General features: G+C 62.8%; 55 protein-coding genes (1 of these 55 running past the window's edge). 32 read left to right on the top strand and 23 right to left on the bottom strand.

The features are described from left to right. The 7 genes from AC1DZU_RS21270 to AC1DZU_RS21240 all read left to right on the top strand — a co-directional run. Positions 1–393, top strand: the end of a protein-coding gene (locus tag AC1DZU_RS21270; protein ID WP_477288027.1) for a slipin family protein. 750 nt of this gene lie to the left of the window's left edge; 393 of the gene's 1143 nt are visible here — the last part of the coding sequence; its start codon lies off the left edge, out of view; it ends in the stop codon at positions 391–393. A gap of 177 nt (positions 394–570) precedes the next feature. Next, positions 571–852, top strand: coding sequence for an acyl carrier protein (locus AC1DZU_RS21265; protein WP_010909964.1), 282 nt, complete (start codon positions 571–573; stop codon positions 850–852). Between the two features lie 56 nt (positions 853–908). Next, positions 909–2099 carry a beta-ketoacyl-ACP synthase gene (locus AC1DZU_RS21260; protein ID WP_477288023.1) on the top strand — a complete coding sequence of 397 codons (1191 nt, stop codon included), beginning with the start codon at positions 909–911 and terminating at the stop codon, positions 2097–2099. A 51-nt stretch (positions 2100–2150) separates the two neighbouring features. Next, positions 2151–3422 (top strand): beta-ketoacyl-ACP synthase, encoded by a 1272-nt coding sequence (locus tag AC1DZU_RS21255; RefSeq protein ID WP_477288021.1) that lies wholly within the window; start codon positions 2151–2153, stop codon positions 3420–3422. Positions 3423–3458: 36 nt separating this feature from the next. Further along, positions 3459–4487: a zinc-binding dehydrogenase gene (locus AC1DZU_RS21250; RefSeq protein ID WP_477288019.1), complete on the top strand. Its 1029-nt coding sequence runs from the start codon at positions 3459–3461 to the stop codon at positions 4485–4487. Positions 4488–4499: 12 nt separating this feature from the next. Further along, positions 4500–5486, top strand: a complete 987-nt coding sequence (locus tag AC1DZU_RS21245; RefSeq protein ID WP_477288222.1) for a lipid A biosynthesis lauroyl acyltransferase — start codon at positions 4500–4502, stop codon at positions 5484–5486. 108 nt (positions 5487–5594) lie between these two features. After that, positions 5595–6428 (top strand): class I SAM-dependent methyltransferase, encoded by an 834-nt coding sequence (locus AC1DZU_RS21240; RefSeq protein WP_477288017.1) that lies wholly within the window; start codon positions 5595–5597, stop codon positions 6426–6428. On the opposite strand, the gene AC1DZU_RS21235 is transcribed toward AC1DZU_RS21240, so the two are convergent. From AC1DZU_RS21235 to AC1DZU_RS21225, 3 genes are all read right to left on the bottom strand, one after another. Then, positions 6407–7627, bottom strand: coding sequence for an NAD(P)-binding domain-containing protein (locus tag AC1DZU_RS21235; RefSeq protein WP_477288015.1), 1221 nt, complete (start codon positions 7625–7627; stop codon positions 6407–6409). The two genes, AC1DZU_RS21240 and AC1DZU_RS21235, sit on opposite strands and share 22 nt — an antisense overlap. Before the next feature lie 157 nt (positions 7628–7784). Next, the gene (locus AC1DZU_RS21230; protein ID WP_477288013.1) at positions 7785–8993 is read right to left on the bottom strand and encodes a carboxylate--amine ligase; all 1209 of its coding nucleotides are present in this window, start codon (positions 8991–8993) and stop codon (positions 7785–7787) included. Between the two features lie 350 nt (positions 8994–9343). Next, complete coding sequence (locus tag AC1DZU_RS21225; protein WP_477288011.1) at positions 9344–9772, bottom strand: L,D-transpeptidase; 429 nt, start codon at positions 9770–9772, stop codon at positions 9344–9346. Between the two features lie 220 nt (positions 9773–9992). On the opposite strand from AC1DZU_RS21225, the gene AC1DZU_RS21220 reads away from it, so the two are divergent. The 5 genes from AC1DZU_RS21220 (at position 9993) to AC1DZU_RS21200 (ending at position 16590) form a co-directional block, all read left to right on the top strand. After that, positions 9993–11273: an acetylornithine deacetylase/succinyl-diaminopimelate desuccinylase family protein gene (locus AC1DZU_RS21220; RefSeq protein ID WP_477288009.1), complete on the top strand. Its 1281-nt coding sequence runs from the start codon at positions 9993–9995 to the stop codon at positions 11271–11273. A gap of 158 nt (positions 11274–11431) precedes the next feature. Next, on the top strand, positions 11432–12910 hold the full coding sequence (locus tag AC1DZU_RS21215; RefSeq protein WP_477288007.1) for an ABC transporter substrate-binding protein: 1479 nt from the start codon (positions 11432–11434) through the stop codon (positions 12908–12910). Between the two features lie 247 nt (positions 12911–13157). Then, positions 13158–14105, top strand: a complete 948-nt coding sequence (locus AC1DZU_RS21210; RefSeq protein WP_477288005.1) for an ABC transporter permease — start codon at positions 13158–13160, stop codon at positions 14103–14105. Next, on the top strand, positions 14102–14971 hold the full coding sequence (locus tag AC1DZU_RS21205) for an ABC transporter permease (RefSeq protein ID WP_477288003.1): 870 nt from the start codon (positions 14102–14104) through the stop codon (positions 14969–14971). Before AC1DZU_RS21210 ends, AC1DZU_RS21205 begins: the two co-directional genes overlap by 4 nt. Next, positions 14968–16590 carry an ABC transporter ATP-binding protein gene (locus AC1DZU_RS21200; protein WP_477288001.1) on the top strand — a complete coding sequence of 541 codons (1623 nt, stop codon included), beginning with the start codon at positions 14968–14970 and terminating at the stop codon, positions 16588–16590. The genes AC1DZU_RS21205 and AC1DZU_RS21200 overlap by 4 nt, the downstream gene beginning before the upstream one ends. Positions 16591–16595: 5 nt before the next feature. Here the strand turns inward: AC1DZU_RS21200 and AC1DZU_RS21195 are convergent, their stop codons facing one another. Beyond that, complete coding sequence (locus tag AC1DZU_RS21195) at positions 16596–17081, bottom strand: NUDIX domain-containing protein (RefSeq protein WP_477287999.1); 486 nt, start codon at positions 17079–17081, stop codon at positions 16596–16598. Positions 17082–17114: 33 nt separating this feature from the next. After that, a complete protein-coding gene (locus AC1DZU_RS21190) occupies positions 17115–17546 on the bottom strand; it encodes a TerB family tellurite resistance protein (protein WP_379096634.1) in 432 nt (143 codons plus the stop codon). 151 nt (positions 17547–17697) lie between these two features. Between AC1DZU_RS21190 and AC1DZU_RS21185 the strand changes: the two genes are divergently transcribed. From AC1DZU_RS21185 to AC1DZU_RS21170, 4 genes are all read left to right on the top strand, one after another. Next, positions 17698–18483, top strand: coding sequence for a TSUP family transporter (locus AC1DZU_RS21185; protein WP_477287997.1), 786 nt, complete (start codon positions 17698–17700; stop codon positions 18481–18483). Between the two features lie 53 nt (positions 18484–18536). After that, positions 18537–18707 (top strand): hypothetical protein, encoded by a 171-nt coding sequence (locus AC1DZU_RS21180; protein WP_095088023.1) that lies wholly within the window; start codon positions 18537–18539, stop codon positions 18705–18707. 103 nt (positions 18708–18810) lie between these two features. After that, positions 18811–19638: a helix-turn-helix domain-containing protein gene (locus AC1DZU_RS21175; protein WP_477287995.1), complete on the top strand. Its 828-nt coding sequence runs from the start codon at positions 18811–18813 to the stop codon at positions 19636–19638. A gap of 120 nt (positions 19639–19758) precedes the next feature. Further along, complete coding sequence (locus AC1DZU_RS21170; RefSeq protein ID WP_477287993.1) at positions 19759–20178, top strand: VOC family protein; 420 nt, start codon at positions 19759–19761, stop codon at positions 20176–20178. Positions 20179–20185: 7 nt separating this feature from the next. On the opposite strand, the gene AC1DZU_RS21165 is transcribed toward AC1DZU_RS21170, so the two are convergent. Further along, a complete protein-coding gene (locus tag AC1DZU_RS21165; RefSeq protein WP_477287991.1) occupies positions 20186–21661 on the bottom strand; it encodes a cobyric acid synthase in 1476 nt (491 codons plus the stop codon). After that, positions 21661–22275: a dimethylsulfonioproprionate lyase family protein gene (locus AC1DZU_RS21160; RefSeq protein ID WP_477287989.1), complete on the bottom strand. Its 615-nt coding sequence runs from the start codon at positions 22273–22275 to the stop codon at positions 21661–21663. Before AC1DZU_RS21160 ends, AC1DZU_RS21165 begins: the two co-directional genes overlap by 1 nt. Positions 22276–22419: 144 nt before the next feature. Here AC1DZU_RS21160 and AC1DZU_RS21155 point away from each other — a divergent pair, with 144 nt between their 5' ends. Then, the gene (locus tag AC1DZU_RS21155) at positions 22420–23586 is read left to right on the top strand and encodes an isobutyryl-CoA dehydrogenase (protein WP_477287987.1); all 1167 of its coding nucleotides are present in this window, start codon (positions 22420–22422) and stop codon (positions 23584–23586) included. Positions 23587–23612: 26 nt separating this feature from the next. Then, complete coding sequence (gene mmsB, locus AC1DZU_RS21150; RefSeq protein ID WP_477287985.1) at positions 23613–24497, top strand: 3-hydroxyisobutyrate dehydrogenase; 885 nt, start codon at positions 23613–23615, stop codon at positions 24495–24497. A gap of 281 nt (positions 24498–24778) precedes the next feature. On the opposite strand, the gene AC1DZU_RS21145 is transcribed toward mmsB, so the two are convergent. The 4 genes from AC1DZU_RS21145 to AC1DZU_RS21130 form a co-directional block, all read right to left on the bottom strand. Beyond that, on the bottom strand, positions 24779–25423 hold the full coding sequence (locus tag AC1DZU_RS21145) for a cytochrome c oxidase assembly factor Coa1 family protein (protein WP_477287983.1): 645 nt from the start codon (positions 25421–25423) through the stop codon (positions 24779–24781). 90 nt (positions 25424–25513) lie between these two features. Then, positions 25514–25879: a hypothetical protein gene (locus AC1DZU_RS21140; protein ID WP_477287982.1), complete on the bottom strand. Its 366-nt coding sequence runs from the start codon at positions 25877–25879 to the stop codon at positions 25514–25516. A 135-nt stretch (positions 25880–26014) separates the two neighbouring features. Continuing rightward, positions 26015–27394 (bottom strand): aspartate aminotransferase family protein, encoded by a 1380-nt coding sequence (locus AC1DZU_RS21135; protein WP_477287980.1) that lies wholly within the window; start codon positions 27392–27394, stop codon positions 26015–26017. Between the two features lie 349 nt (positions 27395–27743). Next, positions 27744–29819 carry a prolyl oligopeptidase family serine peptidase gene (locus tag AC1DZU_RS21130; protein ID WP_477287978.1) on the bottom strand — a complete coding sequence of 692 codons (2076 nt, stop codon included), beginning with the start codon at positions 29817–29819 and terminating at the stop codon, positions 27744–27746. A 149-nt stretch (positions 29820–29968) separates the two neighbouring features. Here AC1DZU_RS21130 and AC1DZU_RS21125 point away from each other — a divergent pair, with 149 nt between their 5' ends. Continuing rightward, positions 29969–30538 carry a hypothetical protein gene (locus tag AC1DZU_RS21125; RefSeq protein WP_477287976.1) on the top strand — a complete coding sequence of 190 codons (570 nt, stop codon included), beginning with the start codon at positions 29969–29971 and terminating at the stop codon, positions 30536–30538. Here AC1DZU_RS21125 and AC1DZU_RS21120 read toward each other — a convergent pair. From AC1DZU_RS21120 to AC1DZU_RS21110, 3 genes are all read right to left on the bottom strand, one after another. Continuing rightward, positions 30530–31693, bottom strand: coding sequence for an MFS transporter (locus AC1DZU_RS21120; RefSeq protein ID WP_477287974.1), 1164 nt, complete (start codon positions 31691–31693; stop codon positions 30530–30532). The two genes, AC1DZU_RS21125 and AC1DZU_RS21120, sit on opposite strands and share 9 nt — an antisense overlap. Continuing rightward, positions 31690–32871 carry an MFS transporter gene (locus AC1DZU_RS21115; protein ID WP_477288220.1) on the bottom strand — a complete coding sequence of 394 codons (1182 nt, stop codon included), beginning with the start codon at positions 32869–32871 and terminating at the stop codon, positions 31690–31692. The genes AC1DZU_RS21120 and AC1DZU_RS21115 overlap by 4 nt, the downstream gene beginning before the upstream one ends. Positions 32872–33040: 169 nt before the next feature. Continuing rightward, positions 33041–34948: a phospholipase D-like domain-containing protein gene (locus AC1DZU_RS21110; protein ID WP_477287972.1), complete on the bottom strand. Its 1908-nt coding sequence runs from the start codon at positions 34946–34948 to the stop codon at positions 33041–33043. Positions 34949–35200: 252 nt separating this feature from the next. Between AC1DZU_RS21110 and AC1DZU_RS21105 the strand changes: the two genes are divergently transcribed. The 4 genes from AC1DZU_RS21105 (at position 35201) to AC1DZU_RS21090 (ending at position 41330) form a co-directional block, all read left to right on the top strand. Then, positions 35201–36778, top strand: a complete 1578-nt coding sequence (locus tag AC1DZU_RS21105) for a trimethylamine methyltransferase family protein (protein WP_477287970.1) — start codon at positions 35201–35203, stop codon at positions 36776–36778. A gap of 134 nt (positions 36779–36912) precedes the next feature. Beyond that, positions 36913–37395 (top strand): endonuclease domain-containing protein, encoded by a 483-nt coding sequence (locus AC1DZU_RS21100; protein WP_477287968.1) that lies wholly within the window; start codon positions 36913–36915, stop codon positions 37393–37395. Next, positions 37395–39965 carry a GcvT family protein gene (locus tag AC1DZU_RS21095; RefSeq protein WP_477287966.1) on the top strand — a complete coding sequence of 857 codons (2571 nt, stop codon included), beginning with the start codon at positions 37395–37397 and terminating at the stop codon, positions 39963–39965. Before AC1DZU_RS21100 ends, AC1DZU_RS21095 begins: the two co-directional genes overlap by 1 nt. A 9-nt stretch (positions 39966–39974) precedes the next feature. Next, positions 39975–41330 carry a M24 family metallopeptidase gene (locus tag AC1DZU_RS21090; protein WP_477287965.1) on the top strand — a complete coding sequence of 452 codons (1356 nt, stop codon included), beginning with the start codon at positions 39975–39977 and terminating at the stop codon, positions 41328–41330. On the opposite strand, the gene AC1DZU_RS21085 is transcribed toward AC1DZU_RS21090, so the two are convergent. Both AC1DZU_RS21085 and AC1DZU_RS21080 read right to left on the bottom strand, forming a co-directional pair. Further along, the gene (locus AC1DZU_RS21085) at positions 41295–42122 is read right to left on the bottom strand and encodes a phosphate/phosphite/phosphonate ABC transporter substrate-binding protein (RefSeq protein ID WP_477287963.1); all 828 of its coding nucleotides are present in this window, start codon (positions 42120–42122) and stop codon (positions 41295–41297) included. The two genes, AC1DZU_RS21090 and AC1DZU_RS21085, sit on opposite strands and share 36 nt — an antisense overlap. 81 nt (positions 42123–42203) lie before the next feature. Then, complete coding sequence (locus tag AC1DZU_RS21080; RefSeq protein ID WP_477287961.1) at positions 42204–43214, bottom strand: fatty acid desaturase; 1011 nt, start codon at positions 43212–43214, stop codon at positions 42204–42206. A gap of 229 nt (positions 43215–43443) precedes the next feature. On the opposite strand from AC1DZU_RS21080, the gene AC1DZU_RS21075 reads away from it, so the two are divergent. Both AC1DZU_RS21075 and bmt read left to right on the top strand, forming a co-directional pair. After that, complete coding sequence (locus AC1DZU_RS21075; RefSeq protein ID WP_477287959.1) at positions 43444–44301, top strand: helix-turn-helix domain-containing protein; 858 nt, start codon at positions 43444–43446, stop codon at positions 44299–44301. A gap of 132 nt (positions 44302–44433) precedes the next feature. Then, positions 44434–45456 (top strand): betaine--homocysteine S-methyltransferase, encoded by a 1023-nt coding sequence (gene bmt, locus AC1DZU_RS21070; protein WP_477288218.1) that lies wholly within the window; start codon positions 44434–44436, stop codon positions 45454–45456. Between the two features lie 15 nt (positions 45457–45471). Here bmt and AC1DZU_RS21065 read toward each other — a convergent pair whose 3' ends face one another. From AC1DZU_RS21065 to AC1DZU_RS21055, 3 genes are all read right to left on the bottom strand, one after another. After that, positions 45472–45717: a hypothetical protein gene (locus AC1DZU_RS21065; protein WP_477287957.1), complete on the bottom strand. Its 246-nt coding sequence runs from the start codon at positions 45715–45717 to the stop codon at positions 45472–45474. Positions 45718–45959: 242 nt separating this feature from the next. Then, entirely contained in the window at positions 45960–48107 is a 2148-nt protein-coding gene (locus tag AC1DZU_RS21060; RefSeq protein ID WP_477287955.1) for a vWA domain-containing protein, read from the bottom strand. Positions 48108–48109: 2 nt separating this feature from the next. Next, entirely contained in the window at positions 48110–48670 is a 561-nt protein-coding gene (locus AC1DZU_RS21055) for an RNA polymerase sigma factor (RefSeq protein WP_477287953.1), read from the bottom strand. 154 nt (positions 48671–48824) lie between these two features. Here AC1DZU_RS21055 and AC1DZU_RS21050 point away from each other — a divergent pair, with 154 nt between their 5' ends. The 6 genes from AC1DZU_RS21050 to AC1DZU_RS21025 all read left to right on the top strand — a co-directional run bounded on the left by AC1DZU_RS21050 (position 48825) and on the right by AC1DZU_RS21025 (position 51206). Continuing rightward, on the top strand, positions 48825–49148 hold the full coding sequence (locus tag AC1DZU_RS21050; RefSeq protein ID WP_457154973.1) for an ArsR/SmtB family transcription factor: 324 nt from the start codon (positions 48825–48827) through the stop codon (positions 49146–49148). Further along, positions 49145–49570, top strand: coding sequence for an SRPBCC family protein (locus AC1DZU_RS21045; protein ID WP_477287951.1), 426 nt, complete (start codon positions 49145–49147; stop codon positions 49568–49570). The genes AC1DZU_RS21050 and AC1DZU_RS21045 overlap by 4 nt, the downstream gene beginning before the upstream one ends. 56 nt (positions 49571–49626) lie before the next feature. Further along, entirely contained in the window at positions 49627–49842 is a 216-nt protein-coding gene (locus AC1DZU_RS21040; RefSeq protein WP_477287949.1) for a hypothetical protein, read from the top strand. A gap of 3 nt (positions 49843–49845) precedes the next feature. Continuing rightward, on the top strand, positions 49846–50295 hold the full coding sequence (locus tag AC1DZU_RS21035; RefSeq protein WP_477287947.1) for a DUF1801 domain-containing protein: 450 nt from the start codon (positions 49846–49848) through the stop codon (positions 50293–50295). Positions 50296–50376: 81 nt separating this feature from the next. Next, positions 50377–50769 carry a VOC family protein gene (locus AC1DZU_RS21030; RefSeq protein ID WP_477287945.1) on the top strand — a complete coding sequence of 131 codons (393 nt, stop codon included), beginning with the start codon at positions 50377–50379 and terminating at the stop codon, positions 50767–50769. Positions 50770–50810: 41 nt separating this feature from the next. Further along, entirely contained in the window at positions 50811–51206 is a 396-nt protein-coding gene (locus AC1DZU_RS21025) for a DUF1801 domain-containing protein (RefSeq protein WP_477287943.1), read from the top strand. Positions 51207–51228: 22 nt separating this feature from the next. On the opposite strand, the gene AC1DZU_RS21020 is transcribed toward AC1DZU_RS21025, so the two are convergent. The 4 genes from AC1DZU_RS21020 to AC1DZU_RS21005 all read right to left on the bottom strand — a co-directional run bounded on the left by AC1DZU_RS21020 (position 51229) and on the right by AC1DZU_RS21005 (position 55704). After that, complete coding sequence (locus tag AC1DZU_RS21020; RefSeq protein WP_477287941.1) at positions 51229–52407, bottom strand: BaiN/RdsA family NAD(P)/FAD-dependent oxidoreductase; 1179 nt, start codon at positions 52405–52407, stop codon at positions 51229–51231. 100 nt (positions 52408–52507) lie between these two features. Next, positions 52508–53245 (bottom strand): dienelactone hydrolase family protein, encoded by a 738-nt coding sequence (locus AC1DZU_RS21015; protein WP_477287939.1) that lies wholly within the window; start codon positions 53243–53245, stop codon positions 52508–52510. Positions 53246–53350: 105 nt separating this feature from the next. After that, positions 53351–54040, bottom strand: a complete 690-nt coding sequence (locus AC1DZU_RS21010; RefSeq protein WP_477287937.1) for a hypothetical protein — start codon at positions 54038–54040, stop codon at positions 53351–53353. An 89-nt stretch (positions 54041–54129) separates the two neighbouring features. Further along, positions 54130–55704, bottom strand: coding sequence for a trimethylamine methyltransferase family protein (locus tag AC1DZU_RS21005; protein WP_477287935.1), 1575 nt, complete (start codon positions 55702–55704; stop codon positions 54130–54132). Positions 55705–55979: 275 nt separating this feature from the next. Here AC1DZU_RS21005 and AC1DZU_RS21000 point away from each other — a divergent pair. Then, the coding region (locus AC1DZU_RS21000; RefSeq protein ID WP_477287933.1) for a B12-binding domain-containing protein at positions 55980–56249 on the top strand (270 nt) is incomplete at its 3' end.

Genomic DNA, 56249 nt, shown 5'->3' with positions numbered 1-56249 from the left:
GGCGCGCTGACGCTCGACCAGATCCTTGAGAAGAAGGTGACGATCGACGAGGAAGCGGCGGCCAAGGTACGTGCCGACATGGCCGAGATCGGCGTCGAGGTTAGCGATATCGCCCTCAAGGATGTCATCCTGCCGGGCGAGATGCGCGAGATCCTCAACCAGGTGGTGTCGGCCGAAAAGCAGGCCGAGGCCAACATCATCCGTCGCCGCGAGGAGACGAACGCCACGCGTTCGCTGCTCAACACGGCCAGGGTGATGGCGGAGAACCCGGTGATGCTGCGGCTGAAGGAGCTCGAGGCTCTGGAAACCATCGCCGGCAAGGTCGAGCGGCTGACCGTCCACAACGGAACGGGCGGGCTGCTCAACGACCTGGTCAAGCTCCGCGACAGCTGAGCTTACGTAGCGTCAATGGGAGGGGCCGCCGGGTCGACCGGTGGCCCTTCTTGCGTTTCTTGAGCGCCCTACCCATCTGCGCCCCGCGTATCAGGCCTTTTCCTGCCGGGAAAAACCGATTAGACAGCGCCCAAACACATGCGGACAGATTCCGCCCGCAACCGAAGGAAAAGCCTCTTGTCCACCACGTTCGACAAAGTCGCCAAGATCATTGCCGACACCAGCGAGATCGATATCGACACCATCACGCCCGAGAGCCACACGATCGACGATCTCGGCATCGACAGTCTCGATTTCCTCGACATCGTCTTCGCCATCGACAAGGAATTCGGCATCAAGGTGCCGCTGGAAAAGTGGACCCAGGAGGTCAATGACGGCAAGGCTTCGACTGACGATTACTTCGTCATGAAGAACCTGTGCGCCAAGATCGACGCGCTGGTCGCCGCCAAGACTGCCTGACGTCAGTTGAGCGCGCGACCTTGACGCGCTCTGCCGCCTGACCCACAAAGCCGCCCATGAGCAGCCCCCGCGACGTCGTCATCACTGGTATCGGCCTTGTCTCCTCTCTGGGAGAGGGTCCGGACGCCCACTGGCAGAAGCTCGCCCAGCCCGGCCTGCAGCCGGTGCTCGAGGCCGCGCGTTTCGCCCCCTACACCGTCCACCCGCTGCCGGAGATCGACTGGAACCTGCAGATCGCCAAGCGCGGCGACCAGCGTCAGATGGAGACCTGGCAGAGGCTAGGCACCTACGCCGCCGGCCTGGCGTTGGACGACGCCGGCATCAAGGGCAATGACGAACTCTGCACGACCATGGACATGGTTGTGGCCGCTGGTGGCGGTGAGCGCGACGAGGCAGTCGATGCCGCCATTCTCGCCGCTTCGGAAAGCCGCAACGACCGCGACGTGCTGCTTAACGAGAAGCTGACGACAGAACTGCGGCCGACCCTGTTCCTGGCCCAGCTTTCCAATCTGCTCGCCGGCAACATCTCGATCGTCCATAAGGTAACCGGCTCGTCCAGAACCTTCATGGGTGAGGAAGGTGCGGGCGTAGCCGCCGTCGAGACGGCCGCCGCGCGCATCCGCTCCGGCCAGTCGACGCACATTCTGGTCGGCGGCGCCTTCCAGACCGAACATTCCGACATGCTGCTCGGCTACGAGCTTGCCGGCTACCTGCATCGCGGCCCGTGGAAGCCGGTCTGGCAAAGACAGGGCGCTGAAGGTGGCGGCGTGGTGTCAGGCTCCGGTGGTGCCTTCCTCGTGCTGGAGCAGCGCGAACACGCGACAAGCCGGGGGCGCAAGATCTATGCCGAACTCGGGCCGATCGTTTCCGGCCGCGCCAGGCGGCGACGGGGCGAACTCGACACCGAGATCGCCGCGCTGCTCAGCCAGGCGGCGCTGCCGAACGGCAAGCTGCTTGCTCTGTCGGGCGCGTCGGGCGCTCATGCGGCAACCAGCGCCGAGAAAGCAGCGCTCGATGCCAATCCGGCCATCGCTTCTCGCGGCTTCTCGACGCTGACCGGACACATGAAGGAAGCGCAGTTTCCGTTCGCCGTGGCGCTGGCCGCACTCGCCGTCGACCGCAAGGCCGCCTACCCTGTTTTTGATGCCGTTGCCGAGAGCCCATTCGAAGGCGTTCCCGCAACCGTCCTTGCAACGGCGATCGGCTATCACCAATTCGAGGGCATGGCGCTGGTCAACGCCGCCTGAGGCGGTGCTCCGCGATACATGCTGCAACGACAAACGCTCGAGGGCTCCCGGATGGCCAATCTGAACGATCACATGGGCAGGCCGATCGTCGCCGTCACCGGCATCGGCGTGGTGACTTCGCTTGGCGTCGGCAAGACCGACAATTGGGCGGAGCTGACCTCGGGCAAATCGGGCATCCACCCGATCACCCGCTTTCCGGTCGACCATCTCAACACCCGCATCTCCGGCACCGTCGACTTCCTGGCGTCGAGTTCGAAGGGCGCCAGCCCCCTCACGTACGAACTGGCCGAAACCGCCGCGCACGAGGCCGTGGCCGAAGCCGGTCTCAATTCCAGTGATTTCGGCGGTCCTCTGTTCCTGGCTTCGCCACCGGTCGAACTCGACTGGCACGAACGCTTCTCGCTCTACAATTCCGACAAACAGGATGCCGGCGCCGAAAGGCTGCTGCGGGTGGCGCGCGGGCTGAAGGAAACAGACATTTTCGAGACCACCCAGTTCGGCTCGATCGCCGACCGTCTCGCCGACCGTTTCGGCACACGCGGCCTGCCGATCACGCTGTCGACCGCTTGTGCCTCCGGCGCCACCGCCATCCAGCTCGGTGTCGAGGCGATCCGCCGCGGCGAATGCGACCGGGCGCTGTCGATCGGCGCCGACGGTTCGGCGACCGCAGAGGCGCTGATCCGCTTCTCGCTGCTGTCGGCGCTTTCGACCCACAACGACATCCCGGAAAAAGCTTCAAAACCCTTCTCCAAGGACCGCGACGGCTTCGTGCTGGCCGAGGGTTCCGGCGCGCTCGTGCTGGAATCGCTGGAGGCCGCACTCGCGCGCGGCGCCACCGTTCTCGGCATCCTGCGCGGCTGCGGCGAGAAGGCCGACGACTTCCATCGCACCCGCTCGAAGCCCGACGGTTCGCCGGCAATCGCGGCGGTTCGTGCCGCCCTTGCCGATGCCGGCCTGAGCAAAGACGAGATCGACTACGTCAACGCCCATGGCACCTCGACGCCGGAAAACGACAAGATGGAGCACCTGTCGCTGTCGACGGTGTTCGGCGAGCGGATCGGCTCGATGCCGGTCTCGTCGAACAAGTCGATGATCGGCCACACACTGTCGGCGGCCGGTGCTGTCGAGGCGGCGTTCTCGCTGATGACGATGCGCGAAAGCGTCATTCCGCCGACCATCAACTACGACAATCCCGACCCGGCGATCGTGCTCGACGTGGTGCCGAACAAGAAGCGCAATGCCGAGGTTCGCACCGTTCTGTCGAACTCCTTCGGCTTCGGCGGCCAGAACACTTGCCTTGTCATGGCGCGGGAACCGGTCTAAGCGACCTTTTTCCGCCAATCAGAACCGACAGGCTCCATGCGCGCACTGCAACTTATCGAGGACCGCCGTCTTGAAACGGTGGACCTGCCGCCTCCCCCGCCGCCGGCACTTGGCGAAGTCACGCTGCGCATCAAGGCGGTGGCGCTGAACCACATCGACGTCTGGGGCTGGCGCGGCATGGCCTTCGCCAAGCGCAAGCTGCCGCTGGTCGTCGGTGCGGAAGCCTCCGGCGAGGTCGAGGCGGTCGGTCCCGGCGTTTCCAGCCTGCTGCCCGGACAGTTGGTTTCGATCTACGGCGCGCACACCTGCGGCCTTTGCCGTGCCTGCCGCGAAGGCCGCGACAATCTCTGCGAACATGTCTCGGGGGTTCACGGCTTCCACCTTGACGGCTTCGCGCAGGAAAAGATCAACCTGCCGGCACGCCTTCTGGTCCCCGCCCCGCCCGGCGTGACCGATGTCGGTGCCGCGGTTGCGCCCGTCACTTTCGGTACCGTCGAGCACATGCTGTTCGACAATGCCCGGCTGCAGCCAGGCGAAACCATCCTGGTCCATGCGGGTGGCTCCGGCATCGGCTCGGCGGCCATCCAGCTGGCGAAGCGGATGGGCTGCACGATCATCACCACGGTCGGCTCGAACGACAAGATCGACAAGGCCAGGGCGCTCGGCGCCGACCATGTCATCAACTATCGCGACGACCGTTTCGAAGGCGTCGTGCGCAAGCTGACCAAGAAGAAGGGCGTCGATGTCGTTTTCGAACATGTCGGCGCCGACACCTTTGCCGGCTCGATGCTGTGCCTGAAGCGCGGCGGTCGCCTGGTAACCTGCGGCTCGACCTCGGGCGTGTCGACGCAGATCAACTTGATGCAGCTGTTCCAGCAGCAGTTGAAACTGCTCGGCTCCTTCGGCTGCCGCATGGAGAACATGGCCAACGCCATGCAGAAAATGGCGGCGGGACAGGTCGCACCGGTCATCGACACCGAAGTCGGCTTCGACGATATCGATGCCGCGTTGAAGCGCATGGAAGGCCGCGACGTGTTCGGCAAGATCATCCTGCGCGTCGACTAGAGCTTGACCTCAGTGCTCAAGAAGTTTCGCCGGGATCTCAAATTTCGCTATGGCAGGCAGTTGCGCCAGTTGAACTACTGGCTGGTGGCGCGTGCGGCGATGATGATCATCTCGGTCCTGCGCCTGCTGCCGGCCGACAGCGCACTGAATTTCGCCGACCGCGTCGCGCGCCGTGTCGGCCCCCGGGTAGGGCGCCATCAGGTCGCCGTCGACAATCTGCGCAAGGCCTATCCGGAAAAGAGCGAAGCCGAAATCCAGGCCATCGCCTCCGATATGTGGGGCAACATGGCCCGCCTGGCCGCCGAATACATCTTTCTCGACGCCCTGTTCGACTACGATCCCGCAGCCACCAGCCCGGGACGCGTCGAGGTCAAGGGGATAGAACACTTCGTCGAGATCGCCGCCGAAAAGCAGCCGCATATCGTCTTCACCGGCCATCTCGGCAATTTCGAATTGCTGCCGGTGGCCGCAGCGACCTTCGGCATGAACATCACGGCGCTGTTTCGCCCGCCCAACAACCCCTATCTCGCCGACTACATCCTCTCGACGCGCCGCTCGACCATGGGATCGCTGCTGCCATCAATGGCCGGCGCCTCGTTCGCGTTGGCCGGGGTCCTGGAGAATGGCGGCAACATTGGCGTCTTGGTCGACCAGAAATTCTCCAACGGCCTGGAGACGACATTCTTCGGCCGACCCTGTCAGAGCAATCGCGTCCTGGGCACCCTTGCCCGTCACTACGACTGCGACGTCTATCCGGCGCGCTGCGTCAGGCTTCCGGGCAACCGCTTCCGGCTCGAAATCGAGGACAGGCTGACCTTGCCGCGCACCGCTGACGGCATCGTCGACGTCCACGCCACCACCCAGCTTCTCAACGACGTGGTCGAGCGCTGGGTGCGCGAAGACCCCGGCCAGTGGATGTGGTTCCACAAAAGGTGGGAGATCGGCGGCCGGCGCAGAAAGCGGCCCCCGCAGGCGGGAGCGCCAGTCGCTGGCGCCTAAGCCCGTTGATTGGCCACCGGTCCTGACATTCGTAGCTTTGTTGGTCAGGGAATCTTAAACGGCCGGGGCGCAGATATCCCAGGGATGTTCATCGGCTGGGACCGTTGCATGGTTAGTCTCGAAACGCGTCGCGCCGACCGGGATAGGCTCGAAGACCGCTCGTTTGGCCGTTTTGGCAGGGCCTGGTCCTTTATCCGCCAGCGAGGCTTGCTGGAGCCGGTCAGGCTCGTTCGTCAGCATGGGATCGGCGCGAGCGTTGGCTTTGTCCTGCGGAACGTCCGCTATATCGTCGCCGACCGCCTCGCGCGAAAATGGGATCGCCGGCACGATGTCGATACGGCCGGTTCGATCCAGCTCGCCGCGCTGGATGTCGTCGGCCCGCATCGCAGCAAGGGCAACGAAGCCGTATGCACCTCGCCGAAGACCTTTGATTTCATCATGAAGTCGCTGCCCCAGGACCTCCAGGGCCATACATTCATCGATATCGGCTCAGGAAAATCGCGAACGCTGTTGCTGGCGTCGCGCTATCCGTTTGCAGAGATCATCGGGGTGGAGTTTGCTCGCGAACTGGTCGAAATCGCCAGGAGCAACATAAGGCGCTTCAGGGATCCGTCGCAGAAATGCCGCGCGCTCAGTGTCATCGAGGCGGACGCGGCGGCCTACGAATTTCCCGATGCGCCGCTGGTGGTTTATTTCTACAATCCTTTTTCCAAGGACGTTTTCGACATCGTTCTGAAAAATCTCGTGTCGTCGCTTGAACGGCACAGGCGGGACTGCTTCATCGTCTACGGAAGCTCAAGCCATCGCGCCATCGATTGGGCAAGGCCGGCAATCCGCGAGGCCGGCGTTTTCATCGAACTTCCCGTGCCGCCGATGCCTGGCTTCCTCGATGCGATCCGAACCATCGACTACGCGGTCTTTCAGTTTCGCGCCGGAGCGTAGCTCTTGCTTCTGGCCTTGACGAAACGCGTGACATTGCGCGCGGCGTATGGCGTGCCGGCAGTGAAACGCATCAGCGGGCCAAAACTGCCGACGGCGCTCGCACCGACGAAATGCAAGCCTGGAATGCTCGACTCGAAGCCCGCGGAGAGCACCGGGATCCCTTCCCGGCGCGCGATGGCGGCAAGCACATCGGGCGCGAACAGCCCGAGCCTGGCGATATCGATCCGGTAGCCAGTTCCCAGCAGCACGTGATCGAAGGTGGCGACATCCTTCTCGAACCGCAGTTCGATGGCGTGGTCCTTGGCGGCAGCACCGACAATCCTGCTGCCAGCATTGACCGTTATTCCATCGAAGTCCGGCTTCAGCCAGCCTGACGCGCCGGCCCCAAGACTGCGGGTGTTGAGCCCGTCTCTGGCTGCCTCCGGAAACCGGTGCACGAAGCCTGGAACTTCGACCAGCCAGGACAGTGGGAAGGGGCCGACCCTAGAGGGAGACGCAAGACGCTCCGAAGCGAAGTCGCGCAAACTCCAGCTTTTGTTTCCCGACAGCGTTCGATACCCGAGCCAATGGATGTCGCCACGGCAGACAAGTTCGACATCCGCCCCGCTACGCTTGAGCAGCACCGCGGATTCGCAGGCGCTCTGCCCGCGCCCGATGACGGCAACCCGTTTGCCGCGAAAGGCCTCGTAGCCGGGATGTTCGCTGGCATGGCTGACCAGTTCGGCGGGCATTCCATTGAACACGGCGGGGATCATCTGCTGGTTCATCAGCCCGGTGGCAACGACAACACGCCGCGCTTGGACGGCATCACCATCAGCAAGGGCGAGGCGAAACCCTCCCCTCGCCGTCTCGACACGGCCAACCATGCGCGTATCCAGATCGGGAACCGTTTGGGCCTGTATCCACAGTCCATAGTCGACGAAGTTTTCAAGCAGCAGCGGTTCGCGCGGCGAGATTCCAAGGACCGCTGCGTAAGAATAGAGCGAGAGCGGCCCTTTGGTGTGGCCGATATAGGTCGCGTGCCAGGGTGAGCGCAGCCTCATGCCTCTTGGCATGTGATCGCGCCAGAAAGACATGGCGCCACCGAAGGCAAGCGTTTCTATGCCCGCCGCCTTGAGGGCGGAAGCAACGGCCAGCCCAAACGGTCCGGCACCGATCACAGCCACCTCGCAATCGGTCCTGGGCATGGGCGCGATCATGTCACTGGTCTCGTGGTTCCGTTTTCTCGACGCCTGATCCCGACTGAAACCCGGTCGGACACCCTGTCGTCCTAAACATTCCCAGGTTAAGAATGCGGAAATGAACCGCATCCTACCGCCTGTCCGGCAGATGACCTGGCGTTGTCGGTTAATGGTTTCACCGTCTGCGAAGTATTCGCCTCGTCAGCACTCTCCACATGGTCAAGGGTATGTCGATCAGGCCCGGCATTGGGTCGCTTGCCGTGAATGTCGCCCATGTCCGTACCGAACCGAACGAGCGCAAATAGGCTTGCCTTGTCAGCCGGCCACTTGAGATCAACTTGCTGACGGCCACCAAGTCCCGAACCAAATACATCCAGGATGTATTCGGTCGCGCCGAGACCGCCCCGACCTCGCGGCCCGACCTGATCGCCCAAAGCATGGCGCCGAGATCGACGCCCGCGGCAGCGGCAAGCCCAAACCATGTCCAGGGTCGCGGATTGACATCGAGTATCTTCAACGAGCCATCGCGGGGGTCGCGCTTGAATTCGACCTCCACCAGTCCGTGGTGGCCGATCGATCCAAGAAGACGGCGCGCGGCGTCGATCAGTTGCGGCTCGTCGACGACCTCCACGAACGTGCTGGTGTAGCCGAAATCGACCGGATATTGCCGGCTGCGGCGGGCAGTGAACTCGGCCACCGGCGCACCCCGGTTCCAAAGCGCCGCGTAGGAAAACTGGTTTTCTCCTCCTCCCGGTATCATTTCCTGAACGACGACATTCTCGAAACCGATCTCTTCGGCGGCCCATTTGTAGGTTGTCAGAAACGACGCCTGATCGTTGGCGAGAATGGCCTTTGCACGGGCGAAACGGCTGCGCCCGCCCATGTTCGGCTTCAGGATGACGGGAAAGCGAAGCTCGGCCGCCCCTGCCTGCTCGACCGAAGTAAACTCGTATGTCAGCGGAATGGCGAGCGCCAGTTCGCGGGCACGGCGATACAGGAGCGGCTTCTCACAGACCCATTTCAGCTGCTGCCATGGTGGCAGCACCACGTCGAATACATCGGACAGTTGCTCGATGGATTGCGACACCAGGCGAACTTCAGGGTCGCCGCCGGGAACCAGAAGAAAGCCGCCCAATCCCTGTGTCGCAGCCAGGTCGAGCAAGAAGGCAACGGCGCCGTCATCCTCGGGGCCGGGCCACATCATCTGCCGATGCGCGTAACGCGAAAAGCGGGGCAAAGGTGTGTCCGCGCTTACCAACCAGACCGGCACTTTCTGTGCGCCAAGGCTCCTGGCCAGCGCCAGCGTCCCGTGCGCCCCACCAAGAATAACCACCCCGGCGGGTCGACTGGAAACACGATCGTCCATTTCTGGCTGGGAGAGCATCTGTCAATTCCGACAATCGGTGCGCAGTGGCGAGACTTCTGGTTACCGATTGACTGGCCTGCAAAAAGTAAGAGACATCCAATATAGAAAACTGGTCGCCCAGGGGCCGCCACCACCCACGGAAAGTCTCATACCAATGCTTTCTAGATGGTAATGAAAATTGGCGCCGCGTTGGAAAGAGACCCCGGCAGTCGGCCAAGAATGTACGCGTTCCGACATGCCACTGGCTTCGACGGCCATAGCAATCAGGAAAAGTGCCAGCAAACAGTTGACCGGTTCAGCGATCCACCGACGTTGAACCGGCTAACATAAGACAAGACTGCGCCGCGGATCCGGAAGATGCCGACGGCCTAGTTCGTCACGACAATCCGCGTGTTGCCGAAACCCACTTCCCGCACCATCGAATAGAAGGTCGCGGCGTTGGCCGTGTGCAGCCGCACGCAGCCATGCGATGCCGGCCTGCCGAGTTGCCTGACGGCGCCGGTTCCATGGATGGCATAGCCGCCATGGAAGAAAACGGAATAAGGCATTGGCGACATATGGTATTTGCGCGAATACCACATCCGTGCCGTGCGTTGCGGCCGGTAGGTGCCACGCGGCGTGAAATAGCCGGATCGCGCGGTGGACACGCTCCACCGGTACACCGAAAAGCCATATCTGACCGTCATCGTCTGCGACGACACGTCTATGTTTGCAACGAGGCTGGCCGCCCAGCCTTGCCCCGCAGCTCCGAACAGCATCGCGACAAACATGGCTGCCATGAGAACAGTCTTTTTCATGCGATCAAACCCCTTTGATTGCCCCTTACTTGCCTGCCATCACTTTGTTTTTCATCTTTTTAATGGCAGCGAACGGATAGCACGCACTCCTTGACCAATTCGCCAATCCAAAGCAGCGAATTTGAACGATTTCGCGCGATAGTTGCCGCAACGACACGCCGCACCGGTCTGTTCACCGTCGGGCTTGCAAAACCGCTGATATCGCTGCTCAACTCGTCGCATGAACGAGCGACTCCTCAAGGCAATCGATGACCGGCGCGACGATGTCGTCGCGCTGACCGCCGACCTGATCCGTTTTCCGACCATCAACCCACCCGGCGAAGCCTACCGGCCATGTGCCGAATATCTCCGTGCGCGATTGAAGAAGAGTGGTTTCGAGACCGAAATCATCCGTGCCGAAGGCACGCCCGGCGACACCGATCGCTACCCGCGTGTCAATGTCGTTGCACGGTTCGACGGACGGTCGCCGGGTGCCTGCGTCCACTTCAACTCGCATATCGACGTTGTCGAGGCGGGCGACGGCTGGACCGTCGATCCCTTTGCCGGCGTCGTCCGGGACGGCAAGGTCTACGGCCGTGGTGCCTGCGACATGAAGGGCGGCCTTGCCGCCTCGGTCATTGCAGCCGAGGCCTTCATGGAGGTGTTTCCCGACTTTCCAGGCGCCATCGAAATATCAGGCACTGTCGACGAGGAGTCCGGCGGCTTCGGGGGCGTCGCCTATCTGGCCGGGCTCGGCTATTTTTCGAAACCCAGGGTCGACCACGTCATCATTCCCGAGCCACTGAACAAGGACCGCATCTGCCTTGGTCATCGCGGCGTCTGGTGGGCGGAGATCGAAACCAAGGGCGAGATCGCGCACGGCTCGATGCCGTTTCTCGGCGACAATGCGGTGCGCCATATGGGCGCCGTGCTGCAGGCGTTCGAGGATGAACTGTTCCCCGCGCTCGACCGCAAGATGACGCGCATGCCGGTCGTGCCCGAAGGCGCCAAGCGCTCGACCATGAACATCAACTCCATCCACGGTGGCCAGACCGAGGATTTCCGGCCCGGCCTGCCTTCGCCCAACGTGCCCGATTCCTGCCGGCTGACCATCGACCGCCGCTTCCTGCTCGAGGAGGACCTCGACACGGTCAAAGGTGAAGTGACCGGCATTCTCGACCGGCTGAAGCGCGAGCGGAAAAAATTCGACTATGAGATCCGCGACCTGATGGAAGTGCTGCCGCTGATGACTGAGCGCGACGCGCCTGTGGTCAAGGCGGTGGCGCAAGGCATCATGGCGATCTTCGACCGCGAACCGGACTATGTCATCTCGCCCGGCACCTACGACCAGAAGCACATTGCCCGCATCGGCCACATCTATGATTGCATCGCCTATGGCCCGGGCATTCTCGACCTCGCCCACCGGCCGGACGAATGGGTCGGGATATCGGACATGGTCGAAGCGGCCAAGGTGATGGCGATCGGGCTCAACGTGCTGCTGCGCGACACAGCCACGGGATAGTCGCATCGCAACAAGCTTCCACCTGCCGACAGGACTGTCGTGGCAAAAACATCCCCAGCCATCCTGCCGGGCAGAACGAAACGCAATTTACTCCGTGGCCAAATCACGCTTCTATCGCCCGGGTTTGAGCACGTCTGAAACGCATGGGGAGTCGCACGATGAGATTGTGGAAAACCATTCTGGCTGCAGCGGTGCTGTCCCTGGCCACTGGCACGTCGGCATTCGCCGCGCGAACCGACCTCGTCATCGGCATCCCGCTCGAACCGCCGCACCTCGATCCGACCGCCGGTGCTGCCGCGGCCATCGACGAGGTTCTCTACGCCAATGTGTTCGAGGGCCTGACCCGCATCGGGCCGAATGGCGAGGTGCTGCCGGATCTGGCCGAAAGCTGGGCCATTTCCGATGATGGCAAGGTCTACACCTTCAAGCTGCACACCGGCGTCAAATTCCATGACGGCACCGATTTCGACGCCAGCGACGTGAAGTTCTCGCTCGACCGCGCCCGCGCCGACAATTCGGTCAATGCGCAGAAGGGTCTGTTCGCCGCGATCGACAAGGTCGACGTGGTGGATCCGGCAACGGTCAAGGTGACGCTGAAGAACCCGCAAGGCTCCTTCCTCTACAATATGGGCTGGGGCGACGCGGTGATCGTGGCGCCTGAATCGGCCGACACCAACAAGGAGAAGCCGATCGGCACCGGCCCGTTCAAATTCCAGAGCTGGGCCAAGGGGTCGTCGATCACGCTGGTCAAGTCGGACAACTACTGGGGCACGCCGGTGTCCCTCGACAAGGCCGAGTTCCGCATCGTGCCGGATGCGGCGGCCTATGTGCCGGCGCTTCTGTCGGGCGACATCCAGGCTTTCCCGTTCTTCGATGCCGACAGCGTCGCGCAGGTCAAGGACGACCCGCGCTTCAAAGTGGTGATCGGCGCGACCGAAGGCGAAACCCTTCTGTCGATCAACAACAAGAAGCCGCCTTTCGACAAATTGCAGGTGAGACAAGCGATCTCCTATGCGCTCGACCGCAAGGCGATCATCGACGGCGCCTCGGCCGGCCTCGGCCAGCCGATCGGCTCGCACATGTCGCCGGCCAACAAGGACTATGTCGACCTCACCGACCGTTATCCGCATGATGTCGCCAAGGCCAAGGAACTGCTGAAGGAAGCGGGACTGGAGAACGGTTTCAAGGCGACGCTGAAATTGCCGCCGCCCTCCTACGCGCGGCTCGGCGGCGAGATCATCGCCTCGGAACTTCGCGACGTCGGTATCGATCTCAAGATCATCCCGGTCGAATGGGCGCAATGGCTGGATCAGGTGTTCACCAAGAAGGATTACGACCTGACCATCGTCTCGCACACCGAGCCCAACGACATCGATATCTATTCGCGCAAGGACTATTACTTCAACTACGACAACCCCGCCTTCGACAAGGTGATTGCCGACCTCAACCTCACCTCCGACGAGGCCAAGCGCAAGGAATTGCTCGGACAGGCGCAGAAGATCCTGGCCGATGATGCCGTGGTCGGCTTCCTCTTCGAACTGGCCAAGGTCGGCGTCTGGGATGCCAAGCTGCAAGGGCTGTGGGAAAACGCCCCGATCCAGGCCAATGACCTGACCAAGGTGAAGTGGAGCGAGTGAGGCTGTTGGCCAAGAGGTGACGCTTGCGCCCCTTCGCGCCCCCCTCTGCCCTGCCGGGCATCTCCCCCTCAAGGGGGGAGATTTCGCTCTTGTCACCGCTTTCGCCATTCATCAATGAAGCCTTTGTGGCGCCTGCGCTGAAATTGCCGATCTCCCCCCTTGAGGGGGAGATGTCCGGCAGGACAGAGGGGGGCGTCGCAGAACGCTATCGTCACTTGTTGTCTGCCCTCGGCAACGCAGCGGCCCCATGACCGCCTATCTCCTCAAGCGCCTCGCCATCGCCGTCGCCACGCTGGTGCTGGCCTCCATGGTGGTGTTCGCCGTGTTGGAGATCCTGCCCGGCGACCCGGCGCGGCTGATGCTGGGCATGAACGCCAGCGCCGACCAGGTCGAGCTGTTGCGCAACCAGATGGGCCTCAACGCACCGCTGCCTTGGCGCTATCTGCATTGGGCCGGCGGCCTGCTCAGCCTCGATTTCGGGCGTTCCTACACCTATTCGGTGCCGGTCATCGATCTCGTGCGCGAGCGGCTGGCTGTCTCCCTGCCGCTGGCGCTGATTGCGCTGGCACTCTCCACCATCATCGCCATCCCGGTCGGCCTGTTTTCGGCCAGCCGGCGCGGACGGGCCGGCGACACGGTGGCGATGGGCGCTGCTCAGCTTGGCGTCGCTGTCCCCAATTTCTGGTTCGCGCTGATGCTGATCTATGTCTTCGCCGTCTGGCTGCGACTGGTCCCGGCCGGCGGCTTTCCCGGCTGGGGCGCCGGCGTCTTGCCGGCGCTGAAATCGCTGCTGCTGCCGGCAGTGGCGCTTGCCTTGCCGCAGGCGGCCATCCTGGCGCGCGTCACCCGCTCGGCGCTGATCGAGGTGCTGCACGAGGACTATATCCGCACTGCCCGCGCCAAGGGCCTGCCCTATCGCGCAGTGCTGTGGCGGCACGCGCTGCGCAACGCCATGATCCCGGTGCTGACCATTCTTGGCCTGCAGTTCGCCTTCCTGCTTGCCGGCACCATCATCATCGAGAATGTCTTTTATCTGCCCGGGCTCGGCCGGCTGGTGTTCCAGGCGATCACGCAGCGCGACCTGATCGTCGTCGAAAGCGTCGTCATGCTGCTGGTCGCCGCCGTCATTGCCGTCAACCTCCTCGTCGATCTTTCTTATGCAGTCGTCGATCCGCGCCTGAGGAGCCGGCAATGACGCTGCACATCGACATCCCCGAGGAGACGTTCGGCAGTATCCTGGCCAAGGCGTTCAGGAACACCGCTTTCGTTGCAGGCTTCGTCATCACCTCGCTGATCCTGACGATGGCGATCATCTCCTACGTCTGGACACCCTACGACGTGACGAAACTGGTGATATCAGACAAGATGCGAGCCCCCTCGCTGGCGCACTGGTTCGGCACCGATCATTTCGGCCGCGACATCCTGTCGATGGTCATGGTCGGCGCCCGCAATTCGATTGCCGTGGCATTGGTCGCGGTCGGCATCGGCATGGGGATCGGTGTGCCGCTCGGCGCCTTTGCCGCGGCGCGCGGTGGCCTCGTCGACGAGGCACTGATGCGGCTGAACGATCTCGTCTTCGCCTTCCCTGCCTTGCTGTCGGCCATCATGATCACCGCCATCTTCGGACCGGGCGCCGTCAACGCCATCATCGCCATCGGCATATTCAACATTCCGGTCTTTGCCCGCGTCGCCCGCGCCGGCGCGCTGGCGATCTGGCCGCGCGAGTTCATTCTTGCCGCGCGTGCCGCCGGCAAGAGCAGCACCCAGATCAGCATCGAACATGTGCTACCCAACATTGCCACGCTGCTTCTGGTGCAAGGCACCATCCAGTTCGCGCTGGGCATCCTGGCCGAAGCAGGCCTTTCCTATCTGGGCCTTGGCGCCCAGCCGCCAATGCCGAGTTGGGGCCGCATGCTGTTCGACGCGCAGACCCGCATGGTGGTGGCGCCATGGATGGCGATCTTTCCAGGCATGGCGATCGTCGTCACCGTGCTTGGGCTCAACCTCCTGGGCGATGGCATCGCCGACATCCTCGATCCGAAATCGCGGCGGCAGCGATGAGCCTGCTCGACATCGAGAACCTGTCGCTGACCATCGGCGATACGCCGATCCTCACAGGCGTGGAGCTTTCCGTCGCGCCCGGCGAGGTGATGGGGCTGGTCGGCGAGTCCGGTTCGGGCAAGTCGATGACCGCGCTGACAGTGATGCAGCTTTTGCCACATGCCGCGCGAGCCACCGGGCGCGTCTCGTTCGACGGCATCGACATCCTAGCGGCGACCGAGGACCAGATGTGCGCGCTGCGCGGCGACGACATCGGCATGGTGTTCCAGGAGCCAATGACGGCGCTCAATCCAGTCAAGACCATCGGCGAACAGGTCGCCGAGGGCATACGCTGGCACACCAGGGCAAGCCGCTCCGACGCCGAGGAGCGGGCGCGAAAAATTCTCGACCGCGTCGGCCTGCCCTCGGCAAAATTCCCGCTGTCGCGCTATCCACACGAACTGTCCGGCGGCCAGCGCCAGCGCGTCGTCATCGCCATCGCCTGCGCGTTGAAACCGAAGCTGCTGATCGCCGACGAGCCGACGACGGCGCTCGACGTGGTACTGCAGGCGCAGATCCTCGAACTGTTGCGCGACCTCGTCGCGGAGAGCCGCATGGGCCTGCTCCTGATCTCGCACGACCTCGCTGTGGTGACCGAGATGGCCGATCGCATCACCATCCTGCGCCGCGGAGAGGTGATGGAGACCGGCGACACGGCGCGCACGCTGTCCGAACAGCTCCATCCCTACACGCGCCAGCTGGCGCAGGCCTCGATGCATGTGCCGGCGCGGGCAGGACCGCATGACGTCGGATCGGCCCAACCCCTGCTTCAGGTCGAGGGCGTGACCCGCGACTATCCGGGCCGGCACACCTCACTGTTCAGCCGTGCGTCAGCGATCCGCGCCGTCGATGACGTCTCCTTGTCGATGGCGCGGGGCCAATCGGTGGCGCTGGTCGGTCGCTCCGGCTGCGGCAAGTCAACGCTCGCCCGAATGATCCTGGCGCTCGACCGGCCAAGCTCGGGGACGATCCGGTTTCGCGGCGAGGCCATCACCGGCAGGAGCGAAGCGGAGCTGAAGCCTGCCCGGCGTGACATGCAGGTTGTCTTCCAGGACCCCTATGGCTCCTTCGACCCGCGCCAGAAGGTCGAAAAACTGGTCGCCGAACCCCTGCATGTGCTGGACAAGAAGCCGACGCGCGCCGAGCGCCGCGAGATGGTGGCGCATGCGCTGCACGAGGTCGGCCTCGACCAGCGCGACATGGACAAATATCCGCATGAGTTTTCCGGCGGCCAGCGCCAGCGCCTGTCAATCGCCCGCGCGATCATCACCCGCCCCAAACTTGTCGTCGCCGACGAGCCGGTCTCGGCGCTCGACGTCTCGATCCGCGCCCAGATCCTGGATTTGTTCGCCGAGCTCAACCAAAAACTCGGCATCGCCTATCTCTTCATCACTCACGACCTGACCGTCGCCCGCGCCATCACCGACGAGGTGCTGGTCATGCATGACGGCAAGATCGTCGAGCGCGGCAAGACGAACGAGGTGCTGGATCACCCGCAATCCGAGGCCGCCAAGGCGCTGGTCACCGCCGCCCCGGACCTGCACCGGGCAATCGCTCGGCGGATGCAGGAACAAGGTTAGCCCTATCAGATCATCTGGAATTTTCCGGTGGTCCTGAACCGGAGATAGGCCGCGATGCTACGCGCCATATTGGGCAGCATTTCGGGCAAGTCGTCGGGCGCAAACCAGCCGACGGCACTGCTCTCGTCATCGGTGACGGCCGGCTCGCCTTCAAAGGAGCGCGTGTAGAACATCAGCGCGAAAAACTGGGCTCGATCGCCATTCGGAAACTGGAAGGTTTCATAGTGCGGGTCACAGCCAAACCCGAACGGCTCGACATCGCTGACGATCAACCCGGTTTCCTCGAGTACCTCGCGGATAACCACGGTCTCCAGGCCCTCGCCTTCTTCGGCATTGCCGCCTGGCAGGCCCCACAAGCCAAAATCTGTTCGTTTCTGCAACAGGATGCTGCCGTCGGCGCGCTCGATGACGATGCGAGCGCCCGGCATCAGCACCATACGATTCCCGATTAGCGCTCGCAATTGTCCCAGATAGCTGTCGGCAAAGGCCATTCAAACGCTCCCGCAGCTAACGAAACCGTTACCTCAGCCTTCCGGCTTGACCACGTCGACTGGACTGATGTCGAGCAGGTCGAGCGTGCGCCGGAGCAGCCGCACCTCGCTCTCGGCCAGTTGCGAATCCGCCTTGGCGATCTCGGCCATGTGGCGGGCCAATTGCTTGCGCCGTTCGATGTCGAGATCGCGAAACAGCGCAATGGCCTGCGAGCCGTTGGTCTCGTAGCCGAACTCGTTGAGATATTCGATGACGCTGTCGATGCTGGTTTCGGCAATGCCGAAAGCGTCCTTGCAGATGCGCCGGAAGGCAACCATCTCGCTTTCGCTGACCGACCCGTCGGCCAGGATCATGCGGAACAGCATCAAGAGTTCCGCCGACAAGACCGGATCGTCCGCCACCTTGCGCACGCCCGGGTCGCCGTCGAAGATCGAGCGTATCTGGTCCAGCAATGCGAATGCCATCAGGAGCCCCTTTCCGATTCAGATGCGTCGCATGATTCCACCCAAGCGCGACGCGCTGGGATAGAGGTAGCGCGGAATCGGCCTTGCGCAAACAGGGTCGTCGTGGTCGAACGCCCGATATCTCAGCCCACCGGACATTTCCATACATCAGATGATCGACCTCACCACCCAGACCGTCGCCATGCTGGCGTTCGCCGGCTTTGCCGCGGGCTTTGTCGACTCGATCGCCGGCGGCGGCGGATTGATCACCATTCCCGCACTGCTTCTCGCCGGTTTCTCACCGATCGAAACGCTTGGAACCAACAAACTGCAAGGCATGTTCGGCTCTGGCTCGGCCACAATCCATTACGCCGCGAATGGCCATGTCGACCTGCGACGACAGCTGCCGTCAGCCTTGCTGGCGCTTGCCGGCGGCACTGCCGGCGCCTTGCTGGCAACGATTGTGCCGGGCGATATTCTACGCGCCTCGCTGCCGCTTCTGCTGATCGCCATCGCATTTTATTTCGCCATTAAACCCAACATGGGTGATGTCGACCGTGCCGAGCGGCTGTCACCGTTCCTGTTCGGGTTGACTGTCGCGCCCGCAATTGGCTTCTACGACGGCCTGTTTGGACCCGGCGCCGGCTCCTTTTACATGCTGGCCTTCGTCGCACTCGCCGGTTTCGGCGTGCTCAAGGCGACGGCGCATACCAAGCTGCTCAATTTCGCCTCCAACATCGGCGGCTTCATCGTCTTCGCCGCGGTCGGCGTCGTCTACTGGAAGATCGGTTTGATGATGGGCGTTGCCCAGTTCCTCGGCGCCCGCGTCGGCGCCAGCCTGGCCATGCGCATCGGCGCAAGACTGATCAAGCCGTTGCTGGTGGTCGTCTGCCTTGCGCTGGCGGTGAAGCTCTTGGCCGACCCGACGAACCCGCTGCGCGTCATGATTGGTGTGTGATCACGCGCCCTGATAGAATGCCGCTGTTCGAATCATGTTGCGAGGAGCCAGACATGAATCTTAGCGCACCCACCCAGATTGTTTTCATCATTGCAGTTGTTATCGCCATCATCGGCGTTCTCGCCGCTCTTGGCGTTCTTGCGTTCATTCCACTCGCATCGGTGTGGATTGTTCTTATTGCCTTCATCGTGCTTGCCGGCGGCTGCTTGATGCGCGGCGCCTGACCAGTTTCCCTTGAAGTGGGGACCTGGAGCGCCCGGCCAAAAGCCGGGCGCTTTTGATTCTTGTCAATGGTCTGCTAGATTTGCCTCGGCGGAAGGATGGCCGATGCCAGTCGAGATGCAGCACCGGAAGGAACAGGACCACTCCGTCGCCGGGCGGTGCGAGATGCGCCGGCGCCTGCCCGGTCCTGCACTTGAAGGCATCGTCACCGACATCTGCGGCTATCGCGAAACGGCTCCTGGCCATTTCCACAATGTCGAATATGCATCGCTGATCGTGCCGCTGGTGATCAGCTTTGCCGAACCCTTCGCCATCGGCCTCGGCAAGGCGCCGGGCGACAATGACCGTTTCGCCAGTTTCGCCGCCGGCCTTTTTGCCGGACCGGTGGTGATTGAATCCTTCGGTGGCGCCTGCTGCGTCCAGGTCAACTTCACGCCGCTCGGCGCACGCCGGTTTTTCCGCCAGCCGATGAGCGAGCTCACCGACAGCATGGTCGTGCTCGACGACGTGCTTGGCGCCAAAGGCATGGCGCTGCGCGAACGGCTTGGCAACGCGCCGGACTGGGCGGCGCGTTTCGACATCGCCGAAGCCTTCGTCGCGGCCCGTCTCGAGAATGCCGCCGAAACGCCGCTCGAAATCGCCTGGGCCTATGACCGCATCATCACCTCTGGTGGCCGGACCCGCATTTCGGCGCTTGCCGAAAGGCTGGGCCGGAGCCGCAAGCATCTCGCCAGCGGCTTTTCCGATGCGATCGGTATCGGCCCCAAGACGCTGTCGCGCATCGTGCGCTTCAACCGGGCGCTTGGCCTGTCGAGGCAGCAGACCGTCGACTGGGCGGATATCGCCGCCGATTGCGGCTACGCCGACCAGGCGCATCTGGTCCGCGAATTCCGCGACCTTGCCGGCGAGACGCCGACCGCACTTGCCAGGTAACATTTCTTCAAGACGCTGGAACGGCCTTCGACCAGAGTGATGCATGTCGCCCAAAAGTGCGCAGCGGTTTTGGGCATGCACAAACCAGGTTCATCGACCAACCCAACTGAAGGAGTTCCCATGCCCACCACCACGGAAGCGCCGCGCCTCTACCCCGCCCTGCGCTACAAGGACGCTGTAAAAATGATCGACTGGCTCAGCGAAGCCTTCGGCTTCAGCGTCCGTGCCCGCTATGGCGAAGGCGATGTCGTGCACCATGCCGAACTGGTTTTCGGCTCGTCTATGATCATGCTGGGCACGGTGCGCGACGACGACTACGGCAAGATGGTCGGCGAGCCCGGCTTAGGCGGCGGCAAGTCGATCTACATTGCCGTCGACGATGCCGATGCCGCCTATGCCAAAGCCAGGAAGGCCGGTGCCACGATCATCCAGGAATTGACCAACCGCGACTATGGCAGCCGCGAGTTCATCTGCCGCGACCCGGAGGGCAATGTCTGGTCGTTCGGCACCTACTGGCCGAAGGCTGGCGAAAAGGCATAGGCAAGGTCTAGCGCGCCAGCGCGAAAATCGCGTCGCAGTCGAGATGGGCTTCCAACTCGGCTGCGACCTCGTCCAGCGCCCGCTCCACTTCGGCCCGATAATCGATGCCACCACCCTTGATGCCGAGGCTTTCAAGGAATTTCCCGCGAAAGCCGTCGGCACCGAACAGGCCATGCAGATAGGTGCCGATCACCTTTCCATCGGGAGAGACAGCGCCATCTTCGACACCATTGATGATCGCCGACGGTCGCATGGTGTCCGGACCCGTCGTGTGGCCAAGGTGGATCTCATAGCCCTCGAGCGGCAGGTCGAATTGGACCGAGCGAGCGCTGACATTGCGCACCGTCTTCTCCGGTTCCATCACCGTCTCGACGTCGAGCAGGCCAAGCCCTTCGGCCCCGGTGACGCTGCCTTCGATGCCGCCAGGGTCGCGCACCGTCCGGCCAAGCATCTGGAAGCCGCCACAAATGCCGACGACGTGACCGCCCCGCTTGCGGTGGGCAAGAAGGTCGCGATCCCAGCCATTCTCGCGGAATTTCAGGAGATCGCCGATTGTCGACTTGGAGCCGGGAATGACCACCAGCCCGGCATCGGCCGGCAACGGCTTCCCGGGCGGCACAAACACCACCTCGACTTGCGGCTCGGCCTTGAGCGGATCGAGATCGTCGAAATTGGCGATGCGGCCAAGCATCGGCACCGCCACCTTCAGCGCGCGCCTCTCGCCGGACGGCAGTCGTTCCAGCACCACAGAATCCTCCGAAGGCAAGCGTGCCGCCGCCTTCAGCCACGGCACGACGCCAAAGCAGCGCCAGCCGGTAAATTTCTCGATCGACCTTATGCCATCGTCGAACAGCGAGACGTCGCCGCGAAACTTGTTGATGAGGTAGCCGACGATCATGCGCCGGTCCTCTTCCGGCAGGATCAGATGCGTGCCGGCCACCGAGGCGATGACGCCGCCGCGATCGATATCGCCGACCAGCACCACCGGCACGTTGGTCTGGGTCGCAAAGCCCATATTGGCAATGTCGCGGTTGCGCAGGTTGATCTCGGCCGGCGAACCGGCGCCCTCCACGATGACCAGGTCGGCGCCCTCGCCGACCTTGTTCCAGGAGTCCAGCACGGCGTCCATCAGTTGGCCCTTCAGCGCCTGATAGTCGCGCGCCCGTGCTTCGCCAAACACCTTGCCCTGCACGATGACCTGCGCACCGACATCGGTCTGCGGCTTGAGCAGCACCGGGTTCATATGGACCGACGGCGCCACACCGCAGGCGATCGCCTGCAGCCATTGCGCGCGGCCGATCTCGCCGCCGCCGGCCTTGTTGTCGCCGGGAATGTCGGCGACGGCAGCGTTGTTCGACATATTCTGCGGCTTGAAGGGCCGCACCTTCAGCCCACGCTTTTTTGCTGCCCGGCAAAGACCGGCGACCAGCACCGTCTTGCCGACATCCGAACCCGTGCCTTGCAGCATGATCGCCTTGGCCATCAGCCCCTGCCCTGCGCCACGGTTCCGGTGATCGTGGATTTTGCAGCCAGTGGCCCGCCGCGCCAGATGTAGAGCGCCAGCAATGGCACTATGCCGGTGCGCATGGCGTGGTTGACGTTGGAAGCGTGGTGGACGACCTCGCCGGCCGCGCGCCGGCGAAACCCGCTCTCACCTATCCGCCACTCGGTGCCGCCGGTCAGCGGGATATAGATCTCCTCGGCAACATGATGATGGTCCGGATAGACGATATCCGGGCCAAGAATCAGCAGGCCGGCGGCGACCTTGTCATTGGCGAAATGGCCGCGTGTGCCGAACACTTCGAGCCAGCCATAATTGTCGATGAACGCCTTGCCGAAATCCGCCTCGCCATAGGTCTGCCCCCAACGGAGATCATTCCGACGCTCCGCAAGCAATCGCACCAGCGGCTTGGCATCGGGCGGCGCCAGTTCCAAGGCGCGATCGAGATGGCGAAGGCAGCCAAGCGGGTGCGGCTCCAGCGTGCAGGTTGGCATGTCCCAGGCGATCCCCGCCACGGCCTCGCGCACCAGGGCGTCGTCCACGGAAGCGAGATAGGCGTGGAACCGTTCCAGCAGTTCATCGAATTTTGTCGTCACATCTCGCTCCGGACATGCATTGGTGCACAGCCGCTCCGCAGGAGGTCGGGTTGCGCGGCGGCATCATTGGTCTAGATTGGTGCGCGCGCAAAGCCAAAAACGACAGGCCAGCGAGCTAGCTGGCCAGCACATAGGGAGCACGCCATGGACGCCGCGGTCGATGCGAGCACCAGCCAGTTCGAACTCAACGAGGAACAGCGCGCCATCCAGGAGATGGCGCAGGCCTTCGCCGCCGACCGCGTCGCGCCGAACGCACTCGATTGGGACCGCAGGAAACACTTCCCTGCCGACGTGATCCGCGAGACCGGGCCGCTGGGCCTCGGCGGCATCTATGTCAGGGACGACGTCGGCGGTTCCGCGCTCGGCCGGCTCGACGCGGTGCTGATCTTCGAGGCGCTCTCGCAAGCCGATCCGGCCTTTTCGTCCTTCATCTCGATCCACAACATGGTCGCCTCGATGATCGACCGTTTCGGCAATGAGGAGCAACGCCAGCGCTTCCTGCCGATGCTCACGTCGATGGAATGGCTGGCGAGCTACTGCCTGACCGAACCGGGCTCCGGATCGGATGCCGCGGCGTTGAAGACGCGCGCTGTGAAGAGCGGCGGTGATTACGTTCTCAACGGCACCAAGCAGTTCATCTCGGGCGCCGGCGACAGTGATGTCTACGCCGTCATGGTGCGCACCGGCGCCGACGGGCCTAAAGGCATCTCCACCATTGTCGTGCCCAAGGACGCGCCCGGCCTTTCCTTCGGCGCCAACGAACACAAGATGGGCTGGCATATGCAGTCGACCCGGCAGGTCATTTTCGAAGACTGCACGGTGCCGGCGGAGAACCTGCTGTCGGGCGAAGGCGCCGGCTTCGGCATCGCCATGGCCGGGCTCGACGGTGGCCGGCTGAACATAGCCGCCTGCTCGCTTGGCGGCGCGCAATCGGCGCTCGACAAAGCGCTCACCTATGCCGCCGAGCGCAAGGCTTTCGGCTCCAAAATCAACCAGTTCCAGGCGTTGCAGTTCAGGCTGGCCGACATGGAGACCGAGCTGCAGGCGGCGCGCATCTTCCTCTATGCCGCCGCTTCGAAACTCGACCGCAAGGCGCCGAATGCCGGCAAATGGTCGGCGATGGCCAAGCGCTTCGTCACCGACACCGGCTTCAATGTCGCCAACGACGCGCTGCAGCTGCTCGGCGGCTACGGCTACCTGCACGATTACGGCATCGAGAAGCTGGTGCGGGACCTGCGCGTCCACCAGATCCTCGAAGGCACCAACGAGATCATGCGCGTCATCATCGCGCGAGCCCTGATCGGCCGCTGACGCCAGAAGAACCCGGGAGACAGACAATGACGACGATCGCCTTCATCGGCCTCGGCAACATGGGCAATCCAATGGCCGCCAACCTGGTCAAGGCCGGGCATGCCGTGCATGGCTTTGACCTGATGCCGGAGAATCTGACGGTCGCGCGCGAGCACGGCGTCGTCATCATGGCCAATGCGCCCGCCGCCGTGAAGGACGCCGATGCGGTGATCACCATGCTGCCGGCCGGCAAGCATGTGCTGTCGGTCTATGAGGACATCGCGCCCAAGGCCAGAAAAGGTGCGTTGTTCATCGATTCCTCGACCATCGATGTCGAATCGGCCCGCAAGGCGCATGCCGTCGCCACCAAGCACGGCCTGCTGTCCATCGACGCACCGGTATCGGGCGGCACCGGCGGTGCGGCGGCCGGCACGCTGACCTTCATGGCCGGTGGCTCCGACAATGCCTTCGCCGCCGCCGAGCCGATCCTGAAGCCGATGGCCGGGCGTATCGTCCATTGCGGCGGCGACGGCGCCGGACAGGCCGCCAAGATCTGCAACAACATGATCCTTGGCATTTCGATGATCGGCGTCGCCGAAGCCTTCGTGCTGGCGGAAAAGCTCGGCCTCTCGCATGAGGCGCTGTTCGACGTCGCCTCGACCTCGTCAGGCCAGTGCTGGTCGCTGACCACCTACTGCCCGGTTCCCGGTCCTGTGCCGACCTCGCCCGCCAACCGCGACTACAAGCCAGGCTTTGCCGCCGCTCTGATGCTGAAGGACCTGAAGCTGGCGCAGGAGGCAGCACAAGGGTCCGGCGCTGTGACCCCGCTTGGTGCTGAGGCGGCTCAGCTCTATGCGCTGTTCAACGCTCAAGGGCATGCAGGCGCCGATTTTTCCGGAATCATTAATTTTCTACGCGGAGCCAATCCATAAGCTCCTAATATAACTGGTTTTTTTGCGTATCTTGAGAGAAACCGGTCAAATTTAGGTTTGCTTAAGCTCTCGATAACCCCCCGGTAACGATGTTTCTGTAAAACGGAATGCGAGGCGGACATATCGCATCCGCCCGGCGCTCCGGATCAGGTCTCGCGTACCGGAGCCCGTAAGTTTCGCCAAGTGTTTGCGTAGCGAAACGCCATGCGTATCTGGCAAAGCCGCGTTCCCATTGGAGCGCGGTTTTTGCATTTCCGCCGGTTTCATCAGCGCAGCCTGTTTTATATACCGATTGCCGCATTCGGGACCGCGACATGATCTTCATTGATCAGCACGATCGGTGCATCGGCTCCCTCGACCCGGACGACCAGCAGGCGCAGGCTCCACGTGCCCGCTGCCCGGACAGCGGTCGAGAAGGCGGTGCCCTTGCCCTTGGCACCATGGACCGGAATGCTGAACTGGGCATCGCCCGCCCCATTCGCATTGACATTGAGATGGCCACCGACCCAGAAACTCTCGGTCAGGTCATCACCGAGGGCGGCCTTGACGCGGTCGTCGGCGCGAAGCTTGTCCATGGTCATATGATAGGCATCGCTGCCTTTCAGGACGTAAGGAATGCCGCCGACCATCGCCGTACAGCCGCCGATGCTGGCCACCCAGATGACAAGGCCGGCGATCGCCCAGTTGCGTTGCGTCTTGCGGAACTGTTCCGCGTCGCGCCAGGCGCGGTTCTGCCAGGCCCAGCGGCTGCCGCGCGCACCCAGTACGATGATCATGACGATGTTGACGACAGGGATCAGTGCCAGCAGCGCGATGAAGGTGCTGTTGCCGATACCCCAGATCCAGTTGAGGAAGAAGGCGCCCCAGTTCCAGCGGTCAAGTTCGGCCGGAATTTCGGCGGGCTGGTTGAGCGGCTGTCCGGCCATGATGTTCCCCCATCGGCAGATGTGCTTGATGGGTTCTAGCGTATGACCTCGAAAAACGGGAATCGGTTTTTCCCGAGCGGCCCTTCTTTGTCAGGCCTTGTTGGAAAGCCGGCGAAAATTCGCCTTCACCGCACGGCTTGCCGGCTTCAGTGCGGCGCTGATCGACCGTTCCGCCGCGACGCCGTTGAACAACGACGGCGTGCGGCCGGCAAGGATTTCCGGCCAGAACCGCGATGCCGACTGCAGAAAGGACATTTGCGCCGCAAACGCCCCTTCGGCCATCGCTACGGTCTTCTCGTTCACCGCGCGCGCCGTCTCCGTGCCCCATGGCTTGCTGCTCCCGGCATCCAGCGCCATCAACGGCACTCGCATCAGCGCCACCATCGGCGCCAGCATCAGGTCACCGCCGATGCTGGCTGCATCTTGCAGCCGTCGGCTCTTGCCGGTCTTTTTCATGGAAACAGTCCCCTTGTCGCAGCCACGTCGGCTGCTGACCCGCACACTAAGCGCTGAGGGTGAAATTCGTTCCCAACGAAATGTCTCTCGAAGCCGGGCATTCCCATCGAGAACGCCCGGTCGAGGTACCGATCCCTACCGCTTGCGCAGATCCGCCTGCGCCAGGTCCAGCGCCTTTGAGATGCGCTCGCAAGCCATGTCGATCGTGTCACGGGTCCAGATCAGCGGCGGCGACAGGATCATCGTGTCGCCGGTGGCGCGCAGCATCATGCCATGCGCGATCGCGTGGTCGCGCACGGTCACCGCCGCACTTCCCGACGGCAAGAACCGCTCCTTGGTAGCCTTGTCCTTGACGATTTCGATCGCGCCCATGAGCCCGATCGAGCGCACCTCGCCGACCAGATCATGCCCGGCAATACGCTCCTGCAACGCCCTGGCGAAATACGGCCCGGTATCGTTCCTGACGCGATCGACCAGCCCTTCCCGCTCGATGATCTCGAGGTTCTTCAGCGCCACCGCACAGGCCACCGGATGACCGGAATAAGTATAGCCGTGATTGAACTCGCCGCCCTTCCCGACCAGTGTCGCGGCGATGCGGTCGCCGACCAGCAATGCCGACAGCGGCTGGTAGCCCGAGGTCAGTGCCTTGGCCGTGGTGATGGTGTCCGGCTCGATGCCGAGCGTTTGTGATGCGAACCATTCACCGGTGCGGCCATAGCCGGTGATGACCTCGTCCAGCATCAGCAGGACATCGTATTTGCGGCAGATGCGCTGCACTTCCGGCCAGTAGCTGACCGGCGGTATCTTCACGCCGCCTGCCCCCATCACCGGCTCGCCGATGAAGGCCGCAACCTTGTCGGCACCGGCTTCGAGGATCGCATCCTCGACAGCCTTGGCCGCCCGCAGGCCGAAGTCATGATCGCTCTCGCCCGGCAGTGCCAATTCATAGGCATAAGGCATCATCACATGGACGATGTTGGGCACCGCGCCGCCGAGCTGCTTGTGCATGGCATCCATGCCGCCGAGCGAGGTGCCGGCGACGGTCGAGCCGTGATATGCCATCTTGCGCGAGATGATGCGGTTCTTCTCCGGCTTGCCTTCCAGCACCCAGTAGTGGCGGACAAGGCGAAGCGCCGTGTCGTTGGCTTCCGAACCGGACGACCCGTAGAACACCTGGTTGACGTGCTTCGGCGCGATTTCCGCCAGCTTCTTAGACAACAGCACCGGCGTCGGCGTCGAGCATTTGAAGAAGGAGTTGTAGTAGGGAAGCTCCTTCATCTGCGCATAGGCGGCCTCGGCCAGTTCGTCACGGCCATAGCCGATGTTGACGCACCACAGCCCGGCCATGCCGTCGAGGATCTCAGTCCCCTCGGAATCGTAGATGAACGGCCCGTTGGCATGGGTGATGATGCGTGAGCCGGCCTCGCGCAATTCCTTGTGGTCGGTGAACGGATGGAGATGGTGCGCGGCGTCGATCTGCTGAAGCTGCTTCAGCGAATAATTCTGATAGGTCATTGATCTGATCTTTCCTCTGGATTCTATCCGGCCGTGCCGGGAGCGAATGCGTCAGAGGCAAGCAGGTGGTGAATAACCGATGCGGGCGCACAGCCGCAAAAGCTCGGCGCGCAGCGTGCGCGGTGACGGTGTCACCGCGACACGGAATGCGCGAGCCCCAAATACGGGAGCCAATGTCCTGACGAGAGCCATGGACGGCACCTTAGAGCAATTCCGGGAAAAGTGTGAAGCGGTTTTCCCGGGAAAAGCGCATAGCGCTTTCCCTTAGGGAATCGCATCAAGACAGAAGGGCGAGCAAAGGACGGTCGAGGTGAACCATCCTATGCGTTTGCAGCGCCGAGACTTCGGCTCATGCGTTGCCGCCCAGCGCCCTTTGTAGGAACACATATTTCATCGCGGTCTGCGCCGCTTGCGGCCGACGGTCGCCACGGCCGCCATGGCCGCCCTCGGTCTCCTCGAAGAACAGCGTCCGGGCATGGCCGGCTTCCTGCAGGCGGGCCGCCATCTTGCGCGCATGACCGGGATGGACGCGGTCGTCAGCGGTCGAGGTGGTCAGCAGCGCCGGCGGATAGGCGGCATCGGCCGCGACATGCTGGTAGGGCGAATAGGCGGAAAGCCACTTCGCATCATCCGGTTTCGACGGATCGCCATATTCGGCCATCCAGGAGGCACCGGGCGGCAATTCGGTGTAGCGCAGCATGTCGAGCAGCGGCACCTCGATGATGACAGCGCCGAAAAGCTCGGGATGCTGCGTTAAGGAAACGCCGGTCAGCAAGCCGCCATTCGAGCCGCCCTGGATGCCGAGCGAAGCGGCCGTGGCAATGCCGCGCTTGACGACGTCCTGCGCGACCGCGGCGAAATCGTCGAAGGCGTTCTGGCGGTTGCCCTTGAGCGCCGCCTGATGCCAGGCCGGACCAAACTCTCCGCCGCCGCGAATACAGGCTTGGACATAGGCATTGCCCCTTTCCAGCCACAGCCTGCCGCGCACGCCGGCATAGCTTGGCAGAAGCGGGACTTCGAAACCACCATAGCCATAGAGCAGTGTCGGCACCGGACCGTTCTGGTCGCGGCGCCGGACGACGAAGTACGGGATCATCGTGCCGTCCTTCGAGCGCGCCTCGAACTGCTCCGAGATCAGCGGCGACGCATCGAAGCGGGCCGGCTGCGACTTCACGGTGGCGAGCGTGTCGCCATCGTCGTCCGACCAGATGATCGAACTCGGCGTCAAGAAGTCGGTGAAGGAGAAGGAAACGCTGGCGCCGAAATGCTCGGCGTGGCTGATGCCGACATTGCCGTTCTCGGGCAGTGCCACAGGCTTCATCGACCAGCCGCCATCCTTGCGCTCGCAGACGACGACCTTGCCGCGCACATTGTCCATCAGATTGACGAACAGGCGGTCCTGCGTGCGGGCAATGCCGGCAATCGACACGCGATATGCCGGCTCCAGCAAGATCTCCACCGGGCCGAGCGTGCCGGTTTCTACCCAGTGCGCCAGATCCAGCGAATAGAGGCCGTCAGGCTTGCACGAGGTGCCATCCGGCGCCGTCCACGGGCTGCGCACGCCGAAGACGAGTTGATCCTTGAAGATCGCCGTATCGGTCACGTCGTCAGGCAGCAGCAGGCGTTTGTTCTCGCCGGAAGGCAGCCGCAGGAAGATATGCGAGGCGAAGAAATCGAGCGTCCGAGCTAGGATCAGATAACGCCTGTCACCGTCGAACTCGACGGCAGCGCCAACGGCGAGATCCTCCTTCTGCCCCTCGAAGATCGGTGTCGCGTCTTCCAGTTTGGTGCCGCGCTTCCACAGCTTGACCACGCGTGGATAACCGGATTGCGTCTTGTCCTCCTCCTCGAAAGCCGCCGAGACGATGACGGTGTCCTTGTCCAGCCAGCCGAAGCCCGACTTGGACGCGGGTGCGCGAAAGCCGCCCTCGACAAAGGATTTGGTCGCGATGTCGAATTCGCGCATCGCGCTGGCGTCACCGCCATCCGGCGACATCGAGACGAGGCAGAGATTGAAATCCGGATGGAGTCGGCTGGCGCCGCTGAACACCCACTTGATTCCGTCCTTGGCCGCTAGCTGGTCGAAGTCGACGATCGTTTCCCAGTCGGGCTTCTCGGTCTTGTAGGAAGCGACCGTCGTGCGGCGCCACAGCCCGAGCACATTGGTCTTGTCCTGCCAGAAATTGTAGACATGGCCGGCAATCGCGGCACCGACCGCGATGTTGTCCTCGGCAGTCATCAGGTCGAGCGCGGTCTGGAACGACGCCTGATAAGACGGATCGCCCTGCAATTCACCGACCGTTACCTCGTTCTGACCATGCACCCAGTCGAGCGACTGCTTGGCTGTCCTGTCCTCCAGCCAGAGAAAGGGATCTTCGGTCGAAGGGGTGGAATTTGGCAGGGTCTGTGTGGTCGACTTGGTCATAGGGTCTCCGGTAAACTCATCAAGGCTCGGTGTCGCAAACATCGTCATGCCATTACCGAAATTCAATTGGAACGCGCGAAAGAAGCGACCCGCCATACCGCATCAAGTGCGAAACCTTATCCGGCCATGTGTCGCTACGAGGAAGCCTCATGCAATTTCTCTACATTGCGAAAGAGAGATTTGATCCGTCCAGAGCCACGGAATGGACGAAATACATCGAGTGGTCGGGCCTCACCCAACTGACCGAAGTCGTCACCCTCGATGGAATGCTTGGTCCGGTCGCGCTTGGCGAGACAAAGGACAGCTACTGGCCCCACATTGTCAACGAGGACTGGATGCTCGATTTCTTTGTGGACCTGGAGTTTCTGCTTTCGCAACTGGCAGATACGAACGAACTGAATATTTTAAGCGTAATTCGAAAGCCGTCGACGGACGTGCATTCGATTGATTGGGGCGGTTTCATCTTCCTGGGCTACGACTTGTTGGATCAAGAAGGTTCCATAAGCGCGTTGACCAACTGCGGTGGATTTCCCGACGTGTTTGCGAATTCGGAGTTATCTCAAGTTGGGCTGATACCCGACTTTGATCGTGCCGTTGAAATTCAGGATATGCTGCGCCGGATGCACCCTGAGGAACGTCATGCCCATTGTGACATATGGGCAATTTCGAGATGGCGAGGCGATGACGAGCAGCAGCATCCCACAATAGCGTCAGACTGACCTTCGACCAACGATGCTCGCAACCGCCAGCGTCAGACACATCAGGCCAAGGATAATCGGCAGGCCTCTTGCACCCAGAACATCCATCGCTGCACCGGCCAGCGGCGGCACGGCGATGCCACCGACTCCCCACATCAGGGAGAAGGCGGCGTTGCCGGCAACCAGTGTCGAGCCGGTGAAGCGCTCACCGAGCTCGATGATCGACATCGTGTAGATGCCGTAGGAAACCGCACCCCAGACAAAGATCATCGGCCAGATCAGTGGCGTCTCGATGAGAAACGGCAGGAGCAGGCAGCCGAGCACCGTGATCGCGACACAGGCAAGCCGCACCAGACGCGCGGAGAGCCTTTCGGCCAGCAGGCCAAGTGGCACCTGCATGGCGATGTTCCCGGCGATCATCACCGAAAGCAGCGCCGACATGCGGGTCTCAGAGATGCCGTGATGGGTGCCATAGACGGGCAGCAAGGCCAGCGCGCCCTGCTCGAAGCCGGCGGCAACGATAACGGCAAACAGAAGCAGCCACGCCAAGGGCACGAAGCCCAGGACGGAAACCCGATGCCCGGCCTCGTCGACCTTGGGCAGACGCGGCAGCACCGAGGCCAGGCAGATGCCGCACAGCACGAAGGCGAAAATGCCGACGGGGAAGGGTGGCCAGCCCTCTGTGCCGACGGCAAGCAGGCAAAGCGGCCCGGCCGCGAAGCCGGCCGAGATGATCGTCGAATAGACGCCCATGACGCGGCCGCGCCGGGCCGGCGGCGCCAGCGCGATCACCCAGATCTCGCTCAGCACGTAGAGCGGATTGGTCACCACGCCGATCATGAAGCGCAGCGGAAACCAGAGATACACATCCTGCGTCCAGCCGATCAGCACCAGCACGATCGCCGAAAGCGCCGCGCAGGAGAGTGCCGTGCGCCCTGCCCCGAACCGGCGCGCCAGCGCCGGGATCAGTGGTGACGAGACGATGAAACCTATCGGTGTCATTGCCGCCGACAGGCCGATCATCGCCGGTGATACGCCCTGGCGCTGCAGGATGAAACTCAGCAGCGGATAGGACAGTCCCTGCGCGATGGCGAATACCGAAACGGTCGCGATCACGCCGGTGATCGCCGCCCACTGCATCGCCGTCTCACTGTTGCTCGAACCGTTCGCGATCATGCCTTGCCGCTCCGGCGCACGGACGAGCGATACAGCGCGAACATCACCAGCAACGCGTCGAGACCTGCGATCACGACCGGCAGGCCGAGCGGGCCTATGCCTTGCATGAGCAGCCCGGCACCCGGCGGGCCGACAATACCGCCTGCGCCCCACATCAGCGCGAAGGCGGCGTTGCCGGCGACCAGCACCGAGCCCTTGAAGCGGCTGCCCAGTTCGACCAGCGCCATCGTGTAGACGCCGTATCCGACGGCGCCCATCACCAGCAGCACGACCCAGATCAGCGGCGTCATGATCAGCAGCGGCAGCAAAAGCGCGCAGGCCGCGGTTGCCAGCGCACAGACGATGATCATGGCACGGCCACCAAAACGTTCCGCCAGCAGGCCGAGTGGGATCTGCAGCAGGATGTTGCCCAGCGAAAGCGCCATCACCAGCGAGGCAAGCACGGCCTCCGCCAGGCCGTAGCTGGCGCCAAACACCGGCAACAGCGCATAGGTGCTTTGCTGGACCGCGGCCGAAACCAGGACGGCAAGCAGCAGTGCCGGCGCCACCTTGGCGAAGCCGACAAGGCCGCTGGCAGGTTGGCCGTCATCCTCGAAACCGGTGAGCCTGGAAGAGACGGCGTGCAGGATCACCGCGGAGAGCGTAAAGCCGGCGACACCGACAAGGAATGGAGCCCAGCCCGACGTGCCCAGCAGGGTCAGTGCGAATGGCCCGGCCGCATAGCCGGCGCCCAGCAGCGTGTTGAACACGCCCATGACCCGGCCCCGCCGCGATGGCGGCGCCAGCGACAACGCCCAGACCTCGCCAAGTATGTAGAGCGGATTGATGACCACGCCGATGATGAAGCGGATGACGAACCAGGCCACCCAGTCCTGCAGATAGCCGATGCCCAGGAAGCAGAGCGCGCCGATCAGCGAGCAGCCGACCGCCAGCGTGCGTGCGCCGACCAGCCGCACCGCGGCCGGCACGAAGGAAGCCGAAAGGATCAGGCCGAGCGGCATCATCGCCGCCGACAAGCCTATCAGCGCCGGCGACATCCCCTGCGTTTGCATCAGCAGCGTGAACAGCGGCGAGCTCAGCCCTTGCGCGGCGCCGAACATGGCAAGCGCTGCGGTGACGCCGGCAAGCGCTGCCCACTGCGTTCCCGCTTCGCCTTCGCTCGAGCCGGTCGCAACCATGCTGATACTGTCATCCATATGAAGTGCTGGCCATCCGCCGGCAAGCCCGACTAGCTACTGGTTCGATTTGGGGAAAGGAAGGGCCGGACGGCGAAATCCGCTTGCGCCACCGGACCCGTCCTGTCGGTTGAAGCCGAGCGGTTCCTCGTCGAATGGAGGCAGGTGCTTGCTACGGAAAATACCGGGCGATCGCCCCCTTCTTGCCGTCGGCGTAGGGCTTCAGCCATTTGTCGTCGATGGAAATCCCGTCATCGTCGGAAGGTCCCTTGCCGATCGTCCTGCGCCAGGCGCGGAACTTGTAGTGGTCGAACACGTCGAGCATATGCACCGCATAGGCGGCGGCGAAGGTCTTGTCGCCCTCCACGATCACCATGTTCTCGTCATTCTCGTAGGAAGCCTTGTAACCGAGATTGTGGCTGCCGGTGACGACCGTGGCATTGTCCTCCATCGGATCGATGATGACGATCTTGTCGTGTACGATCGCATGGCCGACGGTCAGTACTTCCGCCTGGAAATCGCGGGCGATCGTGGCGCCGGTCAGGTTTGCCGCCCGCACGATGGAGACGTTTGGCATCTCCCAGACCTTCTCCGGAAAGACGAAGGGCGACTTGCCGTCCTTGTTCGACTTGTGGGTGACCGGATCCTTGGTCGGCGCGACATAGTTGGGCATCGCGGTTTCGTCGCTGATCGCGCCTTGCACGATCAAATTCGGATCGGCCTTGGCTGCCGCGACGGCCTGGTCGACGATCGAGTTTTCGCCGAGCAGCGACGGATTGAACACCAGGAACAGCACCGCGCGCTTCGCCGCCTTGATGCGGGCGAAGACATCGTCGAGGTCGACCGGCCGCACCGAGATGTCCTTCTTGTTGCGGTCGGGATCGTTGGGCGAGAACCAGACCGTCATGCCGTCCAGCGTCGCCGTGACGCCGTTCAGCGGATTGCGCAGGTGGTTTTCCCTACGAAACGGCACGCCTTGCGTCTGCACGACGTGGCCGGCGGCGCTTTCCGAGGCCGGCGGCGGGAACACGTCGGCCTTCATGCGCTGCCAATAGGCGTCGAAGATCTCGGCCATCGCCGGATCGTCGCGGATGAAGGCGTTGTTGGACTGTCCGCAAATGCCCGTCGACGTCCAGTTGGTGCTGCCGGTCATCACCGCTTGCGGCTTGCCTTGGCCATCGCGGTAGACGGCGAACTTGTTGTGGCCGATATGGTTGTTGTTGAACAGGCGGTCACTCACCACGACGCCCGCGTCGTGCAAGCGCTTCCTGTACGGCGCGTTGCCGGCGTCCCAGGCCTTGGTCTGGTCGTCCCTGCCCGAATTGGCAAGAATGACCTCGACGACATCCTTGGCTGCGACGATCGCGTCGCACAGTTCGTCGTCGCCAAGCTCGTAGAGCGCTAGCCTGACGGTGCCGCCTTCGGACTTGGCCCGTTTCAGCAGACTGGTCAGCACATCAGGCACATCGCCATGCAGATAGGCGCGTATCTTGCTGGTCGGATCCTGCAGCACCGCCTTGATCTTGTCGCGCTGCCCGACCTTGATGCCGGCCTCTTGCAGCGCATGCGACATCCATTGCGTCGACAGCACGCCGTTGGTGAAGGCAACTCGCGCCTTGCCGAACATCTGCCCGAGAAAGATCGGCGGGCTGACCGCACCCTGGCCGAGATAACCGAGCGGACGCGCCGGCCCGGTGTAGGCGGGTTTGCCATCGACGACCTGGTCGGGGCGCACCGGCACAGGGTCGAGGCCCAGCTTCATGTCGCCGACCGGCCGCACCCGGTAGGCGATCATTTCACCCTCCGGCCTGACGTCGATGCTGTCGCGCCGACGCCGCACAGTGAGATCGCGCCAGAATGTCTTCTGCACCGGCCAGACGCCGGTATCCTGGGGAATCCACCGTGGATTGCGTTGGCCCTTGAAAGGCACCCAGGAGGCCAGGCAACGTTCCTCGCCAGTGTCGGGATAGATGCGCACGATCTCGAAGCCGAGGCAGCCAGGGATCATGCCGTCTATATCCCAGGAAAGGAACGCGACTTCGTTGTTTGTCGCGGCGCGCACTTTGACGACGTCAGGCATGGCTTTCCCTCCAGAGACGTTCGGCGCGCCAATATAGCAGAAGTAAAAGACGGATGTGTAACGCGTTTCACTTAGCGTCGATCCGGCCGCTGGTCCCAGGCCAGCGCATCGCCGCGATCGGGGCGATATTCTTGCCGTGCAACTGCCGTTCCGGCATGTCGCTTCCCTCGCCCTAGTGGTCGCCGCCTCCGCAACGACCGGCGGGTCGCCGGTCCATTATGCCGCCCGCTACCGCATCGTACGAGGACCATCATGACCGCCGCCCTACAACCTGCAGAACCGGCATTGGCCACCGACCGCGCCCGTCGTGGCGGCCGCGCCGGAAAGCGCGCCGGCGGTTCGGCCGCGTTCGAACAGCCGGCTTTCCGCCAGTTGAAGAACCCGCTCGCACCGACCAGGCTGGTTTCGGACGACGAGTTGGAATCGATCCATCTCGCCTCCTTGCGCGTATTGAGGGAAATCGGCGTCGACGTTCTGCATGACGAGGCCCGGCGCATCATGAAGGCGCATGGCGCCGACGTGCGCGACGGCAGCGAACGGGTTCGCTTCGACAGCGACATGATCCTCGAGCTGGTATCGCACTGCCCGTCGGAGTTCACCATCCACTCGCGCAACCCGGCGCACAATGTGCGCTTCGGCGGCAACAATCTGATCATCTCGATGATGGCGTCGGCGCCCAACTGTTCCGACATCGACCGCGGCCGCCGGCCCGGCAACCAGCAGGACTACCGCAACTTCCTCAAGCTCGCGCAGATGCACAACATCCTGAACTGCACCGGCGGCTATCCGGTGGAGCCGACCGATATCCATCCGTCGGTCCGGCACCTGGAGTGCGTCCGCGACCTCGCCACGCTGACCGACAAGGTGTTTCACATCTACTCGCTCGGCAAGGAGCGCAATGTCGACGGCATCGAGATCGCCAGGATCGCGCGCGGCATCAGCCACGAGCACTTGCTCGAGGAGCCGTCGGTCTTCACCATCATCAACACCAATTCGCCGCTCAAGCTCGATGTGCCGATGATGGAAGGCATCATCCAGATGTCGAGCAAGGGCCAGGTCGTCGTCGTCACGCCGTTCACCCTTTCGGGGGCCATGGCGCCGGTGACGATCGCCGGCGCGCTGGTGCAGCAGAACGCCGAAGCGCTGTCCGGCATCGCCTTTGCCCAGATGGTGCGCAAGGGTGCGCCCGTCGGCTATGGCGGCTTCACCTCCAATGTCGACATGAAGTCCGGTTCACCGGCCTTCGGTACGCCGGAGTACATGAAGGCGCAGTTGGTCGGTGGTCAGCTTGCCCGCCGCTACAACATCCCCTACCGCACCTCCAACACCTGCGCCGCCAACACGGTCGATGCGCAGGCGGCCTACGAAAGCGTGTTCTCGCTGTGGGGTGCCATCCAGGGCGGTGGCAATCTGATGATGCACGCGGCCGGCTGGCTCGAGGGCGGCCTGCGCTGCTCCTACGAGAAGACCATTTTGGACATCGACCTGCTGCAGATGGTGGCGGAGTTCCTGACCCCGCTCGACCTGTCCGAAGAAGCGCTCGGCTTCGACGCCATCCAGTCAGTCGGCCCCGGCGGCCATTTCTTCGGCACCCAGCACACGCAGGACCGCTACAAGACCGCCTTCTACTCGCCGATCCTCTCCGACTGGCGCAATTTCGAAACCTGGGCGGAAGCCGGCTCGCCGACAGCGCTGGAAAAGGCCAACAAGGTGTGGAAGGAGCGGCTGGCGTCCTACGAAGAGCCCTATATGGACCCGGCCATTCGCGAGGAACTCAACGCCTTCGTCGAAAAGCGCCGGTCCGAGGGCGGTGCGCCGACCGACTTTTGATCCTTGCTTTGATGAACAATCGACCCCCACTCCGTCGAGCTTCGCTCGACACCTCTCCCCCGATCGACGGGGTAGAGGAAGGGCGCGAAATTATTCCAGCTGGCGCCCTTCCTCTCCCTCCGGAGGGGGGAGAGGTGGCGCTGCGAAGCAGCGACGGAGTGGGGGAAGCCATTCGTGAAACGCGCAGTCGCCGCAAAACGGGCACCACCCAGCGAGCACGAAAACTCAGGCAAGCAGGCAATCAGGCCGAAGCATTGCTTTGGCTTGAACTAAAGGCGCGCAAGCTTGGCAGCCATCGCTTTACGCGTCAGTTCTCCATCGGCCCCTTTTTTGCAGACTTCGCCTGCCGCGAAAAATGGCTTGTTGTTGAAGTCGATGGACACCAGCATGCCGGCAGTTCATATGACCGCCGCCGCGACGATTTCATGCGCACCCAAGGCTATTCGATCCTGCGTCTTTGGAGCCATGACGTCCTGAAACATCGTACTTCCGTCTGTGAAACCATCCTTGCCGCGCTTGACGGCAAGCTGACCGAAAACATCGCTGTATCCGACCTCCGCTTTGTTTTCACGCCGCGCTCATTCGATTCAATCTCTCCAAAAACGGACCTATCTTGATGAAATCTCATGTAAAAGCGGTTGTCATCGGCGGCGGCGTCGTCGGCTGCTCGGTTCTCTACCATCTGGCCAAGGCTGGCTGGACCGACATCATGCTGATCGAGCGCTCGGAGCTTACCTCCGGCTCGTCCTGGCACGCGGCCGGCGGCTTCCACACCCTGAACGGCGACCCCAACGTTGCCAAGCTACAGGCCTATACGGTCCAACTCTACAAGGAGATCGAGGAGATTTCCGGCCAGTCCTGCTCGCTGCACCTGACCGGCGGCGTGATGATGGCGGACACGCCGGAGCGCATGGACTTCCTGCGGCTCGCCCACGCCAAGGGCCGCTATCTCGGCATGGACACCGAGTTGATCACCCCGTCCGAAGCCAAGGCGATGTTCCCACTGATGGACGAGACCAATTTCGTCGGCGCCATGTGGGATCCGGTCGAGGGCCATCTTGATCCGTCCGGCACGACGATCGCTTATTCCAAGGCGGCCAAGAAGCTCGGTGCCGAGATCGTGCTGCGCAACCGCGTCGTCGAGCTGACGCAAGAGGTCGATGGCACCTGGAACGTCGTCACCGAACAGGGCACGGTTCATGCCGAGCACGTGGTGAACTGTGGCGGCCTGTGGGCGCGCGAGATCGGCCGCATGGTCGGCGTCGAACTGCCGGTGCTGGCCATGGAGCACATGTACCTGCTCACAGAGCCAATGCCGGAGGTCGAGGAATTCAACAAGTCGACCGGCCGCGAGATGATCGGCGTCCTTGACTTCAAGGGCGAGATCTACACCCGCCAGGAGCGCAACGGCATCCTGCTCGGCACCTATGAAAAGGCATGCAAGCCGTGGTCGCCGGTCAATACGCCGTGGGATTTCGGCCATGAATTGCTCGCCCCCGACCTCGACCGCATTGCGCCGTCGCTGGAGATCGGCTTCAAGCATTTCCCCGGCATCGAGAAGGCCGGTATCAAGCAGATCATCAACGGCCCCTTCACCTTCGCGCTCGACGGCAACCCGCTGGTCGGCCCGGTGCAGGGCCTGACCAATTTCTGGTGCGCCTGCGCCGTCATGGCCGGTTTCAGCCAGGGTGGCGGCGTCGGTCTGGCGCTGTCGAACTGGATGGTCCATGGCGATCCCGGCTTCGACGTCTGGGGCATGGACGTCGCCCGCTTCGGCGAATGGGCCGGCCTGCGCTACACCAACGCCAAGGTGCGCGAAAACTATTCGCGCCGCTTCTCCATCCGCTTCCCCAATGAGGAACTGCCGGCCGCACGCCCGGCGCAGACGACGCCGCTCTACGACACGATGCTGGCCAACAACGCCGTCATGGGCGACAGCTGGGGTCTCGAAACCCCGCTCTGGTTCGCGCCGAAGGGCAAGGAGCCGAAGGACATCGTCTCCTTCCACCGCTCCAACGACTTTGGGCCGATCGGCGAGGAAGTGCGCGCCACGCGCGAGCGCGTCGGGGTCACCGAGATCGCCAACTTCGCCAAATACGAAGTGTCCGGACCAGGGGCGGAGGATTTCCTCAACCGGCTGATGACCAACCGCATGCCGAAGACCGGCCGCATCGTGCTGACGCCTATGATCAACGAATTTGGCAAGCTGATCGGCGACTTCACCATCGCCAAGGCCGGCGAGGACCGGTTCATGATCTGGGGCTCGTCGGCGGCGCAGAAATATCACATGCGCTGGTTCGAGAAGCATCTGCCTATGGACGGTTCCGTGCGCATCCACCGTTTCGACCAGACGCTGGTCGGTCTGTCGATCGCCGGGCCTAAGTCCCGCGACCTCTTGCAGAAGCTCGTCGATGTCGACATCTCGACAAAAGCCTTCCGCTTCATGGATTTCCGCGAGATGGCGGTCGGCGGTGCGCCCTGTTTGGTCAATCGCATCACCTACACCGGTGATCTCGGCTACGAGATCTGGATGGCGCCGGCCTACCAGCGCCTTGTCTATAAGGCGATCAAGGATGCCGGCAAGGAGTTCGGCCTTGTCGATTTCGGCATGCGCGCTTTGCTGTCGATGCGCCTGGAAAAGAACTTCCCGACCTGGTTTCGCGAGTTGCGGCCGATCTACGGACCGTTCGAAGGCGCGATGGATCGCTTCATCAAGCTCGAGAAGAACGATTTCATCGGCCGCGAGGCTGCCGCCAAGGAACAGGCCGAGGGGCCAAAACTGCGCCGTGTCTCCTTCATCGTCGATGCCGCCGACGCCGATGTGATGGGCGACGAGCCGATCTGGGCCAAGGTCTCCAAGGACTATGGCACGGTGGAAAAGCCGCATGGCTACGGCGCGCCGCGCTTCGACGATGGCGGCGAGGAAATACGCGGCTCCAAGGCAGCTGAAGGCGCTTCGGCCGTGCGCGGCATCGTTGACGGCGACTGGCGCGTGGTCGGCTGGGTGACATCAGGCGGCTATGCGCACTATGTGCAGAAGTCGATGGCGCAGGGTTACGTCCCGGCAGCACTCGCCGAGGACGAAAGTGCCGGGCTGTTCGAGATCGAGATCTTGGGACACCGGCGCCCGGCCCGCATCAACGTCGAAGCGCCTTTCGACCCGAGTGGCGAGAAGATGCGGACCTGAGGTTCGGTCATGGACAGCGCGGGGCCGAAGGGCAGCTTTGGCCGCCATCGCAAGATCATGCCGTTCGAGCCTGGCTCGATCGAGGCGCTGCGCGACGCTTCCCGCCAGAAGGCGGCGTCGCTCAACCAGCATGTGCTGGGCTATGGCGCGCAGGCGGAAGCTGAATGGGCGGCGGCAGGTATTGCCGCTCCCGATCTGCCGACGATGCGCCGATACCGGCTGGACCGCATCCGCGCCGACTTGAAGCGCCGCGACTATGCCGGCGCCCTGCTCTACGACCCGGTCAACATCCGCTACGCCACCGATTCCACCAACATGCAGCTGTGGGTGGCGCACAACCCGACACGGCATTGTTTCGTCGCCACCGACGGGCCGGTGGTGCTGTTCGATTATTTTTCCTGCGAGCACCTGTCCGACCATTCCGGCGTCGTCGACGAGGTGCGGCCCGCTGTCTCATGGATGTATCTCTATGGTGGCGAACTGACCGAACAAAAAGTCCGCCGCTGGGCCGCCGGCATTGCCGATCTGGTCAGGGAACATGGCGGCGGCAACAGCCGCATCGCGGTCGATCACATCAACCCGGAAGGCGTCGAGGAACTCGCCCGTCTGGGTGTGACGATCGGCAATGGCGAAGCGGTGATGGAAAATGCGCGGCTGATCAAATCATCGGACGAGATTCTCGCCATGCGCCGCGCCATCGTCGCTTGCGAGGCGGCGATGGGCGAGATGGAGCAGGCTCTGCAGCCTGGCATTTCCGAGAACGAGCTATGGGCCGAACTGCATCGCGGCAACATTGCGCGTGGTGGCGAATGGATCGAGACGCGGCTGCTGACGTCAGGCCCGCGGACCAACCCGTGGTTCCAGGAATGCTCGTCGCGCAGAATCGAAGCCGGCGACCTGGTCGCCTTCGACACCGACCTGATCGGTCCCTACGGCTTCTGCGCCGACCTGTCGCGCACCTGGCTGTGCGGCGATGAAAAGCCGACCAATGAACAACGCGACATGTTCCGCATCGCCGCCGATCAGATCGATCACAACACGCAATTGATGCAGCCGGGCACCTCGTTCCGTGACCTTGTCGAACGCTCAGCGGTACCGCCCGGAGACTGTTTTCCGACGCGTTACGGCGTTCTCTATCACGGCGTCGGCCTGGCCGACGAATACCCGACCTTGCCGCATGCCAGCGACTGGACCCCCGACACCCCGGACGGCGTGCTCGAGCCAGGCATGGTGCTGTGCGTGGAAAGCTATATCGGTCGGCTGGGTGGACGCGAGGGCGTCAAGATCGAAGAGCAGATCCTCATCACCGCGACCGGAAACGAAAAACTTTCAACCTACCCGTTGGATGCGAGGCTGCTCGGCTAATCCCGCAAGTGCCTCGCGCATCGCCCTGACCGTCTTTTCCGGTGTCGTTGCGGCGGTGATGAACGGCAGGCCTTTGCGCCGTCCCGTCCAGCCGACGACCTTCACCGCTTGCGCCGCCGGCTCGAAACGCTGCGCCAGCGCCCAGCTTCCGCAGTCGATCGCCGCGACATCCGCCTTGCCTTCGGCCACAGCGACGATCGAGTCGCGATGGCCGCCGCTTTCGCTGCGCGTCGAGAATATATCCAGGTCTTCGCGGGCCGCTTGCAGATCGCGCGTCAGCGCAATGATGCCCGACATGGAATCAAGGCTGTTGAAGGTGAAGCGCTTGCCGTGGATCAGATCGAGCGGGATGAGAGCGCGGCCGTCCGCAGGCGATCGAACCTCCGGCCCCTCGCCCGACCGCATCACCAGCGCGCTCGAATAGAATTCGCCCTGCCCGCCTTCACAGGCGTCGTAGCTCGGCTGGCCGACCACCTGAACGTGTTTGGACAGGCCGAGTTCCATTGGCCCCCAGCAGGTCTGCGCGAACAGCAGCGCCGGATGCAGCCAAAGCCTGTGAAAGTCGAGTTCGTCCGGCGGCAATGTCGCAGGGTCCGGCGCAATCAGTTTTCCCTGGGCATCATGAATGCCACCCGGCACCGGCGGCAGGTCGCCATTGCGGCGCACGATCGCCTGCGGCGCGTCGATACCCCTCCGCCGGAAGGCGTCGCGCAAGCGCGCCCATTGGGCGTCGACCTCGTCGCGCGCTTCGGGCCAGTCATACATCGGCAACGCCGCAACCAATTCGCTCATGCCGGGATCTGACCGTTATGTCTCGGATTGAAGGGGACCGACCGCAGCCAGTCTAGCAGGCGCGCCCACTCGCCGCAAAACTCATTCCTTGGGCGGCTCGGCGGGAACCGGCGCGGTGCCGAGCCCATTGATGTTGCGCGCCCTGATGCGAGGTTTGAACGCCCTGCCCGGCTCCGGCGCGCGCCGCAGCACCGGGTGCACGATCGGCTCCTTCGCCTTGAAGGCATAGGCTCTGATCAGCGCGAAATAGTTCGGATAGGCGTAGCCATTGTTCATCCGCAGCCATTCGTCGCGACGGTCGCGGAACAGTTTCGGCAGCCGGTACCACGCCACGGTCGGGCTCTTGTGGTGGACGAAATGCAGATTGTTGTTGAGGAACAGGAACGACAGCGGCGAGCGCTCGACGATCACCGTGCGACCTTCCGGGTGCTCGGACCATTGATGCTCGGCGAAGGTGCGGATCGAGATCAGCGACTGGCCGAGCCAGACCGGCACCAGGACGTAGAGCCACAGCGGGATGCCGAAACCGACCTGGACGATGGGCATCACGATGGCGAGGCCGATCGCATGCAGCAGCCACGCCCTGCGGATCGCCTTGTCGCCGGCGATCATGTGCTTGGCGTCGTCGATGAAGAAGCCGACGCAGGACAGCCAGGGGCCGAGCACGAAACGGCCAGCCATGGTGTTGTTGATCTTGAGCAGGAATTTCATCGTCGGCGGCAAGTCGTCATGCTGCCAGAGCGCCTGGTAGTAGCTCTCGGGATCGTCCAGCGGATCGGTCAGCCGCTCGTCGGCATGGTGGCGCAAATGAATGGTCTTGAAGCGGCGGAACGGCCAGACGAGACCGATCGGCAGGAATACGAAGGCCTCATTGATCCGCGCATTGCGCGTTGGATGACCGTGCAGCACCTCGTGCATGATCGACGATTGCAATGCGGCGGTGAAGGCCAGGACGGCGAGCGCGGAGATCGGGTAGGATGGCCAGAGCAGGATGCCGGTCGCGAACCATGTTGCGTAGCAGAAGAATGCGAGAACCACGGTCGGCCATTCGATGGCCGGTACGCTACGCTGTCTGATGCTCATGCTAGTCATGCTATCGACCACTGTCCCTCAGTCGCCGGAACCCCAACTGGTTCCTGACATCATTGTGTCAGGAGAAGCGATTCCACTCAACGAGACAAAGTGTACAAAATGTTGCGATTGCGCATTTTTGACAGCACATGTTACACATTGTAAACAAACTTGGGGATTCATTTACGCCTGAGTCGTTCATTTGGCTGCTTTGGCGCAAATTTTTCCTCCTGATTCGCGGAGCGAAGTGATGGACAAACGAGATCTGTCAGCAATCTTTCGGGAGCGTCTGAAGCTGCTCCTGACAAGATCCGATCTCAACCAGTCATCGTTCGCGACCGCGGTCGGCATCGATCGGTCGGCCCTGTCGCAACTGCTGTCCGGCGCCTCGACACGCCTGCCCCGGGCGGAAACCCTGCTCAATATCGCTGCCGAGTTCAAAGTGTCGCTGGACTGGCTGCTTGGCCTCAGCCAGGACGAGGGTGTCACCGGTGAGATCCGCGAGAGCCTGGAGATCGAGGAAGCGCGCGACGGCTTCGACCGCACGCTGCTGGCAAAGTGGTTCGCCGAGGCGGCCGGTACCAAGATCCGCTATGTGCCGGCAGGCATCCCCGATCTTCTGCGAACACACGCGCTCGTCGACTATGAAGCCAACATCACCAACAGGAGCCGTCAGACGCAAGCCAACGAAACCCAATACCGCATCGACTACAACCGGCGGCCGGAAACCGACATGGAAGTCTGCATGCCGCGCCATACGCTGGAGATCTTCGCCCGCGGCCTGGGCGTGTGGGACCGTTTTCCGGAGGCCGACCGCCGACAGCAACTCGCCCATATGGCAACGCTGCTTGACGATCTCTACCCGACCTTCCGCTTGTTTCTGTATGACGGCCGCATGCGCTATTCCATTCCCCTCACCATCTTCGGCCCCTATCGGGCGGCTATCTATGTCGGCGACATGTATGTGGTGCTGAACGCCACCCAGCCGGTCCAGGCCTTGACCCAGCATTTCGACAATCTGATCCGTGCCGCCGACGTCAACCCGCACGAAGCCGCCGCCTTCGCGCGCAATCTGTCAGATATGTCCTTCGCATCAGGCCCTGCCTGATTGTCGGCAATCTGCGTCATTCAACCCGACGCCCGGCCGTCGACATCGCCAGTCAATCGCGGCAAAATCATTGACTGCACATAAAGACTTCTTTATATCCTTATTCGAATTCGAAACATGAAAGCCGATCCGATGACGACGACCAACCCGATCGATGCGCTGCTGGCTGAAAAGGGCGTGCTGTTGGCCGATGGCGCCACCGGTACCAACCTGTTCGCCATGGGGCTGGAGGCTGGCGAAGCGCCGGAGCTCTTGAACGAGACGGCCCCCGACACCATCACCAGTCTGCACCAGAATTTCGTCGATGCCGGCGCCGACATCATCCTCACCAATTCCTTCGGTGGCACCCGTCACCGGCTGAAGCTGCACCATGCGCAGGACCGTGCGCATGCGCTGAACAAGCGCGCCGCCGAGATTGCCCGTGCCGTTGCCGACAAGGCCGGCCGCAAGGTGATCGTCGCCGGCTCGGTCGGCCCGACCGGTGAATTGCTGGTGCCGCTTGGCGCCATGACGTATGACGAGGCCGTCGATGCCTTCGCCGAACAGATCGAGGGTCTCAAGGCCGGCGGTGCCGAAGTCGCGTGGATCGAGACGATGTCGGCTCCCGACGAGATCCGCGCCGCTGCCGAAGCTGCCATCCGCGTCGGCCTGCCCTATACCTATACCGGTTCCTTCGACACCGCGGGCCGCACCATGATGGGCCTGCTGCCGAAGGACATCCACGGCGTCGTCGACGGCTTGTCGCAAGCGCCGCTCGGCGTCGGTGCCAACTGTGGTGTCGGCGCGTCCGACATCCTTGCATCGCTGCTCGATATGACCGAGGCGAAGCCGGAGGCGACTGTGATCGTCAAGGGCAATTGCGGCATTCCCGAATTCCGCGGCACCGAGATCCATTATTCCGGCACGCCGGACCTGATGGCCGATTATGTCAGGCTCGCCGTCGATGCCGGTGCGAAAATCGTCGGCGGCTGCTGCGGCACCTCGTTCCAGCACCTTGCCGCCATGCGCAAGGCACTCGACGGGCACACAAAGGCTGATCGTCCGACTGTTGGCGCGATTGTCGAGCGCATCGGTCCGATGCGCAACAAGGTGGCGACGGAAAACACCGCCGAAACCAGCGAAGCCCGCCGCGAGCGTCGCCGCAGCCGGGCCTGACCTTATCGTTTCTGGTTATTCGCTGTTGTCGGCGTAGCTCGACTGCGCCGACTTGAAATCAGTGCCGGCGCCGGCTGCCGTATCGCCGCGCATCGTCATCAGCGCGCCCGATGCGCTGGGGTCGGAGATCTGCTCCAGCATGACGCGAAAGCGGTCATTGTTCAGCGCCGATATGGCGGTGTGACGCGCTTGGGCGACGTCGTCGCTGATGCGCCTGGATTCCGCCGACGGCGTGGACGAAGCCGATCCTAGTGCCGGCATATCTCGGGTTATCGAGTTCGCAACAGTCCTGATCAGCAATTCCGGCTCCCTCAAGCCCAAACATCAGCCTGTTCGTAGCGAGAGGAAATTGCGATCATCTACCGGAAATCCAACGCAATTTAACAATCCGCAAAAAAAGGCCGGCAAGGGAATAAATCCCTCGCCGGCCTGCCTCACCCGCCCGTGGGTCGGTTTCCCGTATCAGAACGATCCCATCTGAAAGAAACCGGCCGTCATCACCACTACCGATTTCCGCCCAGCGCCGAGGCAAGGCGCACAAGCGAGAGGAACTCGGACCTGTACCCAAACGGGTCGGCTCCTCGAGCGGCAGTGGCAATCTCCATGATCTTGTCGTAACCGAACTTCGCGGTTGCATCCTCGTCGCGCAGCTTCTGGCCGAAGGCCGCGACTGCCACGGAGAAGCGCTGGTCGGTGCCCGCCTCGTCGAACGACGCCACCTCGTTGGCCGAAGTCACCGGGGTGGTGATCAGCTTCGAGACCTCCTCGTTGGGCAGCTTGTAGCGGATCTTGACGAAGGCATATTCGCCCGAATTGGCGACGCCCCCATTGTCCACCGACGCCTGGCCGTAGCGCAGCGGATCGATCTGCTCGCCACCGCTGCCCTTCGGCGTGATCTCGTAGATCGCGGTGACCGAATGGCCCGAACCGATATCGCCGGCATCGACGCGGTCATTGTTGAAATCCTCGCGGTTGAGCGCCCGGGTCTCGTAGCCGATCAGCCGATATTCGGAGACCTTGTTCGGGTTGAACTCGACCTGGATCTTCACATCCTTGGCGATGGTGAACAGCGTCGAGGAGGCATCCTCGACCAGCACCTTCTCGGCCTCGGCGAGCGTGTCGATATAGGCGGCCGTGCCGTTGCCGTTCTGGGCGATGGTCTGCATCATCTGGTCGTTCAGATTGCCGCGGCCAAAGCCGAACACCGACAGGAAGACACCGGTCTTGCGCTCGCTCTCGATCAACCGCTTCAGGTCGTCGTCATCAGTCTGGCCAACGTTGAAGTCGCCATCGGTGGCGAGCATCACCCGGTTGACGCCGTCCTTGACGAAGGATTGCTGGGCAAGCCTGTAGGCTTCCTTGATGCCCGCCTCGCCGGCCGTCGAGCCGCCGGGCTGCAGATTGTCGATGGCATTGAGGATCTTGTCCTTCTCGGCAACTTTTGTCGGCATCAGCACGGTGCCGGCCTCACCGGCATAGGTCACGATCGAGATCGTGTCGTCTGCCTTCAATTTGCCGACCAGAAGCCGGAAAGCCGACTTGAGCAGCGGCAGCTTGTCCGGCTCGTCCATCGAGCCCGAGACGTCGATCAGGAAGACCAGATTGGCTTTCGGCTGCTCGGTCGGCTTGACGTCAAAACCCTTGATGGCGACATGCATCAGCTTGGTGTGCGTGTTCCACGGTGTAGGCATGACGCTGACCGTCGAGTTGAACGGCGTCGTGGCGGAGTCCGGGCCCTTCCAGTCATAAGGGAAGTAGTTGATCATCTCCTCGACGCGGACCGTATCGGCCTGCGGCACGAACCCTTCCTTCAGCGAACGCCGCACGAAGGAATAGGAAGCCGTGTCGACATCGATCGAGAAGGTCGAGACCGGATCCTCAAGCGCGGCATGCACCGGATTGGTCTTGAAATCCTCGATGCGGTCGCGGTTCTCCTCTTGCGGCTGAACCTGGTCGGCCGGAGCCATGGCTGGCTGCTGCGCCATCAGCTTGGACTCGGCCGGCGCGAGACTCCGCGACTTGCTGGGCGCGCTTACAGTGCCGTCCACCGCAAATTCACCTGTCGGGGCCGGTGCCGGGGGTGCACTATTCATTGCCACACTTCCGGCGCCAGTAGCATCCTGTCGGGGAGCGCCCGTCGCCGCCTCCTTCTGTGCGCCGCCGATAGCGACGGTCGATTCGGATTTCGGCGGCGAGGCCGGCGCGACAAGCGCATCGGTGGCGTCGCGGCTTTCCACGTCCGCGTCGGCCTTCTTGTCTTTCTCCAGTTCGGTGCGGGCCGGCTTGAGCTCGTTGGTCGTCTGCTTCACCGTCGCAGGCTTGTCGGCCAGCGTTTCGGTGATCTTCTCGTCGCCGCCGAATTTCGGCGGCTGTTCCCTCAGCATGTGGAAGGTGGCGTATCCGGCGATCGGCAGGGCGACGAGCCCGGCAAGGGCCGGCGCGGCAATGAGTTTCTTTTGCATGATCTCGCTCCAGAGCTTTTGTGCTCGCTCTGTGAGACGAAGCCCGCCAACCGATCCTTGGGTCGCGGTCGAAATATTTTCCTGGTCATAGGCGCGCATGGCGGCTTCGAAGGCACGAGCCTTCGCGCTCTCGCCCGGCGCCGGCGCCGCGATGTCGCGCAGTCTGTTGAGTTCGTTGTCGTCGACCATGGTCACACTTCCCCGGCCGAGCGCATTAGCGTCTTCAGCCGTTTCTTCGCTTCATGGATGTGCCAGGAAACCGTCGCCTCCGAGATCGCCATCGCCTCAGCGGCAGCCGCATGGCTCAAGCCCTCGCCGTAAACAAGCAGCACGGCGTCGCGCTGCTTGTCCGGCAGTTGCCGCACCGCCGCCCACAAGGCCTCGGCCGGGCCTTCCGGCTCTGCCGAAGCCTCGCCCGAGATCAGCGCGTGAACGCCGTAGGCCTCCGTCTTTGCCATATCGCGGGCGGACTTGCGCATCATGTCGCGCGCGGCGTTCAGGGTCACGGAGTAAAGCCATGTCGTGAAGGCGCCGCCGCCGCGATAGTCGCGGATAGCCCGGCCGAGCCGGACGCAGACTTCCTGGGCGATGTCTTCGGCATCGGCTTTCTTGCCGCACCAGCGATAGGCGGCGCGATAGACGAAGTCATAGTGCCTTTCCAGCAATTTGCTGAAGGCCGCCCTGTCTCCGCCCTTCGCCCGCCCGATCAGTTCGGCGTCGGAGGCTTCGCTCTCATCCAGCATCATCGCCATCATTTGCCTGTTGGACGAAGGCTAATGGCGATTCCTTGGGGCAATGGAAAGATTTTTTTGGAAACGGACAGATCGTGGCCTTCGATGCCCCGCTTGACACATACATATCCCAGCGGTTATACGTCAATCAATAGCCGCCGAGTTATCGATCCCAATGACGAATGCTCACGATGTCCTTTTCAGAACGCTCTCCGATCCGACGCGTCGGGCCATCTTCGAGCGCCTGTGCCGGGAAGGCGAGCAGACGGTCGGCGCTCTGACGGCTCAGTCGGGGGTCTCGCAACCAGCCGTATCAAAGCACCTCGGCGTGCTCAGGCATGCCGGGCTGGTGCGCGACCGCCATGAGGGACGGCAGACCCATTACAGCGCCCAACTCGGCGCACTTGCACCGCTGACAGACTGGACGAACCAGATGAACGCATTCTGGCAGAGCCGGTTCGACGACCTCGAAAATCTGCTCAATAGAATGGACCAATGACCAACATTGCGACCGAAACGCGCTCCGTCGTTGTCGAAAGAGAGATACCTCATCCGCCGGAAAAGATCTGGCGCGCGCTCACCCAACCGCATTTGATTGAGGAGTGGCTGATGAAGAATGATTTCAAGCCAGTAGCGGGTCATCGTTTCAATCTGCGAAAGGACCCGCAGCCTGACGTGAGCATCGTCGTTGACTGTCAGGTAACCGCAATCGAGCCGAACAAGACACTGTCCTACACCTGGCAGGCCTATGGCCTCGAGAGTGTCGTCACATGGACTCTCATGCCGACCAGCACGGGCACTCGATTGCGCATGGAGCAGTCCGGCTTCCGGCCGGATCAGGAGCAGGCATACCGGGGTGCGACGAGTGGGTGGCGGCAGTACTTTGCAAACCTGGCTGAGGTCCTGGCGCGAATGGATTGAAACCCGCTGAGCGGATCACTGGGTCCGCTTCGGCTCGTTTTTAACGGGAGGTCTCATTGGATTGGAACAAGTGGGTTCGGCAAATTCATCGCTGGCTGTCGATCATCTTTACGCTGACCGTCATCGCCAACTTCGTTGCCATGGCATTGGGGCAGCCGCCCGCCTGGATCGTCTACTCGCCGCTCCTGCCGCTCTTCTTGCTGCTGTTCAGCGGCTTGTACATGTTCGTGCTGCCATATGCCGCCAAGAGCTCGCAGCGTGCGGGCGGATAGGGAATGGCCAAGCCGCGGGAGCAGTCGACCAAGATCGCAGCCAAGGCCGCACCGGTTCTGCTGTCCGGCGGCAACCCACAAATCGCGAAGGGGGACGGCGACACGCCGGTGCAGGCCTATATCGCTGCAATGCCGGGCTGGAAACACGGCCTCGGCAAGCGCCTCGATGCACTCATCGTGCGCAATGTGCCTGATGTACGCAAAGCCGTGAGATGGAATTCGCCGTTCTACGGCATCGAGGGCCAAGGCTGGTTCGTGACGTTCCATGTCCTGACCCACTACGTGAAGGTGACTTTTTTCAGCGGCATGTCGTTGCGGCCGGTCCCGCCGGGCGGCACGGCGAAAAGCAGGGACGCACGCTGGATCGACATCCGCGAACACGACGCGTTAGACGAGGCGCAGATGGCGGACTGGGTGAAGCAGGCCGCCGCCCTGCCCGGCTGGATCCCGTAGCCGCGCCAGCGGATTGATTGAAGCCTGCCAGCACAATTCAAACCACGCCCTTCCGACAGGGCGGACAGAGGAGAAATAGCGATGAAGATCAAGCTGACCAGCGTCTATGTGGACGACCAGGAAAACGCCCTGCGCTTCTATACTGAAGTGCTCGGCCTCACCAAGAAGGCCGACTTCAGCAATGGACCCTATCGCTGGCTGACCGTGGCTTCGGCCCAAGAGCCCGATGGAACCGAGCTGCAACTCGCGCTCAACGACAACCCGGCCACCAAGGCCTATCAGCAAGCCATATTCAAGCAGGGCCAGCCCGCGGTCATGTTCTTCACCGACGACGTGAAGGGCGACTACGAGCGCATCAAGGCGAGCGGCGGCGAGTTCACCATGCCGCCGACCGAGGTGACCGGCTCGACGATCGCCCAGTTGAACGACACCTGCGGCAACCTCGTCCAGATCACCCAGCTGGCGCGCTGGTAAAGCGCGGCAATGAAGCGCGTCGTGGCAGAGGAAGGCACCCGATGACTCCATCGCAACAGATCGACCAGCTGATCGCGGGCCTCACGGACTGGCGTGGCAAGACGTTCGCCAGCGTCCGCAAGACCATTCTTGAAGCGAATGGCGAGATCATCGAGGAATGGAAGTGGATGGGAAGCCCGGTGTGGTCCCGCGACGGAATGATCGCCGTCGGCAACGCCCACAAGGACAAGGTGAAACTGACCTTTTCCCACGGCGCAAGCCTGCCGGATCCCGGCAAGCTCTTCAACGCGGGTTTGGACGGCAAGGTGTGGCGTGCGATCGACCTTTTCGAGGGCGATGAGCTCGATGAGCGCGCGCTGAAAGACCTCGTCCGGGCCGCCATCGACTACAACCAGGCCAAAAAGAAGAAGAAAGCGTTGGCGAAGGCACGGAAGTAGCATCGTCGCCATTTTTGGTGCTTTAGGCTGCCTGCCCCGCGACCCAGCCCGACGACCACGCCCACTGGAAATTATAGCCGCCCAGCCAGCCTGTGACATCGACGACTTCGCCGATGAAAAACAGGCCCGGCACGGATCTCGCCTGCATCGTCTTCTGGTCGAGCCCGTTGGTGTCGACCCCGCCCAACGTCACTTCAGCGGTACGGTAGCCCTCCGAACCGGCCGGCTTGATGCGCCAGTCATTGACCGCCACAGCGATGGTCTTGGTCTGGGCGTCCGAAAGATCGGCGAGGTTGCCGTCGATCCCGGTGCGCTCGGCGATCGACTGCGCAAGCCGTTTCGGCAGATGATTTGCCAGCACGGTCTGCACGGCTTGCCGCCCGTTGCCGCGTTTGGCGGTACGAATGAGGTCCGCTACGTCGACCCCCGGCAGCATGGCGATACGGATTTCGTCACCCTCGCGCCAATAGGACGATATCTGCAGGATGGACGGTCCGCTGACGCCGCGATGCGTGAACAGCATCGCTTCCGAAAACCGTGTCTTGCCACAGGTGACTTCCGCTTCGACGGCATTGCCGGCCAGGGGCGACAGCCGCTCAAGCGTTTTTGCGTCGAAGGTCAGCGGCACCAGCGCCGGCCGCGTTTCGACAATGGCAAGGCCAAACTGTTCGGCAAGCTCGTAGCCGAAGCCCGTCGCTCCCATCTTGGGGATCGACTTGCCGCCGCACGCCACGACCAGGGACTGGCAAGTGACTTTACCGGTGGAGAGGGTGAGCACAAATCCTTCCAGGGTTTTGCGGACATCCGCGACCTCGGTCGACAGTACCAGTTCCACGCCCCTGCCACGCATTTCCGCGACCAGCATGTCGATGATCTGGCGTGCGGAGCCGTCGCAGAACAACTGCCCCAGTGTCTTTTCGTGATAGGCGATGCGGTGGCGTTCGACGAGCGCGATGAAATCGCGCTGCGTGTAGCGGCTGAGCGCCGAGATGCAGAAATGCGGATTGCCCGAGAGAAAGTTCTTCGGGCTGGCATGGATGTTGGTGAAATTGCACCGGCCACCGCCGGAGATGCGGATTTTTTCGCCAGGCATCGCCGTGTGATCGAGGATCAGCACCGAACGGCCGCGCTTGGCCGTCTCAACGGCGCACATCATTCCGGCGGCACCCGCGCCGATGATCACGACATCATAGGATTGCATCAGGCTAAATCGTTCCCGCTGACGGCGCCGTTGTAGCTGGCCGCGCCATCGTGCAGTCTCTACCCGTTCGGTGTGACCGCAGGCAACGTCCCGATCAGTTTTAGATCAGCGTCTCGGCAAAGAGCGTCGTCAATCGCTTCCAGTGACGTTCGGCACCCGCGGCATCGAAGACGCTATGGTCGGGCACGCACCAGCCATGCGCCATGCCGACATAGTTCTCGATGACATGGTCGACTTCCGCCACCCGCAACGCCTCGGCAAGCCGTGCCGACTGCTCCGGCGGGAAACTTCTGTCGACACCGGACGTGCCGACATACACACGCGCCTTGATCGAGGCAGCCTTGCGATGCGGGCTGTCGGCGGCATCGCTGGCCAGATTGCCGCCATGGAAGCTGGCGGCTGCTTTTATCTGCTCGGGATAGGTCGCAGCGGCGTTCAATGCCCGTGCGCCGCCCATGCAATAGCCCACCGTCCCGATCGGTCCGGTAACACCCTCGGCAGCCAGCGCATCGAGGAATGCGCCGCCGTCGCTAATGGTCATCTCCTGCGTGGTGCCGGTGACCAGCGCCATCAGCGCTGTCTTGGTCCTTTCCTCGGTAAAGGCGGTCTTGACGTCGAACGGCCCGTAGGGCGCATTGCGGTAGAACAGATCCGGCACCAGTACCGCATAGCCTTCGCCCGCCAACCGTTCCGCCATGCCATCGAGGGCCGCGCGCGGCCCGAACGCATCCATATACAGGATGATGCCGGCCTTGGCCGGGGACGCGTTTGCGGCGCGGAAAAGTCCTGCCCTGGCAACGCCATCCCTGGTCTTGATCTGAAGGTCTTGTTTCGTCATCGCCTGCTCCGTTCGTCAGATGCGCGATACATATCCGCGCGAGCCGCCAGGGCAAGGCGTTCCCTGAACCCGGCAGTCAACATTTCGTGCAGGATCGCGTGACGACTACAGACCTGCGAATGCCGCCATATGAAAGGCCTGGACCTCCGGTGGATAGCGATAGGCCGTGCCGTACGGACAGGCGTAGCGGTCGAGGCAGCCACCGCTGCGGCACGGTCCGCCATTCGCCCCCCGCACATGCGCCAGGCAGGATTGGTAGGCGAAACCTTGTGCGGAATAAGCGTCGACCGGACAGGACTTCAGGCAAGGTTTTTCCACACATGCATCGCAAAGGTGGAGCGGCGTCTCAACGGCTTGAAGCGGAAGTTCTTGCTCGAACAGCAACGCACCGCGATAGGCGTGCCACAGCCCATAGTGCGGATGCATGAGGATGCCGAGCGGTGACGGCTTCAGCCCCTCCGCCCGCATCGCCCATTGCTGGAACGGCAGATAGGGCTTGTCGGACGGTGAAATGGCCCTCGCCCCGAATACCTCCGCCACCGCCCCGATCACTTCACGCGACCAGGTGTCGAGCGGATTGGCGATGGTCCGCGATTGCTTTTCCCGCCAGCGCAGGAAATGCGGCCAGGACGCGGCACCCGCCTGCCCCACAAGCAGGACGGACTTGGCTGGAGCGCCTGACTGGCCCGGCGGGGGCGCATCGCCCAGCGCAAAATTGAAGCCGCCACGAAGAACAAGGCCGTTGGCGAAAAGCGCCGCAGCGATACGGTCAAAGCTGCCGGCAGGCGCAATCATTCCTTTTTGACCGGATCGGAGAACGCACTCCGCCAGACTTCCTTGTGGATGATGTTGGCGACTTTAGCCCCGCCTGACTCGGGCTCCTTTCAAGTGAAGGCGTCGGGCATCGACCCCTTCTTCTTGGCGATGAAGTCCTTCAAAGCTTCGTCGGTGCTCGGATCGAGATAAGGCGCCTCATAGCTTTCGAGCCAGCGGCGGGCGAGTTCGTTGGCGCGCTGCGGTGCGGTCTTCTCGCCCTCGGCAAGCCACTGTTCGTAGGAATTGTTGTCGGCGATGTTGGAGCGGTAGAAGGCGGTCTGGAAATTGGCCTGGGTGTGGTCGCAACCGAGATAATGGCTGCCCGGGCCGACCTGGCGGATGGCATCCATCGCCTGGCCGTTTTCCGACAGATCGACGCCCTCGGAGAACTTCTGAGTCATGCCGAGCTGGTCGATGTCCATCATGAATTTTTCATAGCAGGAGGCGAGCCCGCCCTCGAGCCAGCCAGCCGAATGCAGCACGAAGTTGGTGCCGGCCAGGATGGTCGAGTTCAGCGTGTTGGCGCTTTCGTAGGCCGCCTGAGCATCCGGAACCTTGGATGCGCAGAGCGAGCCGCCGGTACGGAACGGCAGGCCGAGGCGACGTGCGAGCTGTGCGGCGCCATAGGACACCAGCGACGGCTCCGGCGTGCCGAAGGTCGGCGCGCCCGATTGCATCGAGATCGACGAGGCGAAGGTGCCGAACAGCACCGGCGCGCCCGGCCGGATCAGCTGGGTGAACGACGCGCCGGCCAGCACCTCTGCCAGAACCTGCGTCAGCGTGCCGGCGACCGTCACCGGGCTCATTGCGCCGGCAAGGATGAACGGCGTGACGATGCAAGCCTGGTTGTGGCGCGAATAGACTTTCAGCGCGCCGAGCATGGTCTCGTCGAACACCATCGGCGAGTTGGCGTTGATCAGGCTGGTCAGCACCGTGTTGTTTTCGACGAAGTCGTCGCCGAACACGATCTTGGCCATTGCGACGGTGTCCTCGGCACGCTCAGGCGCGGTCACCGAGCCCATGAACGGCTTGTCGGAATATTTGATGTGGCTGTAGATCATGTCGAGATGGCGCTTGTTGACCGGCACATCGACTGGCTCGCACACGGTGCCGCCCGAATGGTGGATCGACGGCGCCATATAGGCGAGCTTCACGAAATTCTGGAAATCCTCGATCGTCGCATAGCGCCTGACGCCGTCGAGATCGCGCACGAAGGGCGGCCCATAGACCGGCGCGAAGACAGTGGCGTTGCCGCCAATCTGCACCGAGCGCTCGGAATTACGGGCGTGCTGGGTGTAGACGGAAGGCGCGGTCTTCAGCAGCGAACGGCAGAGCCCTTTGGGAAAATGCACACGCTCGCCCTTGACGTCGGCGCCGGCTTCTTTCCACAGCTGCAGTGCTTCGGCGTCGTCGCGGAAGATGATGCCGATCTCCTCGAGCACCGTGTCGGTGTTCTTCTCGATCAGTGCCAGGCCTTCCTCGTCCAGCACCTCATAGACGTTGATCTTGCGTTTGATATAGGTGAGCTGGGTGCCGGGGCCGCCGCCCGAACGTGCTGCACGCCGGGCAGCCGCTCCGCCGCTGGCGCCGCGCCCGCGTCGCGCGTTTGACGCTTCCTGATCAACTGCCGCGTGTTCGCTCATGATCGCTCTTCCCTGAATTTGTTCTTGTCCGGAATCCATTGCGGCAGCGTATCGCCGCTTCTTGCCGGATCGTAGCCATGCACCCTATTCGAAACGGCCCGCCAGCGCCAACGCCTGTCGCAAAATCGACAAGAATTCCAAGAGAGTTACGGTCGCTTTCCTTTTGCGGGAAGTCGCAAATCAGCTATGGATACATGCCCTCAGCGGGTTAGGTATGAACGCGAATATTGTGTGCCTTGCGACGCAGTCGCGATGCCGGCAGGAGCTCAATACAAATGTCCGACGACGAGATCATCCTTTCCGAACTTTCCGACGACGAGTTGGTGCAGCAGATGCACGACGATCTCTATGACGGGCTGAAGGAAGAGATCGAGGAAGGCACAAACATCCTGCTCAAGCGCGGCTGGGCGCCTTACAAGGTGCTGACCGAGGCGCTGGTCGAAGGCATGCGCATCGTCGGCGAGGATTTTCGCGACGGCATCCTGTTCGTTCCCGAAGTGCTGTTGTCGGCCAATGCGATGAAGGCCGGCATGTTCATCCTGCGT

This window comes from Mesorhizobium sp. P2_A12 (assembly GCF_056405075.1).
The sequence above is the reverse complement of the archived record's forward strand: the minus strand, read 5'-3'. Positions and strand labels throughout refer to the sequence as shown.

Bases quoted from the DNA above. Each gene is read 5' to 3' on its own strand.
- AC1DZU_RS21155 (WP_477287987.1), top strand. From the start codon at position 22,420: ATGGACGCCGCGGTCGATGCGAGCACCAGCCAGTTCGAACTCAACGAG.
- AC1DZU_RS21125 (WP_477287976.1), top strand. From the start codon at position 29,969: ATGCAATTTCTCTACATTGCGAAAGAGAGATTTGATCCGTCCAGAGCC.
- AC1DZU_RS21250 (WP_477288019.1), top strand. From the start codon at position 3,459: ATGCGCGCACTGCAACTTATCGAGGACCGCCGTCTTGAAACGGTGGAC.
- AC1DZU_RS21065 (WP_477287957.1), bottom strand. From the start codon at position 45,717: ATGCCGGCACTAGGATCGGCTTCGTCCACGCCGTCGGCGGAATCCAGG.
- AC1DZU_RS21130 (WP_477287978.1), bottom strand. From the start codon at position 29,819: ATGACCAAGTCGACCACACAGACCCTGCCAAATTCCACCCCTTCGACC.
- AC1DZU_RS21085 (WP_477287963.1), bottom strand. From the start codon at position 42,122: ATGAGCGAATTGGTTGCGGCGTTGCCGATGTATGACTGGCCCGAAGCG.
- AC1DZU_RS21200 (WP_477288001.1), top strand. From the start codon at position 14,968: ATGAGCCTGCTCGACATCGAGAACCTGTCGCTGACCATCGGCGATACG.
- AC1DZU_RS21175 (WP_477287995.1), top strand. From the start codon at position 18,811: ATGCCAGTCGAGATGCAGCACCGGAAGGAACAGGACCACTCCGTCGCC.
- AC1DZU_RS21025 (WP_477287943.1), top strand. From the start codon at position 50,811: ATGACTCCATCGCAACAGATCGACCAGCTGATCGCGGGCCTCACGGAC.
- AC1DZU_RS21170 (WP_477287993.1), top strand. From the start codon at position 19,759: ATGCCCACCACCACGGAAGCGCCGCGCCTCTACCCCGCCCTGCGCTAC.
- AC1DZU_RS21060 (WP_477287955.1), bottom strand. From the start codon at position 48,107: ATGGTCGACGACAACGAACTCAACAGACTGCGCGACATCGCGGCGCCG.
- AC1DZU_RS21240 (WP_477288017.1), top strand. From the start codon at position 5,595: ATGGTTAGTCTCGAAACGCGTCGCGCCGACCGGGATAGGCTCGAAGAC.
- AC1DZU_RS21185 (WP_477287997.1), top strand. From the start codon at position 17,698: ATGATCGACCTCACCACCCAGACCGTCGCCATGCTGGCGTTCGCCGGC.
- AC1DZU_RS21055 (WP_477287953.1), bottom strand. From the start codon at position 48,670: ATGGCGATGATGCTGGATGAGAGCGAAGCCTCCGACGCCGAACTGATC.
- AC1DZU_RS21080 (WP_477287961.1), bottom strand. From the start codon at position 43,214: ATGACTAGCATGAGCATCAGACAGCGTAGCGTACCGGCCATCGAATGG.
- AC1DZU_RS21195 (WP_477287999.1), bottom strand. From the start codon at position 17,081: ATGGCCTTTGCCGACAGCTATCTGGGACAATTGCGAGCGCTAATCGGG.
- mmsB (WP_477287985.1), top strand. From the start codon at position 23,613: ATGACGACGATCGCCTTCATCGGCCTCGGCAACATGGGCAATCCAATG.
- AC1DZU_RS21205 (WP_477288003.1), top strand. From the start codon at position 14,102: ATGACGCTGCACATCGACATCCCCGAGGAGACGTTCGGCAGTATCCTG.
- AC1DZU_RS21110 (WP_477287972.1), bottom strand. From the start codon at position 34,948: ATGCCTGACGTCGTCAAAGTGCGCGCCGCGACAAACAACGAAGTCGCG.
- AC1DZU_RS21235 (WP_477288015.1), bottom strand. From the start codon at position 7,627: ATGATCGCGCCCATGCCCAGGACCGATTGCGAGGTGGCTGTGATCGGT.
- AC1DZU_RS21030 (WP_477287945.1), top strand. From the start codon at position 50,377: ATGAAGATCAAGCTGACCAGCGTCTATGTGGACGACCAGGAAAACGCC.
- bmt (WP_477288218.1), top strand. From the start codon at position 44,434: ATGACGACGACCAACCCGATCGATGCGCTGCTGGCTGAAAAGGGCGTG.
- AC1DZU_RS21050 (WP_457154973.1), top strand. From the start codon at position 48,825: ATGACGAATGCTCACGATGTCCTTTTCAGAACGCTCTCCGATCCGACG.
- AC1DZU_RS21135 (WP_477287980.1), bottom strand. From the start codon at position 27,394: ATGACCTATCAGAATTATTCGCTGAAGCAGCTTCAGCAGATCGACGCC.
- AC1DZU_RS21215 (WP_477288007.1), top strand. From the start codon at position 11,432: ATGAGATTGTGGAAAACCATTCTGGCTGCAGCGGTGCTGTCCCTGGCC.
- AC1DZU_RS21090 (WP_477287965.1), top strand. From the start codon at position 39,975: ATGGACAGCGCGGGGCCGAAGGGCAGCTTTGGCCGCCATCGCAAGATC.
- AC1DZU_RS21095 (WP_477287966.1), top strand. From the start codon at position 37,395: ATGAAATCTCATGTAAAAGCGGTTGTCATCGGCGGCGGCGTCGTCGGC.
- AC1DZU_RS21260 (WP_477288023.1), top strand. From the start codon at position 909: ATGAGCAGCCCCCGCGACGTCGTCATCACTGGTATCGGCCTTGTCTCC.
- AC1DZU_RS21255 (WP_477288021.1), top strand. From the start codon at position 2,151: ATGGCCAATCTGAACGATCACATGGGCAGGCCGATCGTCGCCGTCACC.
- AC1DZU_RS21145 (WP_477287983.1), bottom strand. From the start codon at position 25,423: ATGGCCGGACAGCCGCTCAACCAGCCCGCCGAAATTCCGGCCGAACTT.
- AC1DZU_RS21220 (WP_477288009.1), top strand. From the start codon at position 9,993: ATGAACGAGCGACTCCTCAAGGCAATCGATGACCGGCGCGACGATGTC.
- AC1DZU_RS21035 (WP_477287947.1), top strand. From the start codon at position 49,846: ATGGCCAAGCCGCGGGAGCAGTCGACCAAGATCGCAGCCAAGGCCGCA.
- AC1DZU_RS21140 (WP_477287982.1), bottom strand. From the start codon at position 25,879: ATGAAAAAGACCGGCAAGAGCCGACGGCTGCAAGATGCAGCCAGCATC.
- AC1DZU_RS21010 (WP_477287937.1), bottom strand. From the start codon at position 54,040: ATGATTGCGCCTGCCGGCAGCTTTGACCGTATCGCTGCGGCGCTTTTC.
- AC1DZU_RS21230 (WP_477288013.1), bottom strand. From the start codon at position 8,993: ATGCTCTCCCAGCCAGAAATGGACGATCGTGTTTCCAGTCGACCCGCC.
- AC1DZU_RS21105 (WP_477287970.1), top strand. From the start codon at position 35,201: ATGACCGCCGCCCTACAACCTGCAGAACCGGCATTGGCCACCGACCGC.
- AC1DZU_RS21180 (WP_095088023.1), top strand. From the start codon at position 18,537: ATGAATCTTAGCGCACCCACCCAGATTGTTTTCATCATTGCAGTTGTT.
- AC1DZU_RS21045 (WP_477287951.1), top strand. From the start codon at position 49,145: ATGACCAACATTGCGACCGAAACGCGCTCCGTCGTTGTCGAAAGAGAG.
- AC1DZU_RS21120 (WP_477287974.1), bottom strand. From the start codon at position 31,693: ATGATCGCGAACGGTTCGAGCAACAGTGAGACGGCGATGCAGTGGGCG.
- AC1DZU_RS21225 (WP_477288011.1), bottom strand. From the start codon at position 9,772: ATGAAAAAGACTGTTCTCATGGCAGCCATGTTTGTCGCGATGCTGTTC.
- AC1DZU_RS21075 (WP_477287959.1), top strand. From the start codon at position 43,444: ATGGACAAACGAGATCTGTCAGCAATCTTTCGGGAGCGTCTGAAGCTG.
- AC1DZU_RS21165 (WP_477287991.1), bottom strand. From the start codon at position 21,661: ATGGCCAAGGCGATCATGCTGCAAGGCACGGGTTCGGATGTCGGCAAG.
- AC1DZU_RS21115 (WP_477288220.1), bottom strand. From the start codon at position 32,871: ATGGTTGCGACCGGCTCGAGCGAAGGCGAAGCGGGAACGCAGTGGGCA.
- AC1DZU_RS21005 (WP_477287935.1), bottom strand. From the start codon at position 55,704: ATGAGCGAACACGCGGCAGTTGATCAGGAAGCGTCAAACGCGCGACGC.
- AC1DZU_RS21020 (WP_477287941.1), bottom strand. From the start codon at position 52,407: ATGCAATCCTATGATGTCGTGATCATCGGCGCGGGTGCCGCCGGAATG.
- AC1DZU_RS21190 (WP_379096634.1), bottom strand. From the start codon at position 17,546: ATGGCATTCGCATTGCTGGACCAGATACGCTCGATCTTCGACGGCGAC.
- AC1DZU_RS21015 (WP_477287939.1), bottom strand. From the start codon at position 53,245: ATGACGAAACAAGACCTTCAGATCAAGACCAGGGATGGCGTTGCCAGG.
- AC1DZU_RS21210 (WP_477288005.1), top strand. From the start codon at position 13,158: ATGACCGCCTATCTCCTCAAGCGCCTCGCCATCGCCGTCGCCACGCTG.